Origin of the sequence: Mycetocola manganoxydans (genome assembly GCF_003667545.1) — a bacterium.
Classification (GTDB): Bacteria; Actinomycetota; Actinomycetes; order Actinomycetales; family Microbacteriaceae; genus Mycetocola_A; species Mycetocola_A manganoxydans.
In genome coordinates this window covers 1-57,671 of record NZ_RCUV01000019.1, presented here as the reverse complement: position 1 = coordinate 57,671, position 57,671 = coordinate 1, and the positions used below count along the sequence as shown (strand labels likewise).

The 57,671-nt window shown below is 64.8% G+C and carries 46 protein-coding genes and 4 tRNA genes; 31 read left to right on the top strand and 19 right to left on the bottom strand.

The window, feature by feature from the left end; all coding sequences use genetic code 11:
- Positions 1-2: 2 nt before the first annotated feature.
- Positions 3-1,997: a glycoside hydrolase family 71 protein gene (locus D9V29_RS13230; RefSeq protein WP_121673800.1), complete on the top strand. Its 1,995-nt coding sequence runs from the start codon at positions 3-5 to the stop codon at positions 1,995-1,997.
- Here the strand turns inward: D9V29_RS13230 and D9V29_RS13225 are convergent.
- On the bottom strand, positions 1,994-2,581 hold the full coding sequence (locus D9V29_RS13225; protein WP_183085021.1) for an arsenate reductase/protein-tyrosine-phosphatase family protein: 588 nt from the start codon (positions 2,579-2,581) through the stop codon (positions 1,994-1,996). The genes D9V29_RS13230 and D9V29_RS13225 overlap by 4 nt on opposite strands.
- Positions 2,582-2,622: 41 nt before the next feature.
- Entirely contained in the window at positions 2,623-4,107 is a 1,485-nt protein-coding gene (locus tag D9V29_RS13220) for a tyrosine-protein kinase domain-containing protein (protein WP_183085020.1), read from the bottom strand.
- A 217-nt stretch (positions 4,108-4,324) separates the two neighbouring features.
- Between D9V29_RS13220 and D9V29_RS13215 the strand changes: the two genes are divergently transcribed.
- Positions 4,325-5,791: a hypothetical protein gene (locus D9V29_RS13215; protein ID WP_183085019.1), complete on the top strand. Its 1,467-nt coding sequence runs from the start codon at positions 4,325-4,327 to the stop codon at positions 5,789-5,791.
- On the opposite strand, the gene D9V29_RS13210 is transcribed toward D9V29_RS13215, so the two are convergent.
- The gene (locus tag D9V29_RS13210; RefSeq protein WP_121673796.1) at positions 5,779-6,885 is read right to left on the bottom strand and encodes a glycosyltransferase; all 1,107 of its coding nucleotides are present in this window, start codon (positions 6,883-6,885) and stop codon (positions 5,779-5,781) included. The genes D9V29_RS13215 and D9V29_RS13210 overlap by 13 nt on opposite strands.
- Entirely contained in the window at positions 6,882-7,502 is a 621-nt protein-coding gene (locus tag D9V29_RS13205; RefSeq protein ID WP_121673795.1) for an LbetaH domain-containing protein, read from the bottom strand. The genes D9V29_RS13210 and D9V29_RS13205 overlap by 4 nt, the downstream gene beginning before the upstream one ends.
- 146 nt (positions 7,503-7,648) lie before the next feature.
- Here D9V29_RS13205 and D9V29_RS13200 point away from each other — a divergent pair, with 146 nt between their 5' ends.
- Together D9V29_RS13200 and D9V29_RS13195 are read left to right on the top strand one after the other, a co-directional pair.
- Positions 7,649-8,944, top strand: coding sequence for a polysaccharide biosynthesis protein (locus D9V29_RS13200; RefSeq protein ID WP_147436289.1), 1,296 nt, complete (start codon positions 7,649-7,651; stop codon positions 8,942-8,944).
- Positions 8,931-9,635, top strand: coding sequence for an acyltransferase (locus D9V29_RS13195; protein ID WP_121673793.1), 705 nt, complete (start codon positions 8,931-8,933; stop codon positions 9,633-9,635). The genes D9V29_RS13200 and D9V29_RS13195 overlap by 14 nt, the downstream gene beginning before the upstream one ends.
- A gap of 6 nt (positions 9,636-9,641) precedes the next feature.
- Here the strand turns inward: D9V29_RS13195 and D9V29_RS13190 are convergent, their stop codons facing one another.
- Positions 9,642-10,349 carry a CDP-alcohol phosphatidyltransferase family protein gene (locus tag D9V29_RS13190; protein ID WP_220699961.1) on the bottom strand — a complete coding sequence of 236 codons (708 nt, stop codon included), beginning with the start codon at positions 10,347-10,349 and terminating at the stop codon, positions 9,642-9,644.
- Between the two features lie 260 nt (positions 10,350-10,609).
- On the opposite strand from D9V29_RS13190, the gene D9V29_RS13185 reads away from it, so the two are divergent.
- The 3 genes from D9V29_RS13185 (at position 10,610) to D9V29_RS13175 (ending at position 21,196) form a co-directional block, all read left to right on the top strand.
- The gene (locus D9V29_RS13185; RefSeq protein WP_121673791.1) at positions 10,610-16,114 is read left to right on the top strand and encodes a CBM96 family carbohydrate-binding protein; all 5,505 of its coding nucleotides are present in this window, start codon (positions 10,610-10,612) and stop codon (positions 16,112-16,114) included.
- 674 nt (positions 16,115-16,788) lie between these two features.
- A complete protein-coding gene (locus D9V29_RS13180) occupies positions 16,789-19,740 on the top strand; it encodes a LamG-like jellyroll fold domain-containing protein (RefSeq protein WP_220699960.1) in 2,952 nt (983 codons plus the stop codon).
- A gap of 136 nt (positions 19,741-19,876) precedes the next feature.
- The gene (locus D9V29_RS13175) at positions 19,877-21,196 is read left to right on the top strand and encodes a glycerophosphodiester phosphodiesterase (RefSeq protein WP_183085018.1); all 1,320 of its coding nucleotides are present in this window, start codon (positions 19,877-19,879) and stop codon (positions 21,194-21,196) included.
- Here D9V29_RS13175 and D9V29_RS13170 read toward each other — a convergent pair.
- The 9 genes from D9V29_RS13170 to D9V29_RS13130 all read right to left on the bottom strand — a co-directional run bounded on the left by D9V29_RS13170 (position 21,148) and on the right by D9V29_RS13130 (position 27,923).
- Positions 21,148-22,425, bottom strand: coding sequence for a glycosyltransferase (locus D9V29_RS13170; RefSeq protein WP_229790449.1), 1,278 nt, complete (start codon positions 22,423-22,425; stop codon positions 21,148-21,150). The genes D9V29_RS13175 and D9V29_RS13170 overlap by 49 nt on opposite strands.
- On the bottom strand, positions 22,415-23,383 hold the full coding sequence (fcl, locus tag D9V29_RS13165) for a GDP-L-fucose synthase (protein ID WP_121673788.1): 969 nt from the start codon (positions 23,381-23,383) through the stop codon (positions 22,415-22,417). Before fcl ends, D9V29_RS13170 begins: the two co-directional genes overlap by 11 nt.
- On the bottom strand, positions 23,384-24,505 hold the full coding sequence (gmd, locus tag D9V29_RS13160; protein WP_183085017.1) for a GDP-mannose 4,6-dehydratase: 1,122 nt from the start codon (positions 24,503-24,505) through the stop codon (positions 23,384-23,386).
- 30 nt (positions 24,506-24,535) lie between these two features.
- On the bottom strand, positions 24,536-24,991 hold the full coding sequence (locus D9V29_RS13155) for an FAD synthase family protein (RefSeq protein ID WP_121673786.1): 456 nt from the start codon (positions 24,989-24,991) through the stop codon (positions 24,536-24,538).
- Positions 24,992-25,022: 31 nt separating this feature from the next.
- Positions 25,023-26,570 carry a sugar transferase gene (locus tag D9V29_RS13150; protein ID WP_121673785.1) on the bottom strand — a complete coding sequence of 516 codons (1,548 nt, stop codon included), beginning with the start codon at positions 26,568-26,570 and terminating at the stop codon, positions 25,023-25,025.
- 379 nt (positions 26,571-26,949) lie between these two features.
- Positions 26,950-27,022: transfer RNA gene (locus tag D9V29_RS13145), tRNA-Phe, on the bottom strand.
- A 62-nt stretch (positions 27,023-27,084) separates the two neighbouring features.
- A tRNA-Asp gene (locus tag D9V29_RS13140) sits at positions 27,085-27,158 on the bottom strand.
- A 36-nt stretch (positions 27,159-27,194) separates the two neighbouring features.
- Positions 27,195-27,267: transfer RNA gene (locus D9V29_RS13135), tRNA-Glu, on the bottom strand.
- 161 nt (positions 27,268-27,428) lie between these two features.
- Positions 27,429-27,923 (bottom strand): inorganic diphosphatase, encoded by a 495-nt coding sequence (locus D9V29_RS13130; protein ID WP_121673784.1) that lies wholly within the window; start codon positions 27,921-27,923, stop codon positions 27,429-27,431.
- A 47-nt stretch (positions 27,924-27,970) separates the two neighbouring features.
- Between D9V29_RS13130 and tilS the strand changes: the two genes are divergently transcribed.
- The 17 genes from tilS to cls all read left to right on the top strand — a co-directional run bounded on the left by tilS (position 27,971) and on the right by cls (position 42,674).
- Positions 27,971-29,011: a tRNA lysidine(34) synthetase TilS gene (tilS, locus tag D9V29_RS13125; protein ID WP_121673783.1), complete on the top strand. Its 1,041-nt coding sequence runs from the start codon at positions 27,971-27,973 to the stop codon at positions 29,009-29,011.
- 5 nt (positions 29,012-29,016) lie between these two features.
- On the top strand, positions 29,017-29,568 hold the full coding sequence (hpt, locus tag D9V29_RS13120; RefSeq protein WP_121673782.1) for a hypoxanthine phosphoribosyltransferase: 552 nt from the start codon (positions 29,017-29,019) through the stop codon (positions 29,566-29,568).
- A gap of 132 nt (positions 29,569-29,700) precedes the next feature.
- On the top strand, positions 29,701-31,701 hold the full coding sequence (gene ftsH / locus D9V29_RS13115; protein WP_121673781.1) for an ATP-dependent zinc metalloprotease FtsH: 2,001 nt from the start codon (positions 29,701-29,703) through the stop codon (positions 31,699-31,701).
- A 4-nt stretch (positions 31,702-31,705) separates the two neighbouring features.
- On the top strand, positions 31,706-32,299 hold the full coding sequence (gene folE / locus D9V29_RS13110) for a GTP cyclohydrolase I (RefSeq protein WP_229790450.1): 594 nt from the start codon (positions 31,706-31,708) through the stop codon (positions 32,297-32,299).
- Positions 32,296-33,108 carry a dihydropteroate synthase gene (folP, locus tag D9V29_RS13105; protein ID WP_220699959.1) on the top strand — a complete coding sequence of 271 codons (813 nt, stop codon included), beginning with the start codon at positions 32,296-32,298 and terminating at the stop codon, positions 33,106-33,108. Before folE ends, folP begins: the two co-directional genes overlap by 4 nt.
- A 120-nt stretch (positions 33,109-33,228) precedes the next feature.
- The gene (locus D9V29_RS13100; protein WP_121673818.1) at positions 33,229-33,855 is read left to right on the top strand and encodes a biotin transporter BioY; all 627 of its coding nucleotides are present in this window, start codon (positions 33,229-33,231) and stop codon (positions 33,853-33,855) included.
- A gap of 43 nt (positions 33,856-33,898) precedes the next feature.
- Positions 33,899-34,285 (top strand): dihydroneopterin aldolase, encoded by a 387-nt coding sequence (gene folB, locus D9V29_RS13095; protein WP_229790451.1) that lies wholly within the window; start codon positions 33,899-33,901, stop codon positions 34,283-34,285.
- A gap of 62 nt (positions 34,286-34,347) precedes the next feature.
- Complete coding sequence (folK, locus tag D9V29_RS13090; RefSeq protein WP_229790452.1) at positions 34,348-34,821, top strand: 2-amino-4-hydroxy-6-hydroxymethyldihydropteridine diphosphokinase; 474 nt, start codon at positions 34,348-34,350, stop codon at positions 34,819-34,821.
- Positions 34,818-35,291, top strand: coding sequence for a DUF3180 domain-containing protein (locus D9V29_RS13085; RefSeq protein ID WP_121673777.1), 474 nt, complete (start codon positions 34,818-34,820; stop codon positions 35,289-35,291). Before folK ends, D9V29_RS13085 begins: the two co-directional genes overlap by 4 nt.
- Positions 35,257-35,865: a PH domain-containing protein gene (locus D9V29_RS13080; RefSeq protein ID WP_229790453.1), complete on the top strand. Its 609-nt coding sequence runs from the start codon at positions 35,257-35,259 to the stop codon at positions 35,863-35,865. The genes D9V29_RS13085 and D9V29_RS13080 overlap by 35 nt, the downstream gene beginning before the upstream one ends.
- Positions 35,862-37,574: a PH domain-containing protein gene (locus D9V29_RS13075; RefSeq protein ID WP_121673775.1), complete on the top strand. Its 1,713-nt coding sequence runs from the start codon at positions 35,862-35,864 to the stop codon at positions 37,572-37,574. The genes D9V29_RS13080 and D9V29_RS13075 overlap by 4 nt, the downstream gene beginning before the upstream one ends.
- Entirely contained in the window at positions 37,571-38,317 is a 747-nt protein-coding gene (locus D9V29_RS13070) for a Rossmann-like and DUF2520 domain-containing protein (RefSeq protein ID WP_121673774.1), read from the top strand. Before D9V29_RS13075 ends, D9V29_RS13070 begins: the two co-directional genes overlap by 4 nt.
- Positions 38,314-39,168 carry a pantoate--beta-alanine ligase gene (gene panC, locus D9V29_RS13065; RefSeq protein WP_121673773.1) on the top strand — a complete coding sequence of 285 codons (855 nt, stop codon included), beginning with the start codon at positions 38,314-38,316 and terminating at the stop codon, positions 39,166-39,168. The genes D9V29_RS13070 and panC overlap by 4 nt, the downstream gene beginning before the upstream one ends.
- Positions 39,169-39,233: 65 nt before the next feature.
- Complete coding sequence (lysS, locus tag D9V29_RS13060; protein WP_121673772.1) at positions 39,234-40,751, top strand: lysine--tRNA ligase; 1,518 nt, start codon at positions 39,234-39,236, stop codon at positions 40,749-40,751.
- Between the two features lie 7 nt (positions 40,752-40,758).
- Entirely contained in the window at positions 40,759-40,908 is a 150-nt protein-coding gene (locus tag D9V29_RS14990; RefSeq protein WP_183085016.1) for a hypothetical protein, read from the top strand.
- Positions 40,909-40,938: 30 nt separating this feature from the next.
- Entirely contained in the window at positions 40,939-41,148 is a 210-nt protein-coding gene (locus D9V29_RS13055) for a hypothetical protein (RefSeq protein ID WP_121673771.1), read from the top strand.
- Positions 41,149-41,195: 47 nt separating this feature from the next.
- On the top strand, positions 41,196-42,674 hold the full coding sequence (gene cls / locus D9V29_RS13050; protein WP_229790454.1) for a cardiolipin synthase: 1,479 nt from the start codon (positions 41,196-41,198) through the stop codon (positions 42,672-42,674).
- Here the strand turns inward: cls and D9V29_RS13045 are convergent.
- From D9V29_RS13045 to D9V29_RS13035, 3 genes are read right to left on the bottom strand one after another with little or no spacing between them, the layout of a single operon-like run.
- Positions 42,660-42,899, bottom strand: coding sequence for a helix-turn-helix domain-containing protein (locus tag D9V29_RS13045; protein WP_121673770.1), 240 nt, complete (start codon positions 42,897-42,899; stop codon positions 42,660-42,662). The genes cls and D9V29_RS13045 overlap by 15 nt on opposite strands.
- Positions 42,899-43,657, bottom strand: a complete 759-nt coding sequence (locus tag D9V29_RS13040) for a hypothetical protein (protein ID WP_121673769.1) — start codon at positions 43,655-43,657, stop codon at positions 42,899-42,901. Before D9V29_RS13040 ends, D9V29_RS13045 begins: the two co-directional genes overlap by 1 nt.
- Positions 43,657-44,274: a hypothetical protein gene (locus tag D9V29_RS13035; protein WP_121673768.1), complete on the bottom strand. Its 618-nt coding sequence runs from the start codon at positions 44,272-44,274 to the stop codon at positions 43,657-43,659. Before D9V29_RS13035 ends, D9V29_RS13040 begins: the two co-directional genes overlap by 1 nt.
- Before the next feature lie 173 nt (positions 44,275-44,447).
- Between D9V29_RS13035 and D9V29_RS13030 the strand changes: the two genes are divergently transcribed.
- Positions 44,448-46,976: an ATP-dependent Clp protease ATP-binding subunit gene (locus tag D9V29_RS13030; RefSeq protein WP_121673767.1), complete on the top strand. Its 2,529-nt coding sequence runs from the start codon at positions 44,448-44,450 to the stop codon at positions 46,974-46,976.
- 56 nt (positions 46,977-47,032) lie between these two features.
- On the opposite strand, the gene D9V29_RS13025 is transcribed toward D9V29_RS13030, so the two are convergent.
- Positions 47,033-47,959, bottom strand: coding sequence for a Ppx/GppA phosphatase family protein (locus D9V29_RS13025; protein ID WP_121673766.1), 927 nt, complete (start codon positions 47,957-47,959; stop codon positions 47,033-47,035).
- A gap of 34 nt (positions 47,960-47,993) precedes the next feature.
- Between D9V29_RS13025 and D9V29_RS13020 the strand changes: the two genes are divergently transcribed.
- The 4 genes from D9V29_RS13020 (at position 47,994) to D9V29_RS13005 (ending at position 54,763) form a co-directional block, all read left to right on the top strand.
- On the top strand, positions 47,994-48,512 hold the full coding sequence (locus tag D9V29_RS13020; protein ID WP_121673765.1) for an amino-acid N-acetyltransferase: 519 nt from the start codon (positions 47,994-47,996) through the stop codon (positions 48,510-48,512).
- A gap of 197 nt (positions 48,513-48,709) precedes the next feature.
- The gene (locus D9V29_RS13015) at positions 48,710-53,608 is read left to right on the top strand and encodes an ExeM/NucH family extracellular endonuclease (protein ID WP_121673764.1); all 4,899 of its coding nucleotides are present in this window, start codon (positions 48,710-48,712) and stop codon (positions 53,606-53,608) included.
- 88 nt (positions 53,609-53,696) lie between these two features.
- Positions 53,697-54,320: a hypothetical protein gene (locus tag D9V29_RS13010; protein ID WP_121673763.1), complete on the top strand. Its 624-nt coding sequence runs from the start codon at positions 53,697-53,699 to the stop codon at positions 54,318-54,320.
- Positions 54,321-54,370: 50 nt separating this feature from the next.
- Entirely contained in the window at positions 54,371-54,763 is a 393-nt protein-coding gene (locus tag D9V29_RS13005; RefSeq protein ID WP_121673762.1) for an SseB family protein, read from the top strand.
- An 18-nt stretch (positions 54,764-54,781) separates the two neighbouring features.
- On the opposite strand, the gene radA is transcribed toward D9V29_RS13005, so the two are convergent.
- The gene (gene radA, locus D9V29_RS13000; protein WP_121673761.1) at positions 54,782-56,140 is read right to left on the bottom strand and encodes a DNA repair protein RadA; all 1,359 of its coding nucleotides are present in this window, start codon (positions 56,138-56,140) and stop codon (positions 54,782-54,784) included.
- Between the two features lie 73 nt (positions 56,141-56,213).
- On the opposite strand from radA, the gene D9V29_RS12995 reads away from it, so the two are divergent.
- Together D9V29_RS12995 and D9V29_RS12990 are read left to right on the top strand one after the other, a co-directional pair.
- Positions 56,214-56,304, top strand: a tRNA-Ser gene (locus D9V29_RS12995).
- Between the two features lie 70 nt (positions 56,305-56,374).
- Positions 56,375-57,274, top strand: coding sequence for a hypothetical protein (locus tag D9V29_RS12990; RefSeq protein WP_121673760.1), 900 nt, complete (start codon positions 56,375-56,377; stop codon positions 57,272-57,274).
- Positions 57,275-57,671: the final 397 nt, after the last annotated feature.

The window sequence follows — 57,671 nt, the reverse complement described above, 5'->3', positions numbered from 1 at the left end:
AAATGCATAGTTTGAACACCGATGTCGCGCCCGAACCGCGACAGATCCCGCGCTGGCGGTTTTTAGCCGGCGCGGTTATTTTTGCCCTCGCGTCGTCCGTGATGATGCCGGTTGCGGCATCCGCAGCGACGACGACGACGGAAGTGGTCCTCTCACCGGCCGCAGCCACCTGGTCGTCAGCGCGAACCCCGAGCACTCCTCTCGGCGACAAGCCGTACCTGAGTGTGTCGAGCTCGCAGGACACCTCGTACCTGAAGTTCAACGGCGCCGCACTGGCGGGCAAGAAGGTCGTCAAGGCGTCCCTCGAGCTGAACGTCTCGTACAGCACCGCGACGACCGGGGGAGTCGTCGTCCGCCCCACGTCCACGACGTGGACTGAGAAGACGCTGACCCACGCCAACAAGCCGGCCCTGGGCGCGACGGTACTCAACACGGCCATGCCCGTGGCCAAGACCGGCGCCCGACTGACTGTTCCGTTCTCGAACCTCAGCGCCGTCACATCGAAGGAAATGGCCTTCGGTCTGAACTACTCGCAGAAGTACGTCAGCAACAACTTCTCCGCAGGCTCCAGCTCACTGCCGAAGCTCCGCGTGACCGTGGAAAACGCGGCGGCAGTCGCGGCTCCTGCACCAGCGCCAGCCCCAGCGCCGGCACCGGCGCCAGCGCCTGTCGCCAAGCCGACAGGGTCAAATGGCAAGGAAGTCTTTGCGCACTATTTCCCGCCGTACCCGCTCTCCGTTGAGAACGCGGCACCGGCGAACGACTATTACGCGAAGAACTATCTCAAGGCCTCCGGCGAGAACGGGATCCACGCAGCGTATGGTGGTCTCCTCCGCGACCGGCCCGTCGGCCGTGCGCCGCTGAGCGGGTCCGACTGGGAGCTTCAAGACCTGAAGACCGAGGTCCGTCAGGCCATGAATGCCGGTCTCGACGGTTTCACGCTCAACATCATGAGCACGTCGGGACGCAACTGGACGGCCAGCGTCAACCTCATGAAGGCGGCGGCGGCCGTCAGCCCGAACTTCACAGTCATCCCAATGATTGACGCGTCTGCCAATATTGGGACGCAGACCCCGGCCGCCATCGCCGCTAAACTCGCGGAGTTGTACGCGTATTCCTCCGCTGAAAGGACCGACGACGGTGCGTTCGCACTCTCCTCGTTCAAGGCAGAGAACAAGAGCGCCTCATGGTGGTCGTCCATCATTCAGTCGCTGAAAAGTCGGGGGATCTCGACCTCATTCAGCGCGATTTTCCTCAACGCCAGCGACGCAAACATGAAGGCCTTTGCTCCGTTCAGCGACGGCGTTGGCAACTGGGGCACTCGAACGGTGTCGACGGTCACCAATGGGCCGAACTACGCCGCGAAAGCGCACGCGCTCGGACTTGAGTGGATGGCTCCTATCGCCGTTCAGGACTACCGCCCGCGGTCCGTCATTTATGACGAGTCCAATAACACGGAAACCCTTCGGGCAATGTGGGGCCGCGCCATCTCTGATGGTGCAGACTCCGTGCAGATGGTGACGTGGAATGACTACAGCGAGTCGACGCAGTTCGCCCCGAGCGCCGCGCACGGTTCGACCTTCCTCGACATCAACGAGTACTACGTCAACCGGTTCAAGACGGGCAAATCGACGACGACCGAAGATGCGATGTACGTGACTCACCGCATCCACTCCTACAGTGCGAAGCCGTCGACGTCGCACAAGCTTGCGTCGCCGACTCTGAGCGGAAGCTCGACGAGCCCGAGGAACACGGTTGAAGTTCTCACCATGCTCACGGCGCCTGCGAGCGTCACGGTCACCGTCGGTGGTTCGAAGACGACGTACGATGCCCCCGCCGGTGTGTACGCCAAGACCGTCCCGCTTGCTGTCGGGAAGGTGTCGGCCAGCGCCACGCGAAGCGGAGCGACCATCGCTTCCATCGCATCGCCATACACCGTGGTTGCGACACCGCTGGTGCAGGACCTGCAGTACTACGGAGTGAGCAGCAAGCGCTAATCACCCGCAACGAACGAGGGAGCCGTTCGCTGGGCAGCGAGAGCATTCGCGAGCACAGCGAGCGGCTCCTTCAGCATTCCCTCCACCGCGCGGTACGTTGATGCCGATTGTTGCCACGGGTCCATGACATCATCCCCGTCTCCCGCCGATGGCTGGTTCAGTCCGCGCCCGGAGGCGATGAGCCTGGCAAGGCGTGACACCGCATTTTCCTCCGGAACAAATGGTGCGTCCAGCGGCGCGAACTGAAGCAGCCTCGCGGCCTGACGGAGCGTGAAGATGCGTGACAGGGCTGGCGGATGCAGACGTGCCACCACAGACCGATGGCTGCGTTCCGCGGTGAGAATGAGGTCCGCCGATCGCACCATCTGGCGTTCCAGCTGTCGAGAGCGGAAGGTGTCCGTTGTGATGCCGGCCTGCTCGAGGATAGCGGCCATCGGTGGCGCAACGGGCTGGTGCAGGAGTGCTTCCGTCCCAGCAGAGCGAACGGCGATCGAGGTGATGTGACGCTGGGCGAGGTGGTTCCGGAGCACGAGTTCCAGGTACGGGGACCGGCAGACATTGCCGGTGCAAACGAAGAGGATCATCCCTCCCGGATGTGCGACCGGGGGCGGAACGTTGACCGACGTCATCGAACGTCAACCCGCGGTTTCTGGGACGCAGGGAGGGGAGGGTCGGCCGGCGGCGGGTTGAGGGGAATCGGCGCAGGTGCTGTGCTGGCGCGCTGCGCCTTGGGGCGCGGCGACCGCGATGACGTCCTCGGAGCGGGTTGCGGCGAGTACGTCATCCGGTAGCGTCCCATCACGCTCGCCGGGGCGAGGTTGAGCACAGTGCCGAGGATCGGGGCGTCGACGACGGCCATGCGTTCGACGGCTCTGCGGAGCTCGCGAGTCTCCACCTTCTTGGCGCCGACGACCAGGATTGCTCCGCCGAAGAGGCGCGCGAGGATGGTGGCGTCGGTCACAGGGATCAGCGGCGGGCAGTCGATGATGGTGACGTCGAAGCGGTCACGGATCGACGTCAGGATCTCCTCGGCCCGGACGGATCCAAGCAATTCGCTCGGGTTCGGCGGGATTTCCCCGGAGAGCAGGACGCGGAGCCCGTCCTTGCCCCACGGCTGGAGCACGTCGTCGAGATCCGCTTCTCCCGCGAGCAGGGTAGTGAAGCCGATGCCGCCTTCGAGGTCGAGAATCCCGCCCAGGGTCGGTCGCCGGAGGTCTGCTTCGACGAGGCAGACGGACGCTCCGGATGCCGCGATGGTGGCGGCAAGGTTGGCAGCGGTTGCGCTCTTCCCCTCACCAGGGATCGACGACGTGAGGACGAACACCTTGTGGTCATTGTCTGCCTGGAGGAAGCGAAGATTCGTGCGGAGTTGACGAAACTCTTCTGCTCGGGGAGACAGCTTGTTCGCGCGGAGAGCCATCGGATCTGCGGATGTCGACTTGTCGTAGACGATCGAACCGAGAAGGTTCGAACCCGTGGCGGCCTTGATCTGCTCAGCGGTGCGCACCTTCGCGTTGACGTACTCACGAACGGCCACTCCGCCCACGGCCAGGGCGAGGCCAGCGAGCAAACCGAGCGCCACCGACAGGCTGGTGTTGGGGGATGACGGGAACGCGGGAACCGTCGCGCTCTGGACCGTCTTGAGCGAGATGGGGTAGCTCCCGTCGGGTAGCTTCGGAACCAGTTTCTCCACGGAGCGCGAGAGGCTCGTCGCGATCGCGTTGGCTGTGGCGGCCGCACGGTCCGCATCTGAGTCCCTGACCGAGATGGAAATGAGCGACGTGTTGAGCGGCACGGTCGTCGACACCCGCTTGCGAAGCGCCTTGACGGTGGTGTCAAGTGCGAGCGTGTTGATCACCGGCTGGAGCACGATCTCCCGGGTCGCAACAGCGCTGTAATTCCTGGCCTGCTGTTGCGAGTAGTTACTGCCCTGGGCAAGCTCGCCTGTGTTCTCACCACTCGAGACCGCGATGAACAGTTCGGTGTCAGCCGTGTATTCCGGGCTGGCCAGCAACGTGTAGCCGAACCCCAGTGCGCCACCGAGTGCAGTGACGAGGATCACGCTGAGCCAATGCAGCCTCAGCAGGTTGAGAAGTCCCCGGTGTTCCACTGTCGTTCCCCTCGAAAATATGTCGTTTGCCGACGCCTGGTTCCCGGCGTCCGCACTGCGTGATTTCGCCCCGTTTCGGGGGCGGATCGGGCGTGGGCGCCTGCGCTGACGTATGTCATGATATGCACATGACACCCCCAGACGTGAGCGGATCTCAGCTTTGTGCCCCGTTATGGGTGTGCGCTGTGCCGAGTCTTTCTTCGGCGGATTCCCTCTCGTGACATCGACCGGAGCGGTGAAGACGGGGGACGTTGTCGACGGGGCCCCGAATGGCCAGTGGGGGCGGTCGGCCGCCCTCGTTGCGGTGGCGGTTATCCTTGCGGGAGTCGTCCCGGTCACGCTCGTCGGGCAGATCGAAGACGTCGGTCGCAGTGACGCCTGGATCTTCACGCTGTCGATCATCGTGTGGGGCGGCATCCGGCTGGCCTGGCTCATCGTCTCCGGCGCTCCGCGGCTCTTCGATTTCTTTTTCTGGATGTTCTGTTACATCTTCATGGGGATCGCGCCGACGGTCCAGATCCGCTCGGGCGTCACATCGCGGACGACCCCCGGAATCGACGAAGGCCTGTACGTGCCGACGGCGTTGCTCGTCTGCGCAGGACTGCTGACCTACGAGGTGTTCCGAGCCGTGTGGATCGGCCGTGAGCGACGTCGGGCGACAGGGGAGCGCTCGGGTCTCGTCGAGGGGGGCGAGGTCATCGCCCAGGTGGACAGGTCGCGCACACTTCTTCTCGTGGGATTCGGCCTCCTGGCGAGCGCTTACTTTCTCGCGTCGGTCGGACCCGCCGCGCTGCTCGGCAGCAGGGAGGCATCGTTCGACGCGCGGAACGCGGCATGGCCGGACCCGGCCGTGCGTTCGATCATGTACGCCCTCGCCATCTACCCTCTCCTCGTCGGAGCGGGAGCTCTCGCTCAGCTCCGGCGCGGTGCCCGAGGGTTGCCCATCGCGCGCTGGTACCTCGCCGGGCTCGTGGCCTGTGTCGTCGTGCTTCTCCTGATCGTGAACCCCGTTGGCAGCGCCAGGTACACCTTCGGGACAGTTGCCTTCGCACTGATCTGTTACGCCGGTGCGATGCTCACACCGCAGCGGGTGCGGATTGCGCTCGCAGGAACACTCGGGGCTTTCCTGTTCCTTTTCCCCCTCGCCGACGCCTTCCGCAGTGACGAAGTGAACCTGACCAGGAACGGGTTCTTCGGTGAGTACATGGGAAACCCTGACTACGACGCCTTCTGGCAGGTGGCGAACGGGTTCTCGTTCTGGGTCGACGGACTTGTCATTCCGCTCCGTCAGATCCTGGGGAGTGCGCTGTTCTGGGTGCCGCGCTCGCTCTGGGCCGACAAGCCGACGGACACGGGAATCCTGCTGGCCCAGTACCGGGGCTACAGCTTCGACAACCTGTCTGCGCCGCTGTGGGCCGAGCTGCTCGTCAACGGAGGATTGATCGCGCTGATCGTCGGTTTCGCTCTCGTCGGCATCGGTCTGCGCTTCATGGACACACGATTGCTTCTGTCATTTGCATCGGGTGGGCTGTGGTCCATCGTCGGCGCGATCTTCCCCGTCTACATGACGATCCTCATGAGAGGGTCGCTACTGCAGGCCACGGGAGCGATGGCGGTCGCGGTCGCCTGCGTGCTCGTCATCAGAAGTCGCCCGAGTCGCCCGGGAGCCGCTCAACTGGAATAAACGGTTTCGAGTGCCTCAGCGACCGCCGGCATGCTGAGCTCCTCGCGGGTGGTGCGAGCGCCGCGTTCCCCCATCTCGCGGGCGGATGTCGGGTCGGACAGGAGCCGGCGAACCGCCTCGTCGATCGCCTCCTGACTCTCATCGGTGACGATGCCGCAGGCGGCACGAGTCACGATCGGTGCCAGTCCGCAGGACTCTGTGATCACAACCGGCAGCGCGTGTGCCATGGCCTCGAGCACCGACATCGGGAACGGCTCATCGACGGAGGGGAGCACGTAAATCGAAGCTGACGACATCCGCCGGCCAGTCTCCTCGGGGGCGAGGGGGCCTTCCCAGGTGAGAAGACCTGACCTGGCCTGCGACACGGCTCGTGCGACACTCGGGCCCTCTCCTTCGTCCGGTCCGACCAGGGTGAACCGCACCTCCGGGTGTTCGGCGGCCAAACGATTTGCTGTCTCGACGAAGACCATCGGGCGCTTTCGTGGGGCGAGTCGGGCCAGGTACAGGACCTCGGTGGATTCCGGCCGGGCAAACGTCGAGGCCGGGGTCGGGACGCCGTTCGACAACTCCTGAAGCGGAAGGTCACTTCCGCCGACGGAGAGGAGCCCTCGCTTTTCCTCAGGGGTGAGGTAGAAGACCCGCTTCGCCGCACCCAGCAGCGGGCGGGTCAGGAAGGCATCAAGCGGGCGCGCCAAGGGGTTCGACGACGGATCGATCATGCCATGGGTCTGAAGAACGAACGGGACGCCCGCCCGGCGTGCGAGGCGTGCAGCAGGAAGGGTGACGAAGTCCCGCGCCGCATGGATGTGCACGATATCGAACGTGCCGATGTTGCGGCGGAGCCAGCGATCGAGACCGGGAGACGCCAGACCGGCGAAGCCGACGCGTGGAATGATCGTGCGCCCAGGGAAAAGCGCGGTCGGAACACCGTCCAGCTCGTCGGGGGCTGCACCGGGGAATCCGCGGTGAGCGCCTGCCACTGTGACGTCATGTCCACGGGCGATGAGAGCCTTCGCCTGGTTCAGCGCCACACGTACCGGTCCTCCGTAATCGCCGTTCGGGGTGATCAGGGTGACAACGGAGAGTATCCTCACGCGGGTCGTCCGCTCGGCGAGTGGTTCGTCGCGGCGGCACCGAGGATGACCGAGCCGGGAGCGACGTTCCCCCTCACGAGTGCGGTTGCCCCGATGACCGAGTCGCGGCCGACGACGGTGCCGCGAAGAATCGTCGCCCGGGCGGCGACCCACGCCCCGTCCTGGACGACGATGGGCGCGTTGTCGAACTCGAATGTCGGGGAGTGGCGGTCATGGCTGCCGGTGCACAGAAACACATCCTGCGAAATGCAGACATCATCACCGATGGTCACCGGCTCGAGGTTGAGTATCCAGGTTTGCTCGCCGATCCAGCTGTTGTGGCCGACGGTGAGTTTCCACGGCCAGTGGATCCGCACACCGTGGCGGATGTTCACACCACGCCCGATGGTGGCACCGAAACCGCGCAGTATCGCCGCACGGATCGACGGCGGGCACCACCATCGTGAGGTGATGAGGCCTGATGTGAGCATCCAGCCGATCTGCCAGATCGTGTTCCGTCCCCGGTCATACCCAGCGCCGGTGAAACCGGCGAGGCGGCGTCTCGACGCTGCGAAGTCGTGTGGGGGGCCGGTCCGCGCGGTTGGTGCCGTTGGTGTGCGGTCGGGGAGGCTCGTCATGCCGTTAGTGTACGCATCCATCGGCTTGTGACACCGCACCTGCTCTGCCCCCGTACTGGGTATTTGAGGATTCCTCGTACTCGGCGCTAGCCTGAGGATGGCGTGAGTGCCGGAATCGATCAGGCGAACTCCCGGGAGAGGATGCCGTGTCAAGACGTGCTGGCCGACTGGCTAACGCGGCGTCAGGTGTCAATAAGATCGCCGGCTACGCGGCGTCCATGGTGGCGCTTGCCATCGCATCGCTGGCCATCATCCCTGCCATGATCGGCGCGGATGGTCCTCAGGCCTGGGCTGCGATTGCGGTTGGCCAATCGATTGGCGGGGTTGCCGCCGTTGGGCTTGCCTATGGGTGGGGTCTCACCGGTCCAGCGGTGATCGCTCGTGCCGACCGGCCAGTTGCCCTGCGGGAGTATTCGGAGTCTGTCCTCATGAAGGGCATCCTGTTCGTGCCCATCGCCGGGGCCGCCGGAGTCCTTGCTGCCGTCTTTGCGCCGACCGACCCCCTGCTCGCCGTTGCGGGCGCTTTGTCCACAGCGAGCATTGGACTCACCGCCAGCTGGTATTTCGTGGGGCTGTCGCGGCCATACGCAATGTTCGTCCTGGAGACGATTCCCCGCGTACTGGGAACGGTCGCCGGAATTGTATTCATGCTCATGGGCTCGACCGCATTCGTCGGGGTGCTCTGTCAGCTTGCCGGGATGCTGGGCGGGTTTGTCGCCTGCTCCGTGTGGATTTTCCGTTCCTCGTCACTCCCACGACATTCGCGTCTGCCCCGCCGTCCGGTCAGACTCGTCCTCGTTTCTCAAGGGCTCGGCGTGAGTTCGACACTGCTCTCCGCTGGCTACGTGGCAGCGCCCCTGCTGATTGTTTCTGCGTTCGCGCCGGTAGTCCTTCCCGTCTACGCGATCGTCGATAAAGTCCAGCGACAAGTTTCCGTAGCATTGAACCCCTTCATCACTGTGTTCCAAGGCTGGGTTCCGCGCGCCTCCGGTGCCGCGCTCGCGTCCCGCGTGCTGAGCGCGATCGGTCTGTCGGCTGTGTTCTCACTGGCTCTTGGTGCGGCCATGCTCGTCGTCGCACCGCATTTTGTCCTGTGGCTGGGAGGCGCGCTCATTCGGCCTGGCCATACGACCCTTGTGCTGATGGCCGTGTTCGTCGCAATGAACCTTTTCGAGTCCGTCATCAGCAAAGCAGTCCTAGTCGCGATCGACCGTGTCAGTGTTGTCGCCACAGCGACTCTGGTCGGGGTGATCATCGGCTTGCCGCTCGTCGCGTTCGGCTCCGTTCTCTTTGGTGCAGCCGGAGCGCTGGGCGGAATTCTCGTGGGGTTGGTCGTCCGACTGGGAATCGAACTCGCCGCTGTCGCCCGATACGTCCGGCGTTCCGGTACCCAGACCACCGAGTCATCCCTGAACGAGGAGAATCAACGTGAATACCTTTAGGGCAGCCGCCCTTCTCGCTGTCTGGCTTCTTCCTGCGAGCCAATCGAAGAACCGTCTCCTTCGCCGCCTCGGGCATGAGGTGCACGCGGCGGCATTGGCGCGGCCGAACGTCGTGTGGAAGGTCGATTCGGTGGTATTGGCCAGTGGATCCAGGATCGGCAAATGGAACCTGATCAAGAACATGCGTGCCGTCACCGTAGGCGCGAGCGCATCCGTTGGCCGGTTGAACGTGATCTCAGCTCATCCCGTTTACGCGCGACTGTACCCTTCTGGCGCTTCTCTCACGCTGGGTGCCAACGCTTACATCACGAGCAGGCACCAGATGGACTGCTCGGGCTCGCTATCACTCGGGGAGTTCTCGGCGTTGGCCGGTCATGACTCGCGCGTTATGTCGCACAGCGTGGATATGGCGATGGATGCACAAGTCGCTCACCCGGTGGTCATTGGTGATCGAAGCTTCGTCGGGACACGATGCCTTCTGCTCGGCGGTGCCAGCCTTCCGGATCTGTCCGTGCTCGCGGCAGGGTCCGTTCTCACCCGCGGTCGGCAAGTCGGGGAGTCCGGATTGTGGGCGGGCGTCCCGGCCAAGCACAAGGGACCGGTCACCGGGGCGTGGTTTACTCGCACATCCATGTCGACCAACCGGGTGTACATTCCGGAGACCGGAGCCACGGTCGAGGACGCCATCTGACTCCCGTCAGACTGACCTGAGCTCGCGGAACCACTTGGCGAGAAGAAGGACCAGGATGATGGCATTGGCTACGAACAGCGTGGCGTAAGCAGTCTGGAACACTACAGGAGTGCCCCAGAGGAGAAAGCACAGCGCCAGCACGCCGTAGTCCGCCGGGAGGAGCGCCACAGCGCGAAGGGGCGATGCCGTCCCTAGATGAGGGTTGCCGGCCGGAAGCGAGCGTGTGAGCAACTCGACCAGGGTTCCGCCTGCGAACATTACCGTCGCCACAAGCTGGAAGGCCAGGGGGATCACGAGCCAGCCGGCCTGGTGCGGTGCGTGGAACCATGCCGCAACGAGAACGCAAGCGTGAACCGCAACCATTTTGGCGGCGTCGACAACGTGGTCGAGCCATTCGCCGGCGGGGGAACTACGACCGGAGAGCCGCGCCACCTGCCCATCCGCCGAATCGAGGGCGAAGCCCAGTACCAGGAGTGCCGCGACAACAACACCGGTCAGGAACGTGGCCTCTTGTGAGACCAGCACCGCCAGCCCGGCCCCTGTGCTGAACGCCGAGAGAAGTGTCACCTGGTTCGGCCCGACCCCTGCCTGGTGGAGGGCGGCGGCCAGCACTCGCCCGAGCGGGCGATTCACGAAGCGGGAATAGAGGGACACGCCTTTTTTCGATTTCTGGGCACTCGACAACTCGGTGAGAGCGGAGCGGAACGTCGTCACTGTGCTGTCCTGACGTCGGGCCCGCGATCGGCGCGGGGTATGGAGAGAGGGTGTGCTGCAATCTACCGCACGATGCGAGCACGCCTCAGGTTCTGACGCGAGATACCCCTCACTTGGGGTAATTGCCCCCCTTCGCAAAACGTGAGTAACCTTCACATGTTCCACTCGCATCCCTCGTCACCTCGTGGGGTTGGCCGCGAGACCACATCCACAATCCCGACCGGTCTACTCTGGCCAGCCGGTATCTGATCGGGGAGTTCATGCGTTCACGCGTTCTGGGCAGCATCGTCGCCATTTTTGCCCTTGTGATTGGAGCGGTGGTCGCCACTCCGTCACTGCAGGGAGCATCCGCTCTTTCGCCCGGCGTGCATTTCAGCGCCGACAACCTCTCGACCTGGCAGACGAACGGTGTGGTGTACGGCCTCGCTCAGTCCAACGGGAAAGTTGTTGCCGGCGGCTCCTTCTCGCAGATCCGACCGCCGAACGGCGGGTCAGGCACCGCGCAGACCCGGAACGGGCTGGCGGTATTCAACGCGGAGACCGGGCTGCCGGACAGCTGCCAATACTCGATCGCTCTTGCGGGCGGCACTCCCACCGTCCGCAGCGTTGTTTCATCCCCTGATGGCAACACCGTCTACGTGGGTGGCAACTTCTCCAACATCAGCGGCGTCACAGTCCTTCGGGTCGCCGCCCTCGATGTCCAGACCTGCACGGTTCGCCCGTTCCGAGCGAACACCGTCTCGTCCTTCGTCAACGGCATGGCCGTTTCCGGGAACACCCTCTACATCGCCGGCGAGTTCCAGAGCGTTGCGGGCCAGCCACGACTTCGCTTTGCTGCCCTCAACGCGACGACCGGTGCCCTGCTGCCCTGGGTTGCCGACGCAGACCGAGCCGGTCGTGCTGTCGCAGTGTCACCGGATGGCTCACGTGTCGCTGTCGGAGGAGATTTCCTCACCGTGAACGGGCAGAACTCACACTCCATCGGCGTGGTGAGCGCGGCAACCGGTGAAAACATTCGAAACTACCCGGTCGGCTTCATCCACCAGAACTCGGTCACCAAGACCCTCTACTCCAGCGGCAACACGTTCTACGGCGGCAATGAAGGAACCGGAGGCGGTGTCTTCGACGGCCGTTTCGCCATCGACTGGAACACCCTCGAGCAGAAATGGCGCGACACGTGCCTGGGTGCGACCCAGGCAGTCCTTGAATATCAGGGAACTCTGTACTCCGCCAACCACGCCCATGACTGCGCGGCGAGCGGAGCATTCCAGGACGGCAAGCGCAGCTACTTCATCGCGCAGAATGCGGAATCGGCTGAAATTCTCGGCTGGGACCCGCAAGGCAACGATGGTACCGGTGAGGGCATCGGTCCCCGAGCCCTCGTCATCTCGAACGGGAGCACGACGGGACAGCCGTACCTCTGGGCTGCAGGGGAGTTCACTCGCATAAACGGTGCACTCCAGCAGGGGCTGACGCGATTCAGCGCCGCGGACACCCGTACGCCCCCCGTTCCTGTCGCCACGGCGCAGGCAACGAGTTCGGGATCGATCCAGGTCCGCTTCCGCACCGTCGTCGATGCAGATGACAGTGTCCTGACCTACCGGGTCTATCGCAACAACTCGGCAACTCCTATCTGGACCGGGACCGCCAACTCCGTCTGGTGGAAGCGCCCCCAGGTTACCTTTGTCGACTCAGCTGTAGCGGTTGGTGCCCAGTACTCCTACCGCGTGACTGCTTCTGACGGAACCAACACCAGTGCATTATCCGCCGCTGTGACGGCTCGGGCGACGGCATCAGCTGCCGATTATCCTGCCCAGGTGCGTGCGGACGGTGCGCAGTTCTACTGGCAGTACGACGGAACATCGGGAACGTGGGTACAGGACAAGAGCGCGAATGCGACCAAGACCGACGGGTTGAGCGGCATTGCTGAAAATGCCGTCGGACACGCAACAGATGGAGCGTTCCCCGGGGACACAACCGGTTCTGCACTCTTCGACGACGTCGATGACTACGTCTGGGAGGACAACTTCACCCCAGGCCCGTCGACGTACACAATCGAGACGTGGGTCAAGACCACGACGACAACGGGCGGAAAGATCGTCGGATACGGCAACGGCCGGCCACGCACAGACACCGGAGCCGCCGTCAACAGCGGCAGCTACGACCGTCACATCTACATGGAGAACTCCGGCCGGTTGACCTTCGGTGTGTACACCGGCGCCTCTGTCACCATCCGCAGCGCGGGTGCATACAACGACGGCGAGTGGCACCACATCGTGGCCACCCAAGGGTCGACCGGCATGGCTCTCTACGTCGACGGCATCCGGGTCGGATCGAACGGAACCACCAATGCGCAGTCGTACAACGGCGTCTGGCGTGTCGGGGGTGACAACCTTTCCGGTTGGCCGAACCGTCCCTCGTCCGACTTCTTCGGAGGCCAGATCGACGAGACGGCGATCTACAACACCGTGCTGGATCGCCAGCAGGTCCTCAACCACTACACGCTCGCAGGGGGAACCGCTGAGGTGAACCCGGCACCGGCCGATGGTTATGGCCAGGCCGTCTTCGCGAGCGACCCTGACCTGTACTGGCGCCTGGCAGAAACGGAAGGCACAACCGCTGCTGACTCATCGCTGTTCGGTGCGAGTCCGGGTGTCTACGGCGCGAACGTCGGCCGCGACACGCTCGGCATCGTGGGTGGGAACGCAGCTGTGACCACAAACGGCAGCCAGACAAGCACGATCGCGACGACGGTGTCAGGAGGAGCCTCGACGACGTTCGCTTCCGAACTCTGGTTCAGGACGGATACGTCGACGGGCGGAAAGCTCATCGGGTTCGAGAACACACAGACCGGAAACGGCTCTGATTACGACAAGCAGATCTACATGACCAACTCAGGAACACTGATCTTCGGTGTCTACACGGGTGGTTACGCATACGTCCAGAGCCCCGCGACATACAACGACAACTCGTGGCATCACGTGGTCGGAGTTCAGGATCCAACGGGCATGAAACTGTACGTCGACGGTTCGCTTGTCGCCTCAAACGGCACCACCACGAACCAGGGCTTCAACGGGTACTGGAGGGTCGGAGGTGGAAACCTCAACACCTGGCCGTCGGCTCCGTCGAACTTCTACTTCACCGGTTCGATCGACGAAGTCGCTGTGTACTCGCACACGCTGAGCGCCACCGAGATCGCGGGCCACTACGGCACCGGCCTCAATGACACGACGGCGCCCAGCATCCCGGCCAACCTCGCCGGCAGCTTTGCCGACGGATCCGTGGAGCTCGAATGGGACGCTTCGACCGACAACGCGTCGGTCCAGGGCTACCGCGTCTATCGCGGCACCAGCGCGGACTTCACGGCTGACGCGTCAAGCCTCGTCGAGGAAGTTCCCGGTACGACCTGGTCGGACGATGAACCCGCCATCGGAACATACTTCTATCGCGTCGCTGCTGTCGACGGCAGCGGAAACGCGAGCCAGGCGACCGACTCCGTCGAGGTGACAGTCACCGACACCGTTGCACCCTCCGTACCGGCGGATGTGTCGGCGACCGTGAGCGGATCGAGTGCAGCGGTCACGTGGTCGGCTTCCACCGACAACGTGGGTGTCACCGGCTACGCGGTCTACCGTGGAGATTCCGCCGACTTCGAGACCAGCGACTCCAGCAGAATCGCGGAAGTCACCGGTACGACGTACACGGACGCTGGTCTCGAGCCAGGGGACTACTTCTACAAGGTGACGTCGGTCGACGCAGCGGGCAACACCAGCGCGGCCTCCGGCGCTTCAGCCGAAGTCACCGTCGTTGCGCCGGACGAGACGGCTCCATCGGTCCCGACGGGCGTCAGCGCGACGGTCGACGAATCGACGGTCGACGTGGACTGGACTGCATCGACCGACAACGTCGCCGTCACCGGGTACGTGGTTTACCGGGGAACGACCAGCGGGTTCACGGCAGATGCCTCCAGTCTTGTCGCCGAAGTCTCGGGCACGGAGTACACGGATGCTGGCCTCGCGGCCGGGAGCTACTACTACAAGGTCACCGCGGTCGATGAAGCAGGCAACGCCAGTGCGGCGTCAGCGGCCTCCAACGTCGCGACGATCGTGGTCGTCGACTCCGAAGCCCCGACGACTCCGTCGAACCTGACGGCGTCTGTTGATGGCTCGACCGTTGACCTGAACTGGACTGCCGCGACGGATAACGTCGGGGTGACCGGGTACGCCGTGTACCGGGGAACGTCGGCCAGCTTCGGTGCGAACGCAGCGAGCAGGATCGGTGACTCCGATACTCCGTCATACTCTGACGCCGAAGTGGCGGACGGAACCTGGTTCTACCGGGTCGCGGCGGTCGATGCGGCCGGCAACTCGAGCGCTCCAACAGCGGCGGTCTCCGCGACCGTCGGGGAACCCGCTGGGGAGCCCGTCGTCGTTCAGGTGTCGACGGCGGAAGACTCCATGGTGTACCAGGTTGCGCCCTCAACCAACTACGGTGCGGATAGTCAGCTGTCGGCTCGAGGAGCAGCGAGCAATTCAGCCATCGAGTCGTTCCTCAAGTTCGCTCTCCCTGAAGCGCCGGCGGGAACAGTCCTCACCGGAGCAAGCATCTCTGTTCGGACATCCACCGATCCGACAGCCGGTTCGGCAGACACTCACACCTACTCGTTGAGCGCGGCAAGCTGGGGCGAGGGCGCGATCACGTGGAACAACCGTCCCACCACCGGTGGTACGACGCTGGGCACGCTTTCCGGAGCGTCAGCGACGAACTCGGCATACACCTCGACCCTTGCTGCGGGCGCACTGGCGGGCGCAGTTGGCCAGACGGTGTCAGTCCGCCTCACGAGCGTCGGAGGTGACAACGTCCGGCTCTGGTCGAGCGAGGCGGCAAACGCCTCATACCGTCCGGTTCTGACGCTGACGTTCACCCCCGGTGCTGGCCCCGTGCCAGACACGTCCGCTCCGTCGGTGCCCGCAGGAGTCTCCACTTCTGTGAGCGGCTCGACGGTCTCCGTGAACTGGTCGGCGTCGACGGACGATGTCGGCGTCGCGGGGTACAACGTGTACCGGGGGTCAGAGAGTGGCTTCACCGCGGATGCTGCCAGCAAAGTCGGTGAGGCATCTGGGACAGCCTTCACAAACTCCGGCGTCGGGAGTGGGACCTGGTACTACCGGGTCGCGGCAGTAGATGCCGCGGGCAACGTGGGCACAGCATCAACGTCGGTGTCAGCGACGGTCTCAGCTCCGCCCGCTGAGCCCATCACCGTTCGGGTCGCCCCGACCGAGGATGCGATGGTGTTCCAGGCGACTCCCACGACAAATTACGGAAGCGACCAGCAACTCTCCGCTCGAGGGGCAGGCACTTCACTGATCGAATCCTTCCTGAAGTTCTCGCTTCCTGAGGCGCCAGCAGGGTACAGCCTCAACAGCGCGACCGTTTCGGTTCGAACGTCGACCGATCCATCGGCGGGATCGGTGGACACCTTCACGCTGGCCGTGGTGACCGGAGACTGGACCGAAGCAGGGGTGACCTGGGCGAATCGACCCACTTCGGTTGGCCAGACGCTCGGAACCCTCTCCGGTGCCTCCGCAGTCAACTCGCCATACTCAAGCACGCTGGCTGATCCGGCGGTGCAATCGCTTCTCGGGCAGACGGTGACAATGCGACTGGCCGGGAACGGGACTGACAACCTGCGGCTGTGGTCTTCGGAGGCAGCTGCATCCGCCTACCGTCCGGTTCTCACCCTGAGCTACGTACCGATCGGTTGAGTGGGGCGCATACAGGTCGGTCGGCGTTGGCTGCACTGCAGCCAACACCGACCGATTGCCGCTGTTCCGGAGTCCAGGATTTCCGGAGCGCTTGTCCCTCGCTTGGGGCGGTTGCCGCAGCCCGCGGAACATGAGTAACCTTCACATGCCTACCCGCTTCTCAAATCACACCACGTCGTTGACCGTGGGATGAACAATCGAAAAACTTCACAGGTCGACAGCGACCAACTTGATTCTGATCGAGGCAAACCATGCGCTCTCGCATTCTAGGCAGCACCGTAGCTGTCCTGGCTCTCGTAGTCGGAGCGGCGCTTGCCTCTCCAGCGGTACCTACAGCGTCAGCGCTGTCACCCGGAGTGCACTTCAGCGCCGACAACCTCCCTACCTGGCAAACCAATGGAGTCGTGTACGGCCTGGCCCATTCTCGCGGGAAGGTCGTTGCTGGGGGTACTTTCTCGCAGATCCGCCCACCGAACGGTGGCTCGGGAGCTGCTCAGACAAGAAATGGACTCGCCGTCTTTAGCGCGGAAACCGGGCTGCCTGACAGCTGCCAGTACTCGATCTCCCTTGCCGGCGGTACTCCAACCGTCCGCACCGTCGTCGCATCGCCTGACGGGAGCACCGTATATGTGGGAGGGAACTTCTCCAACATCGGGGGCGTCACCGTTCTTCGGGTGGCGGCACTCGACGTGCAGACCTGCACCGTCCGACCGTTCCGGGCCAGTTCCGTCTCCTCGTTCGTCAACGGTTTGACGGTGTTTGGGAACACCCTCTACATCGCTGGTGAGTTCCAGAGCGTTGCCGGCCAGCAGAGGCTGCGCTTCGCTGCTCTGAACGCCACCACCGGCGCCCTGTTGCCATGGGTGGCGAACGCAGACCGGATCGGGCGTGCCGTCGCCGTTTCACCGGATGGGTCGAGGGTCGCCATCGGCGGCGATTTCTTCGCCGTCAACGGCCAGGCCTCGCACTCGATCGCTGTCGTCAACGGATCGTCAGGCGCGAACGTCCGCAATTACCCGGTCGGGTTCATCCACCAGAACTCCGTGACCAAGGGGCTCCACTCGAGTGGCAACACCTTCTACGGGGCGAACGAAGGTTCCGGGGGAGGCGTCTTCGACGGGCGGTTTGCCATCGACTGGACCACGCTCGAACAGAAATGGCGGGATAACTGTCTTGGCGCCACACAGGCGGTTTTGGAGTATCAGGGAACGCTGTACTCCGCCAACCACGCACACGACTGCTCGTCCAACGGCGCGTTCCAGGATGGCAGGCGCTCGTTCTTCATCGCGCAGAGAACTGACAACGCGGCGATTCTCGGCTGGAACCCGCTGGGGAACGACGGTACGGGCGAGGGGATCGGTCCCCGTGCACTCACGGTCGCGACCGGCACCTCGACCGGTCGCCCATATCTCTGGGCCGGAGGCGAATTCACTCTGATCAACGGCACAGGCCAGCAGGGCCTGACGCGCTTCAGCGCCACTGACACGGGCAATCCGCCCATCCCGGTCGTGACGGCGCAGGCAACGAGTTCCAATTCTATTCAGGTTCGCTTCCGCACCGTGGTGGATCCCGACGACAGCGTGTTGACCTACAGGGTCTATCGAAACGGCTCCTCGACACCCATCTGGACGGGCCAGGCGGACTCGGTCTGGTGGAAGCGCCCACAAGTTACGTTCGTCGACACGGCAGTCAGCGTGGGGAGCTCGTACTCCTATCGGGTGACCGCCTCGGACGGCACGAACACCAGCGGGCTCTCTCTGGCCGTGTCCGCCCAAGCCACCGCTGCGACGAATAACTACCCGGCGCGCGTGCGCGCCGACGACCCGCAGTTCTACTGGCAATACGACGGGACGACCGGCATCTGGGTCCAGGACAAGAGCGCTGCGGCGACGAAGACGGACGGTCTGAGCGGTATTGCCGAGAACGGCCTCGGCCATGCGACGGACGGTGCATTCGCCGGCGACACGAGCGGGTCAGCTGGATTCGACGACGTCGACGATTATGTCTGGGAGGACAACTATGCTCCCGCGCCCACCACGTACACGATCGAAACCTGGTTCAAGACGACGACCACCACGGGCGGAAAAATCGTCGGCTATGGCAACGGCCGCCCGCGGACGGACACCGGCGCCACGCGAAACAGCGGAAGCTATGACCGCCACATCTACATGGATAACAGCGGTCGACTGACCTTCGGCGTCTACACCGGTTCCCCGGTAACTCTTCGGACCGCAGCGTCGTATAACAATGGTGCCTGGCACCACGTCGTGGCCACTCAGGGCACGAACGGGATGCGGCTGTACGTCGACGGCGCCCTTCTCGGGCAGAACACCACCACCGCGGCCCAGCCCTACTGGGGTGTGTGGCGCGTCGGCGGCGACAACCTCAGCGGTTGGCCCGATCGCCCGTCCTCCGACTTCTTCGGCGGCCAGATCGACGAAACGGCCATCTATGGCAGTGCCCTGAGTGCCCAGCAGGTGCAGAACCACTACGCGCCGGTTCCGGATGCAGTCGCCCCATCTGCCCCGACGGGCGTAACAGCCGCCGGCAGTGGCACGTCCGCGTCGGTATCGTGGGCTGCTGCTACAGACAATGTCGGCGTCACGGGATACGCCGTGTACCGCGGCACGTCGCCCGGGTTCACGGCCAACGCCAGCAGCAGGATCGCGCAAGTCACCGGTACGTCGTACACCGACGCCGGGCTGGCTCCCGGCGGCTACTACTACAAGGTCACCGCGTCAGACGCGGCAGGCAACACGAGCGCTGCGTCGGGCGCATCCAATCTCGTGACAGTCGCCGCTGCGACGGATTCCACGGCACCGTCAGTTCCGACCGGGCTCAGTACCTCGGTCAATCAGTCGACGGTCACCATCAACTGGGCGGCCTCGACCGACAACGTCGGCGTGACCGGGTACTCCGTTTACCGGGGCACGACAAGCGGCTTCCCCGTGGACGCGACCAACCGGATCGCTGACGCAACGGGCACGTCGTTCACCGACAGCGGGGTTGGCACGGGGACCTGGTTCTACAAGGTGACCGCACGGGATGCCGCAGAGAATGTGAGCGGCGCATCTGCAGCGGCGTCGGCAACGGTGACCTCATCGCCCGGAACACCGATCTCCGTGCAGGTCCCTCCGACGGATGATGCCATGGTGTTCCAGATCGCGCCCTCGACGAACTACGGGAACGATACTCAGGTGTCCGCCCGTGGCTCCGGAGGATCGCCGACTGAATCGTTCCTCCGGTTCACCCTTCCAGCCGCGCCGGCCGGACACACCCTGAGCGGTGCGACCCTCTCCACCCGGACATCGACCGATCCGGCCGCTGGTTCCGGTGACACGTTCACCTTCGCGGTCGTCACCGGTACCTGGACCGAAGCGGGAGTGACCTGGGCGAATCGCCCGACTGCCGCCGGAGCAACGCTCGGGACGTTCTCCGGTGCGACGGCAACGAACAGCCCGTATTCGAGCGCACTCTCCATCGGTGCTGTGCAACCTCTTCTCGGGCAAACCGTGTCCGTGCGCCTCGCCGGAAACGGCTCGGACAACGTGCGGCTCTGGTCGAGCGAAGCAGCGACCACGGCCTACCGTCCCGTTCTCACCCTCACCTACACCCCGATCGGCTGACCGGATGACGTCAGGGGGGCTTGGGCGACGACACTTCGTTCTGGGGGGAGCAGTAGTACTGCTGCTCTCCTCGTGCGCGCGGCCGGAGGCTCGACCAGCGGCGCCGAACCCATCGACACCCGTCAGTCCCGGGTCAGTGACGACGGTTTCCGACCTGTTCGATCTCGCACCGTTCTACATCGCCCACCGGGGATCGGGGGACAACTGGCCAGAGCACACAGCGACGGCCTACCGGAACGCCGCGAAGGCGGGCGCGCATGCCATCGAGATTTCGGTGAACGCGACATCCGATGGCGTGCTCGTCTGCCACCACGATCAGAATACGCAGCGCCTCACCGGGGTGGACAGGAAGATCGCGGACACGACCTGGAAGGAACTGTCCGGCCTGAAGAACAACGCCACCGCGTGGCTCGGACCGAGCGCTGCCGCAGAACCCATACCTCTTCTTAAGGACGTTCTCGACGAATTCGCCGACGGCAGGGTGCTCTTCATCGAGGACAAGCAGGGGACGAACACGACCGCGCTTCTCGACCTGCTCGACTCCTATCCCGGTGCCACGAGCCGCTTCGTGTGGAAGCAATGGGCAGGCGGGCAACAGCACAAGCTTGCCAGGGAGCGTGGCTACAAGGCGTGGGGATACTTCACGTCGGAGATTCAGCCGACCCAGGACGTGGTGGAGAGCTTTGATTACCTCGGAGCCCATCACTCCGCAACCGACGAGTTCATCGCGGACCTGGTCTCGACGAAGAAACCCGTCATCGTGTGGGAGGTTCATTACCGGTCGGACCGCGACCGGCTTGCCGCACTGGGCGTCGTCGGAATGATGTGTTCGAACATCCCGTACGTGATGTCGGAGTCTGCACTGGCGATGCGTGACAGTTTCGCTGCCGGGGTGAGAGCTGCGGGTGACTTGCCGTGGACCGTCGATCTGGGCTGGAAAGTGCAACCGAAGATCACTGCGAAGACCGGAACGGTACTTCTCGACTATCCCGACATCCAGAGTTATCTGATGGGATCACTCGCGCCGATCGACTCCTCGACCTTCGAGATCTCCTTCAAGCTCCGCTGGCCTGGAGAGCTCCCGGCCGCAACGCAACATGCGGGGATCGCCTTCGGGCTCGACAGCGACCTGCCATATCGGGTCGGAGTTCCCTCCCAGGTGAGCGGTTATCACGCTGTGCTGCTGGCGGACGGAACTCTCGAACTCTACGAACGCGAACAGGGCTCAGCGGACGGGCGGCTGCTCAGTTTCGTGTCGACGCCCGCCCCTGCCGTCGGGGAATGGATCGACCTGGTGGTCTCCGTGAACGAATCCCGGGTCGCGATCAGCAGGGACCGGAACCTCGCGTGGGAAGCCGCTGCAAACGACGCCAGCCACCGTGGCGGGTACTTCTGGCTCTGCAAGAACTACGCGGGACCGATCGCGGTCGAGTACTCGACGGTCGTCGTCGAATGACCTGAGGCCGCCAGCTCGAAGAGGATGGCGGCAAAGCTCGAGATCGAGCTGTCCGCGGTCAGCATCTCCACCCGGTACTCCTGTGCTGACCTGCCATGACGCGCAGCGCGTTCGGGGTCAGCGGCGAGATCCTCCGCCGCGAGCAGAAGGTCGATTGGCCGCGTCGGATCGACGATGGGCCCGGCGCCGGCTGAACGCAATTCCTCCGCTGTGGTGCTGTCTTCGTCGACGGACCCGATCACCGGGAGACCTGTCGCGAAATACGACGTCAGCTTGCTCGGTACAGACATCTCCGTCAGGCCGGGCAGTTCGTTGACGAGCAGGATGTCGGCGGAGGCGAGCGCCGCCTCGAACGCACCATCCGGAAGCGGGTCGAGAAACTGAAGCCTCGAATTCGGGCCTTCGGCCTCAAGCGCCTCCCGCATGTTCCCGTCGCCGAGCAGGACGAATCGAACCCGGGATCCCCGCTCGTCCGCCAGCTGCGAGGCACGGACAACGTTGAGCAGTCCTTGCTTGGCGCCCATGTTGCCCGCGTGCAACACGATGATGTCATCCGGTTCCCAGCCAAAACGTGCGCGAATCGTCGCGTCGTGACGGAGGGCATCCGTGTCGATGTGGGACCAGTTGCGGACGACGTCGACCGCACTCTGCTCGACGCCGAGGTTCGCCGACAAATACCGGCGGAACCGGTCGTGGATGACCACGACACGGGTTGCCGCCCGCAGAGTCGAGCGCTCGATGAGTGCGACCGCACGCGCAGCCCGGCTTCCGGCGCCCGTCTCAGCGATGCCGAGCGAGTAGATGTCCTGGACCCACACGCACGTGGGGGTGCGGGCGAGTCGTGCTCGCAGCGCCACGATCCGGGTCGCGAAGAGCGCCGGGGTGACGAGGATGACGACGTCCGGCGCTTCCCACGGTGAAAACACCGCCCGGATGCCGAAGTGAAGCTCCATCAGCAGTCGCTTCAGGCTCGTCAGCTTCCTCGGAACGTATGGCTTCACCCGCAGGACAGAGACGCCGTCGAGTTCTTCCTCGTGCGTCCTGCCGGTGTAGCCGGCGGCGATCTCCCACTGCGGATAATGGGGATACGCGGTCACGACGTGGACCGCGTGGCCCCGCGCGACCAGCCCTTCTGCGAGCCCGGCCGTGTACGGGGCGATCCCCGTCGGTTCGGGTGCGTAATTGAGCCCGACGATCGTCACCCGCATCGAGGGCTGGTCAGCGTCCACGGATATCAGCACCTTTCGAAAGGAACCAGTCGTAGGTGTCGCGGATGCCGTCGGCCAGGTCGATCCGCGCACGCCAGCCGAGTGCGTGAATGCGCGAGACGTCGAGGAGTTTGCGCGCGGTCCCATCCGGTTTCGACGTGTCGAACCGGAGGGGGCCCGTGTAGCCGACGATCGACGCCACAAGCTCGGCCAGCTCGCGGATGGAACAGTCGACGCCGGTTCCGACGTTCAGGTGCGACAGCATCGGCTCGGTTACGGAGGCATACGTTCCATAGTCGAGGTTCATCACATGGACGCTCGCTGCGGCCATGTCATCAACGTGGAGAAACTCCCGGCGGGGAGTCCCGCTGCCCCAGATCACGACTTCGTCGGCATAGGACTGCCTGGCGTCGACAAACCGGCGCATGAGCGCGGGGAGAACGTGACTGTCCGTCGGGTGGAAGTTGTCGCCGGGACCGTACAGGTTGGTCGGCATCACGCTCCGATAGTCACGGCCGTACTGGCGGTTGAAGCTCTCGCACAGCTTGATTCCGGCGATCTTCGCGATGGCGTACGGCTCGTTGGTCGGCTCGAGTGTGCCGGTCAGCAAACTCGCCTCGTTCATCGGTTGCGGTGCGTTCTTCGGATAGATGCACGACGACCCGAGGAAGAGCAGCTTGTTCACATCGGCGTCGTGAGCCGCCTTGATGATGTTCGCCTCGATGAGGAGATTGTCGAGGATGAAATCGGCAGGGAACGTGTTGTTCGCGTGGATGCCTCCGACTCGCGCCGCTGCCAGGTAGATCTCATCGATCGCGTTGGACCGCACGAAAGCGGAGACCGCGCGCTGGTCGGTCAGATCGAGGTCCTCCCTGCTGGCCGTCAACACCTCCGAGTCCGTGTCTTCGAGTTGCCGCACGATGGCGGAACCGACCATCCCGCGATGGCCGGCGACCCAGACGCGCTTACCGCCGGACACTTACGACTCCAGGGCGACGGGAACCGCGTAGCCGTGCTTCTTCAGCAGGGCCACACGCCGCATCGCGTCGAGGTCGGCGTGAACCATCTCGGAGACCATCTCGCGAATGCCCACCTGGGGGTGCCAGTCGAGGAGGAACTGTGCCTTGGTCGAATCGCCCAGAAGGCTGTCGACCTCGGCGGGACGGAAGTAGCGGGGATCGACCCGCACGATGACGTCACCGGGGGAGAGGCACTCGGCCGCTTCGCCCTCGACCGAGTCCACGATGCCGATCTCGTTCACTCCCGAACCTTCGAAGCGCAGCGTGATGCCGAGTTCCGCAGCGCTCCACTCGACAAACTGGCGGACCGAGTACTGCTCGCCCGTCGCGATGACGAAATCCTGGGGAACATCCTGCTGCAGCATCATCCACTGCAGGCGGACGTAGTCCTTCGCGTGGCCCCAGTCACGGAGAGAGTCCATGTTGCCGAGGTACAGGCACGGGTCGAGCCCGAGCGCGATCTGGGCGAGTCCTCGCGTGATCTTCCTCGTCACGAAGGTCTCGCCGCGACGGGGCGACTCGTGGTTGAAGAGAATTCCGTTGCACGCGTACATGCCATAGGACTCGCGATAGTTGATCGTGATCCAGTACGCGTACAGCTTGGCGACGGCATACGGGGACCGGGGGTAGAACGGGGTCGACTCCGTCTGCGGTATCTGCTGGACCAGACCGTACAGTTCGCTCGTCGAGGCCTGGTAGAAACGAACGGACTCGGTGAGCCCGAGGAGGCGGATCGATTCCAGCAGCCGGAGCGTTCCGAGTCCGTCGACGTCGGCGGTGTACTCCGGCTCCTCGAAGCTGACGGCGACGTGTGACTGGGCGCCGAGGTTGTAGATCTCGTCCGGCTGCACATCCTGGATGATGCGCGTCAGATTGGTCCCATCAGTGAGGTCGCCGTAGTGGAGCTGGAATCGCTGGTTCTCGGTGTGCGGGTCCTGGTAGATGTGGTCGATCCTGTTGGTGTTGAGCAGAGAAGAGCGGCGCTTGATGCCGTGCACTTCGTAGCCCTTCTCGAGGAGGAGCTCGGCCAGATACGAGCCGTCTTGTCCGGTCACTCCGGTGATGAGAGCGGTCTTTGCCATGATCGTTTCCTTCGGTTCTCAGTGTCTGGGTCAGCGGCGTTCGGCGCTGGTGCTGTCGGAGTCGACGCCGGCGAGGCTGTCGAGCGCGCGACGCAGAATCGTGCTTGAGGTGGACAGGGTGTACGGGAAGTAGACGACGTCGACGCCAACGGCGGCGAACTCCTGCTCGAGGCGGAGTCCCCGCTCGGTTCCCTTCCAGTCGTCGCCTTTGAAGTAGACGTTGAAGCCCACGTCGCGCCAGGTGTCGAGCTTGTCGGTGTGCACCTCGGCAATGGCTTCGTCGACGACATCGATGCTGCGCACGATCTCGAGCCGCTCGACCAGGGGCACCACTGGCGTGATCCCTTTGTTCAGCATCAGCATCTCGTCGGAGACGACTCCTGCGATGAGATAGTCGCACTGGCTCTTCGCGTGGCGGAGGATGTTGAGGTGTCCGATGTGGAAGAGGTCAAATGCTCCGCCGGCGTATCCGATTCGCTGTGTCATACCTGTTGGTCTCCGGGTTGTATCGTTCATGTCAGTAGGCGCCCACGGGCTTGAGGAGGACCTTGACCGTGCGCCAGACGATCATGAGGTCACCGGTCAATGACCAGTTCTCGACGTAGTACAGATCAAGGCGGACACTCTCGTCCCAGCTCAGGTCGCTTCGGCCGTTGACCTGCCACATTCCGGTCAGTCCTGGCTTGATGTACAGCCGGCGGTGGACGTGGCTCTCATAGGCCTCCACCTCGCGGGGAAGCGGCGGGCGAGGCCCGACCAGGCTCATCTCTCCGACGAAGACGTTCCACAGCTGTGGCAGTTCGTCGAGCGAGAACTTGCGGAGAATACGACCGATCCGGGTGACGCGTGGGTCGTCCTTGATCTTGAAGAGGAGCCCGGATCCTTCGTTCTTCGCGATGAGTGCCTCGAGGTCCGTTTCAGCGGTGGTCACCATCGAACGGAACTTGAGCATCATGAACCGCTTCTCGTTGCGTCCGACGCGCTCCTGGCTGAAGAGCACAGGTCCGCCGTCATCGAGCTTGATCGCGAGGGCGAGGAGAGCGAAGACCGGCGCGAGCGCGATGATCCCCAGGCCGGATGCCACGATGTCGAATGCGCGCTTGAGAACGTGCTTGCCGCCTTCGAACTGCGGGATCTCGACGTGGATGAGCGGCAGCCCCTCCACCGGGCGGAAGTGAATCCGCGGCCCGGCGACGTCCGTCAGTCGCGATGCGAGGACCAGGTCGGTCGCCGTGCCTTCGAGTCGCCAGCCGAGGCTGCGGATGAACTCTGCGCCGCCGTCCGGCTGGCCGGCCACGATGACGGCGTCGGCTCCGACAGCCTTTGCGGCGTCGGCCGGGTCGACTCCGGTGAGGACGGTGACGGGCCGGGGACCCGTGGTCACCGTGTGGAGGCGCTCATCGGCGTCGGACACCACTGCGCCGACGACGTTGTACGCGGCACCGGATTTTTGCTGGATCTGCCGGATGACGTATCCAACCTCGTCCAGCGTGCCGACGACGACGGCGCGGCACAGGTAGTGATCCTGGTTCCTCTGGGAGATGAGCCATTTGCGCCACAACCAGTGAGCCGCGAGAAGCCCCAGGGTCCCGACGGGGAGGGCGAGAAGGAAGTACCCGCGGGCGACGTCGATGTTGAAGATCAGGAAAAGGATCGCCAGCAGACCGAACGTTGTCGCGCTCGCATTGACGATGCGCTTGTATTCGCTCGCGCCCGCGCCGATGACGCGGGAATCCTGGGTGCGGAATGCGGCCAGGGCGACCAGCCACGCCACGATGATGGTGACGGAGATGAGCCCGTATTGCGTCTCAACCCGAGCGACGTCGTTGATCGATTCGTCCAGTCCGAACCGCACGAAGAACGCGAGACCGACAGCTCCCAGCACAGTGATGGCATCCGTCACCTGAAGACGGTGCCGGAAGTTCCGGGACCAGACGCGCTCGGTCGCCTGCGGGCTCGGTGCTGCGACCTGCGGCCCCGGTGCTGTGGCGAAGCGGTCAGAATGGGCGCGGAATTTGGGACGGTATGGGCTGGGCGCGACGAGGCGCTGCTTGACTTCCGTCATCGGATTGCTCCAGCGCCTGCGGCTGATGCCTGGCGATCGAGCTGGGTGGTGGCGGGCATGCTGGCTCCTCTCGGCGGACAGTGAACCCGAGACCTCCCCCCACTGGGTACGGAGCCTGCTTCAACATTAAAAGCGAGGTTGTCTCATGTTCGGCGTAGTCTCGACAGTAGCGGCGAACGCGCGCGTAACGGTGCCCCCAGATATAGGGGTGAGGATTCCTCATTTATTAACACCGTGTTCATTTCCTGCCGATATCCTGCCGGTCGCGTGCCAGCGAAACCGGGGGAAAAGCCGGGGGGAGAGCCAGGGCGCGGGTCGCGCGCGGGGGAGAGGTTAAATGAAGAAATCCCCGCAAGTAGAAGCCTTACGAGGATTTCAGTGGCTCCGACGGGCGTCGATCCCGTGACCTCACGATTTTCAGTCGTGCGCTCTACCAACTGAGCTACAGAGCCCAACGGCATAATGCCGCTGGAAGGTGAAAAACCCCTCCTTTCGGAAGGGCTCTTCACTTCAGCGACCCTGACCGGACTTGAACCGGCGACCTCCGCCGTGACAGGGCGGCGCGCTAACCAACTGCGCTACAGGGCCTTACTTTTTTACTTGTACTTCAGTGTAGTAGCTATGTGACCCCAACGGGATTCGAACCCGTGCTACCGCCGTGAAAGGGCGGCGTCCTAGGCCACTAAACGATGGGGCCGAGAGCCGGTGAGGGCTCCGTAACTACCGAGAAGAAGCATACGGGTCTCAGCGCGATTTGCCAAAACGAGACCCGCCGAGCCGGGAAATCAGGTCCCCGGTAGCGAAAAAACCCCGCAGGCCGAGCGGGCTGCGGGGTTTCTTCGAGCGATGAGCGGATGCCTAGTGGCTGCCTTCTTCGCGCAGCTTGACGATGCCCGCTTCGACGATCGCTTCGGCCTCTGCGGCGTCGCCCCAGCCCTCGATGGTGACCCACTTGTTGGGTTCGAGGTCCTTGTAGCGGGCGAAGAAGTGCTCGAGTTCCTTGCGGGTCTGCTCAGGGACGTCTGTGATGTCCTGGATGTGCGCCCAGCGGGGGTCCTTGTGCTGAACACAGACGACCTTGGCGTCTGAGCCGGCCTCGTCGCTCATGTTGAGGACGCCGACAGGGCGCACCTTGATGCCGACACCGGGGAAGACCGGGTACTCGAGCAGTACGAGCGCGTCGACGGGGTCACCGTCGAGGCCGAGCGTGTTCTCGAAGTAGCCGTAGTCGACCGGGTAGCTGAAAGCGGTGAACAGAACGCGGTCCAGGTACACCCGACCGGTTTCGTGGTCGACCTCGTACTTGTTGCGGCTGCCCTTGGGGATCTCTACGACGACGTCATATTCGGCCATGAAGGTTGTGCTCCTTTGGTTCTGAAAGTCTGCAATAACGTTACTTGATGCCCAACAACAGTTCTCCCCGCCGCCCGCCGCTCTCCCCGGCGGTTGCCGAGGTGCGCGTCGGAGTGCGCCGTGCGCTGGCGGCCGCCCGCGATTCCGGGCTTGCGGAGGGCGCACTCGTGCTCGTCGCGCTGAGCGGCGGCCCCGATTCCCTCGCACTCGCTTCCGCCACGGCTTTCGAGGCGCCGAAACTCGCGCTCCGGGCGGGGGCGGTCGTCGTCGACCACGGCCTGCAGCCCGGCTCGGCCGAGGTGGCGGATCGGGCTGCACGCGCAGCGGAGCACATGGGGCTGTCTCCCGTCATCGTTCGCCGGGTCATGGTCGGGCACGGAGGTGGGCCCGAGTCGGGAGCGCGCGATGCACGGTATGGCGCGATTACCGACGTCGCGGCGGCGACGGATGCCGGTGCGGTTCTCCTGGGTCACACGCTCGACGACCAGGCGGAAACGGTGCTACTCGGGCTCGCGAGGGGGTCGGGGGCGGCAAGCCTGCGCGGAATGGCTCCGACGAACGGTCTGTATCTGCGCCCGCTCCTCGACGTTCGCCGTGAGACGACACACGCGGCGTGCGCGGCAGAGGGTCTCCAACCGTGGACGGATCCTCACAACTCGGATACCCGGTTCAGCCGGGTGCGCGTGCGCAACGCCGTTCTTCCGGTACTCGAGCGTGAACTCGGCCCCGGTGTCGCCGATGCGCTGGCCCGCACCGCTGAACAGCTGCGGGAGGACTCGGAGGCTCTCGACCGGATGGTCGAGGAGATGATCGAGGAGATCTGCGAACCGGCGGAGGCAGGCATTGCCGTCTCGGTGAGTGCGCTCGCGGTGAACCCGGCGGCCCTGCGCAACCGCATCCTGCGGCTTGTCGCATCCAGTGAGTTCGGGTCCTCGCTCGACCGTGGCCACACTGTCGAGATCGCCCGCCTCGTGACCGATTGGCGCGGGCAGGGGCCGATCGATGTCCCCGGTATCCGGGTAAGCCGGGAGGGAAGCCTGATCGTCTTCACCGCACGCGGGAACGATTCCGAGTCACGGATAGGATGAGGACCATGGAATCGAGCGACATTGCAGGCGACCTTACGACCATCCTCGTCACGGAACAGCAGATCCACGACAAGCTGGAGGAGCTCGCCGCTCAGATCGACTCGGACTACGAGGGCAAGGATCTCCTTCTCGTCGGTGTGCTGAAGGGCGCGGTCATGGTGATGGCCGACCTCTCGCGTGCGATGAAGAAGCACGTCTCCATCGATTGGATGGCTGTCTCCTCCTATGGCGCAGGGACCAAATCGAGCGGTGTCGTCCAGATCCGCAAAGACCTCGACTCCGACCTCACCGATCGACACGTGCTCATCGTGGAGGACATCATCGACTCGGGACTGACGCTTTCGTGGCTGCTCGACAACTTCGCATCGCGCGGCGCGGCATCCATCGAGGTCTGCGCGTTGCTTCGCAAGCCCGAGGCGGCGAAGGTCGAGATCGACTGCAAATACGTCGGATTCGACATCCCCACCGACTTCGTCGTCGGCTACGGCCTCGACTTCGACGAGCGCTACCGGAACCTGCGCGACGTCGCAGTGCTCGCTCCGCACGTATACGCGTGATCGGCGCCCCGTTCTCCCTTCGGCGAACATAGAGGGCTCGTCCAGCGTTCTGGGGATAACCTTGACTTCACGGGGCGTTCGCCGCTTCGCCGTACCTTCAGAAAGGGTGTTGGGCATCCGCTCATCCGAACTATGAACTTCAAGCGCATCTTCAAGGGCCCGCTCCCTTACATCCTGATCGCCATCATTGTTTTCTGGGTCGGGTCGAGCCTGCTCAACGTCAACGGAATGCGCGAGGTGTCAACCGACCACGGTCTGGAGCTGCTCAACGACGGCAAGGTCACCGAGGTCACCCTGACCGAGGGCGACAACCGCGCCGACCTCACACTCGCGAAGGCCGACGGCGACAACGGCAAGCTCGTGCAGTTCTACTACCTCACGGCCCGCGCCGAGGACGTCGTTGCAGCCGTCGACGCCGCAGCACCCAGCGACGGCTTCACCGACAAGGTTCCCCAGCCGAGCTGGTGGCTCTCAGCGCTCGGCCTCCTGCTCCCGCTCCTTCTGATCGGTGTCTTCTTCTGGATCATGCTCTCGAGCATGCAGGGCGGCGGATCCAAGGTCATGCAGTTCGGCAAGTCGAAGGCGAAGCTCGTCTCGAAGGAGTCGCCGAAGGTCACCTTCGCGGATGTCGCCGGAAGCGACGAAGCGATCGAAGAGCTCGAAGAGATCAAGGACTTCCTCAAGGAGCCCGCACGATTCCAGGCCGTCGGCGCCCGCATCCCGAAGGGCGTGCTCCTGTACGGCCCTCCCGGAACGGGAAAGACCCTGCTTGCCCGCGCCGTCGCCGGTGAGGCCGGCGTTCCGTTCTACTCCATCTCCGGTTCGGACTTCGTGGAAATGTTCGTCGGTGTTGGCGCGAGCCGCGTGCGTGACCTCTTCACCCAGGCCAAGGAGAATGCGCCCGCCATCATCTTCGTCGACGAGATCGACGCCGTCGGCCGGCACCGCGGCGCTGGGATGGGCGGCGGCCACGACGAACGCGAGCAGACCCTCAACCAGCTGCTCGTCGAGATGGACGGCTTCGACCCCAAGGCGAACGTCATCATGATCGCCGCGACGAACCGTCCGGACATCCTCGACCCCGCCCTTCTCCGCCCTGGCCGCTTCGACCGCCAGATCGGCGTCGACGCTCCCGACCTCAAGGGACGCACGCGCATCCTCGAGGTCCACGCCAAGGGCAAGCCGATGGCCGAGAGCGTCGACCTTGACGTGCTCGCCCGCAAGACCCCCGGCTTCACCGGTGCAGATCTCGCCAACGTACTCAACGAAGCCGCCCTGCTGACCGCGCGTTCCAACGCGCAGATCATCGACAACCGTGCCCTCGATGAGGCCGTCGACCGCGTCATGGCCGGCCCGCAGCGCCGCAGTCGCGTGATGAAGGACCAGGAAAAGCTCATCACCGCCTACCACGAGGGCGGTCACGCCCTCGCCGCTTCGGCGATGCGCAACACCGACCCCGTCACCAAGGTGACGATCCTCCCGCGAGGTCGTGCGCTCGGTTACACCATGGTGCTCCCGCTCGAGGACAAGTACTCGGTCACGCGCAACGAACTGCTCGACCAGCTGACCTACGCTATGGGCGGTCGAGTCGCCGAGGAGATGGTGTTCCACGACCCGACGACCGGTGCGTCGAACGACATCGAAAAAGCGACCGGCATCGCCCGCAAGATGGTCACCGAATACGGCATGAGCGCCAATGTCGGTGCGATCAAGCTCGGCCAGTCCAGCGGTGAGGTCTTCCTCGGCCGTGACATGGGCCACCAGCGTGACTACTCGGAACAGATCGCCGAAACCGTCGACGCCGAGGTCCGCGCGCTCATCGAGCAGGCACATGACGAAGCGTGGCAGGTGCTCAACGACAACCGCGACATCCTCGATCGCCTCGCTGCCGAGCTTCTCGAGAAGGAAACGCTCGACCACAACCAGCTCGCCGAGATCTTTGCGAACATCCGCAAGCTCCCGCCGCGCCCGCAGTGGCTCTCGAGCTCGAAGCGCCCAGTCTCCGACCACCCGCCGATCGCCGTGCCGATCTCGAAGGCTCCGATCGACCCGGGTGTGACCGACGGCGGCGTCGAGAGCGACACCCCACCGGCCCGCGCACCGCAGGTCAACCCCCGACCGGCAACGGCATAACCCCATGGGGGGCACCGGAGCCGGCCGGATGGACCCGGAACGCATCCGGCGCGCCGTGACGGAACTGCTTCTCGCCATCGGTGAAAACCCGGCGAGGGCGGGGCTCGCGCGGACCCCGCAGCGCGTGGCCGAAGCGTATGGCGAGTTCTTCCACGGGCTCGCCGAGGACCCGCTGGACCTCCTCGCGGATGCCATCCCGCTCGGCAGCGACGGACCGGGCGAAGCGGTCGTGGTGCGCGACATCACCTTCCGATCGATCTGTGAACACCACCTGCTTCCTTTTCTCGGCGTCGCGCACATCGCGTACCTCCCCGACGCAAAGGTCGTCGGGCTCGGTGCGCTCCCGAAAGTGGTGGACGTGCTCGCGTCGCGCCCGCAGATCCAGGAACGTCTCACCGAGGAGATCGCGGACGCCATCCACCGCGGCCTCGGCGCTCGGGGCGTCCTGGTCGTCCTCGATGCCGTTCACGGCTGCGTCACCACCCGCGGATCGCGGCAGGAGCAGTCGTCGACCCTCACCGTGGCCAGTCGCGGGGAACTCAGCGAACCAGCGCGGCGGGCGGAGATCATCTCCCTTCTCGCCCGGCCGGGGTCATGACGGTTGCGTCGCCCGGGATGCACATCATGGGCATCCTCAATGTGACGCCGAATTCTTTCAGCGACGGCGGGCAGTACCTCGATCACGGTTCCGCGATCGCGCACGGCAGGGCGCTGGCCGCAGCAGGAGCGACTCTCATCGACGTCGGCGGCGAGTCGACGCGGCCCGGCGCCGAGCGCGTCGGCAGCGAGGAAGAGCAGCGGCGTGTTCTGCCGGTGATCCGCGCACTCGCGGCCGACGGCATCCGTGTCTCGGTCGACACGATGAATGCAGACACCGCCCGTGCGTCCGTCGACGCCGGGGTGGAGATCATCAACGATGTCTCCGGTGGACTCGCCGACCCGGCGATGGCGACCGTTGCCGCTGCGACCGGTGTGACGTTCGTGCTCAGCCACTGGCGAGGTCACAGCGCCGAAATGGACTCGCGCACCTCGTACGACGACGTGGTGGACGACGTCCGCTCGGAACTGCTCGACCGGCTCGAAGCGGTCGAAGCGGCCGGTGTCGCCCGCGATCGAATCGTTCTCGACCCAGGACTCGGCTTCGCGAAAACGGCCGAGCACAACTGGGAACTCCTGTCCCGTCTGCCTGAACTGCAGGCGATCGGCCTTCCCGTCCTCGTCGGTGCCTCACGCAAGCGCTTCCTCGGTGCTTTGCTCGACGAGGGTGCGCCCATGGTCGAGCGTGACCTGCCGACCGCCGTGCTCAGCGCACTGCTGGCCGATGCCGGGATCTGGGGCGTCCGCGTCCACGACGTCGGTGCGACGAGGATCGCGCTCGACGTGCACGAGCGCCTGCGCCGTCGTTAGAGGTTTCCGTCACAGATTGTGGGTCCGGCTTGCGCCGACACAACAACCGGCGAGCTCCGGATTACGGATAGTGTGTTCTGCAGTGCCGCCGACGCGGCACGTGCGCATCCGGGAGAACACATGACGACTGCAACCCTTGCCCCATCGAGACTGACCATCGCCGACCGCGTCGTGCCCCGCACCGTGGCGAACAACATCGCGCTCATGCTCGCCGGTGTTGCCGTCGTCAGCGCGACGGCCCTCGTCGAGATACCGATGTGGCCGGTCCCGGTCTCGGGTCAGACGCTCGGTGTGCTGCTCGTCGGCGCCTCACTCGGCGCCTGGCGCGGTGCGGTGTCACTTGCCACCTACATGCTGCTCGGCCTCGCCGGCATGCCCATCTTCTCCGGTGCGACCGGTGGGATCGCTGCCCTCGCCAAGCCGTCATTCGGATTCATCATCGGCTTCATCGCCGCCGCCGCCTTCATCGGCTGGCTCGCCGAACGCAACTGGGACAAGCGCCCTGCGCTGTCGCTCTTCGCGTTCCTCGGAGCGAGCCTTGTCCCGTTCCTGTTCGGTATCCCGTATCTCGGCATGATCCTCGGAACGATGGGGCTCCCCAACGACATCGGCGCGCTCCTCGCTGCCGGTTTCTACCCCTTCATCGCTGGCGGCGTCGTGAAGTGGCTGCTCGCCGCATCGATCCTTCCCCTGGCGTGGCGCCTCGTGAAGTCGGTCGACGACAAGCGCGACGCCAGCCCGGCCTGAGTCCGCGTCGCTGCCCACGGGCGGCAAACCAGAGAGTGGCATCGTGACAACCGGCGACAGCATCATCCTGACCGGACTCCGCGTGCGGGCGCACCACGGAGTTTACGATTTCGAGCGTGAGAACGGCCAGGACTTCCTGATCGACCTCACCGTCGGTGTCGACCTCTCCGCAGCGTCCACGACGGACGATGTTGCCGAGACGATTCACTACGGGGAGCTTGCCGAGCGGGTTGCCGCCGCCGTGGCATCCGACCCGGTCGACCTCATCGAGACCGTCGCCGAGCGCGTGGCCGCGCTGGTGCTCTCATATCCGGCGGCGCGACGCGTGCGGGTGACCGTCCACAAACCGGATGCTCCGATCCCGATTCCGTTCACCGACGTGGCCGTCAGCATCGAGCGCTTCGCCCCCGACCCGCGGGCGGCTCGATGATGTCGCCTCTTCCCCGGCCGAACATCCACCCGCCGGTTCGACCCCCGGCGCCCGCAAGGATCGTGCTCGCCTTCGGAAGCAACCTTGGCGATCGCGCCGGAACCATCCGTTCCGCGATCGATGCGCTGCCCGCACACGGTGTCACGGTGACGGCGATGTCGACCCTCGTCGAATCGACCGCCGTGAAGCCGGGCGGGAAAGACGAGACGGCACCGCGCTATCTCAACGGCGTCGCTCTGGCTCAAACGGCACTGCCCCCGCACGCTCTGCTCCGCGCGATCCAGGCGATCGAGGCGCAGTTCGGGCGCGTGCGGGAGGAACACTGGGGCGATCGAACGCTCGACATCGACATTATCGCCTACGGCCACCTCCTTCTCGCCGATCCTGACCTCGTTCTGCCTCACCCCCGGGCTGCTGAGCGTGACTTCGTGCTCGGTCCGTGGCTCGAGATCGACCCCGACGCGGTGCTGCCAGGCGCTGGACCCGTTGCCGGCCTCATCGGGCGCGCCACAGAATTCCCGGGAGACGGCGCGTGAGGCGCACACGAGCGACGCCGCTGATCGGCCTCGCGGCACTCGGGTTCGTCGCCGGATTCCTCCTCGAGTACGGCCTGGAAGCGTTCGGAAGAGCCCTCCTCGTGCCGCCGGTCACGATGCCACTCACCCTGCTGGCGATCGCCATCGTCATCCTCGGTTTCGCCATCCCGATCCACCGCACGGTCACGGGCAAGCGGCAGGCGCGGATCGACCCGTTCCAGGCCATGCGCGTCGTCGTTCTTGCCAAGGCCTGCAGCCTCGTCGGTTCGCTGCTCACCGGCGCAGCACTCGGAGCGCTGGTCTACTTCGGGACCCGCCCGGTACTGCCCGCGCTAGGCTCGATGTGGCTCGCGATTGCCTCCTGCATCGGTGCAGCGGCTCTGACGGCCGCTGGACTGATCGCCGAACACCTCTGCACGCTCCCGAAGGATGAAGATGATGACGCACCCGGAGCAACCCTGGACTCCTGACCCGACACTGGCTGAGCCGGTCACCGAGCAGGCACCGGTGAGGCTCCAGGCAGGTGAGGCTGCCGACGCCGCGGAGGCAACCACGGCCGACGCGCCCCGCCGTATCGATACGACCGGGGAGTGGCGGCGGGTGTCGCCCAAGTACATTCTCGTCGACCTCATCGGCTCCGCCATCGCGGCCGTCGTCGTCGTGGTCGTCGCCGTCGTCCTCGGCGTGATTTTCGAGCAGGCGTGGCCCTGGTGGATCATGGGAGGCCTCCTTCTCGCGATCGCTCTCGGCGCTGCATTCACCCCCCGTCGCATCCGTTCGATCGGGTACCAGTTGCGACAGGACGATCTGCTGTTCCGCCGCGGCATCATGTGGACGCGCATGGTCGCCGTTCCCTACGGCCGCATGCAGCTCATCGACATCAACCGCGGCCCCGTCGCGCGGGCTTTCGGGCTCGCCGAACTGAAGTTCGTCACCGCTTCTGCAGCGACGGCGATCGTGCTGCCCGGACTTCCCGCCGAGGAAGCTGAGGACCTCCGCGACCACCTCGTCGAGGTCGCCGAAAGCAGACGGACGGGGCTATGACCGACGAGACGGATGCTCCGCGGCCGCCGTTCGGGAACCTTCCGCCCCAGCAGCCCGCACCCGGTTCTGAACCACAGCCGGGCTATCCGGTCGCCGCACAGCCTGAATACTTCCCGGTGCAGCACCAGCCGCCGCGGGATCAGCGCAACCTGACCGACGGTGAATGGCACCGCCTGCACCCCGCGACGCCCCTGCTTCGCGGCGGAATCGCCTTCCTCGCCATCACCGGCTTCGTCATCGCGAACCTGCGCGAGCGGCTGGTCGAGTTGTTCCTGCCCGGCGCCGGGGACACCGCTGAGGAGAATTACGACCCGCTCACCTACGTCTGGGAGCACGGTTACGTCGGGCTCGCGCTCCTCGCGGTCTTTGTCGTCCTCCTCGTCGTGATGGCCGGCTTCTTCGTCTCGTGGCGCATGCACACCTTCCGCGTGACGGACGAAGCGGTCGAGGTGCGCAGCGGTATCCTGTTCCGCACGCACCGCAACGCCAAACTCGACCGCATCCAGGGCGTCGGGATCTCCAGGCCGTTCCTGCCCCGCCTCTTCGGCGCAGCCAAAATGGAGGTCTCCGTCGCGGGGGCTGACGCGAGCGTGAAGCTCGAGTACCTGTACTCCCGGGACGCCGACAATCTCCGGCGTGACGTGCTCACCCTCGCATCGGGAGTGCGCCTCGCCGAAAAAGGTCTTGCGCCCGCACCGACCGTCGGGCCTGGCGGCATCGAGAACGAGCAGGTGCTCAGCCGGATCGTGAACGAGCGGGTGTCTGAGTTCCTCGCCCCAGAGCTCGACCCGGGAACCGCCCCGCCCGAATCGGTCGTACGGATCCCGGTCGGCCGCCTCATCGGCTCGACGGTGCTCAGCATCGGGTCGGTCCTGATCCTCGCCCTCGCCGTCGTGATGATCGTCTCCATCGTCAACGGCCAGATCTGGTCGCTGTTCTGGTTCATCCCGAGTGTGATCGGGCTCGGCAGCTACTTCTGGTCGACGATCACCAAATCGCTCCGGTACTCGATCGCCGGCACGCCGTCCGGTGTGCGGATCGGTTTCGGATTGTTCTCCACGAGCAACGACACGCTTCCCCCCGGTCGCGTGCACGCGATCGAGATCTCCCAGTCGGTGCTGTGGCGCCCGTTCGGCTGGTGGCAGGTCAAGATCAACAAGGCGGGACTTTCGGCGGAAGACGCGATCGGCGGCAAGGGAAACACGACGGTCCTCCCGGTCGGCACCCTCACGGACGTCTCCCGTGTGGTCGAACTCCTGCTCGGCCTGCCAGCGAGTGAAGACCTGCGCGACGAACTGCAGCTGGCGATCAACGAGCCGTCCCGCTCGGGCTTCACACTCTCGCCCCGGCGCGCACGCTGGTTCGATCCGTTCGCCTGGAAGCGCACCGGCTATTCGCTTCGCGACGGGCTGCTCCTGTTCCGCAAGGGTGTCGTCTGGCGCAAACTCGACATCCTTCCGCTCGCCCGGATGGTGAGCTTCTCGGTCTCGCAGGGCCCGGTCGAGCGGATGTTCCGCCTCGCTTCCGCTCGCGCCCACACCGTGCTCGGCCCGATCACTCCCACGCTGCCCGTCATCGGTACGGCCGAGGCAGCCCGCCTGTACGAAGAGGTTTCGGCGGGAATCGTGGCTGCGTCCCTGGCCGACCACAGCCACCGCTGGGCACAGACCGTTCCGGATGCCGGGCCGGCGCCGGAGAACTTCTCGTGACGGCACGGGCCGGTCGCCTGGGAATCGGGATCATCGGTGCTGGCAGGGTCGGTCCTGTCCTCGGCGCCGCCCTCGCCGGTGCCGGGCACGCCATCACCGGAATCAGCGCCGTCTCGGTCGAGAGCAGGGACCGCGCAGAAGCGATGCTTCCCGCCGTTCCGATCCTCGACATCCCGAGCATCGTGGAACGCAGCGAACTCGTCATCATCGCGGTGCCGGACTCGGAACTCGAGTCGCTCGTCGCCGGGCTCGCAGCGACGTCGAGCTGGCTCCCCGGCCAACTGGTGATGCACACGGCAGCCGGATACGGCACCGCGGTGCTCTCACCCGCCCAGGCCCTCGGAGCGATCCCGCTCGCGATCCACCCGGCCATGGACTTCACCGGCACGAGCATCGACATCGCCCGGCTCGCAGAAAGCTGGTTCGCGGTGACCGCGCCGACGCCGGTCCAGCCGATCGGGCAGGCCCTCGTCGTCGAAATGGGCGGAGAGCCCGTACTCGTCGCCGAAGCGGATCGTGCCGCATATGCGGAGGCCATCGAGATCGCGACGGCGTTCTCCCGGTCCATCGTGACGCAGGCCACTGGCATCCTCGCGCGAATCGGTGTCGAGCATCCCGGCGGATTTCTCTCGTCGCTCGTCCGGTCTTCTGTCGATAATGCCTTGCAGCAGGCGGGCCGGCCGGACGTGTTCGACGACGACCCCGACGAGGAGGCGCCGCCTGCCGGTACCATCGGTGAGTGACAAACAGTATCGATGACATCCGTTCGCGCATCGCCGACGCCAAACAGGGCGCGATCGACAACGGAAACCCGCGCCCGAGAGTCGTACTCGTTCCCACGATGGGCGCGCTGCACGCCGGTCACCTCGCGCTCGTCGACGAGGCAGCCGAACTCGGTGACATCGTCGTCGTTTCGATCTTCGTCAATCCGCTGCAGTTCGGCCCAGGCGAGGACCTCGACAGCTATCCTCGTACGCTCGAGCAGGACGTCGCCCAGCTCGCCGAGCGCGGAGTCTCGCTCGTCTTCGCTCCGACAGCCGCCGAGATGTATCCCGATTCGAACGCGGGCGTCCGCCTCACCGCTGGTGACATCGGTGCCAGCCTCGAGGGCGCGACCCGGCCAGGGCACTTCGACGGCATGCTCACCGTCGTCGCCAAGCTCTTTCACATCGTCGGACCGGACGTGGCCGTCTTCGGCGAGAAGGACCGTCAGCAGCTTTTCCTCGTGAAGCGAATGGCGAAGGACCTCAACTTCGGTGTGGAGGTTCACGGGGTCGAGACCGTACGCGCGTCAGACGGCCTCGCCCTGTCGAGCAGGAACGTCTACCTCGAGGCGAGCGACCGCGCGGCGGCTCTTGCCCTGTCTGCAGCTCTCGCGGCGGCCGCGAACAGCGAGTCGGCTGCGGACGCGCTCGACGCCGCTCACGCCGTCCTCGCCGCTGAACCTCGCATCGATCTCGACTACCTTGCCCTCGTCGACCCCTCCTCTTTCGCGCCGGTCAGTCCGGAACACCAGGGCCAGGCGATCATGCTCGTCGCGGCACGGGTGGGCAGTACCCGCCTCATCGACAACCGCACACTCTCGATCGGCTGAGGCCTGCGCCTCGAGACGCCGTCCGCCCCGTAAACTGGGGCGACCCCACAAGGAGACGTTTTTCTATGACTGCCCCAACGCCAGCCCAGCCCGTCGAACCGACCGCCGAAGAGATTTCCGAGCAGAAGGCCGTCCGACTGGCGAAGCGGGCACAGCTCATCGAGAACGCGAAGGATGCCGCTGGCGGCGCGTACCCGGTCTCGGTCCCGATCACGACCACGATCCCTGCGCTGCGCGAGAAGTATGGGCACCTCGCCGCGGACGAAACCTCGGGCGACGTCGTCGGGGTCGCCGGACGCATCGTGTTCCTCCGCAACACAGGCAAGCTGTGCTTCGCAAGCCTTCAGGCCGGGGACGGCAGCCGTATCCAGGCGATGGTGTCCCTCGCCGAAGTCGGTGAGGAGTCCCTCGCCTCCTGGAAGGAACTCGTCGACCTGGGCGACCACCTCTTCGTTTCCGGTGAAGTGATCTCCAGCCGCCGCGGTGAACTGTCGATCATGGTTCGCGAGTGGACGATCGCGTCGAAAGCGATCCTCCCGCTCCCGAACCTGCACAACGAGCTGAGCGAAGAGAGTCGCGTCCGGAGCCGCTACCTCGACCTCATCGCCCGCGAGCAGGCCCGCCGCAACGTCATCCAGCGTTCGAAGGCCGTCGCGAGCCTGCGTCGTACATTCACAGATCGCGGCTACCTCGAAATCGAGACGCCGATGCTCCAGGTGATGCACGGCGGAGCGTCCGCCCGCCCCTTCGTCACCACATCGAACGCGTTCGACACCGAGCTCTTCCTGCGCATCGCGCCTGAGCTGTACCTCAAGCGCGCTGTCGTCGGCGGTATCGACCACGTCTTCGAGATCAACCGCAACTTCCGCAACGAGGGCGCAGACTCGACCCACAGCCCGGAGTTCGCGATGCTCGAGGCATACGAGGGCTACGGCGACTACAACTCGATCGCAGACCTGACGCAGACGCTGATTCAGGATGCCGCGCTCGCCGTCGCCGGGTCGCACACGGTCACGTGGGCGGACGGCACCGAATACGACCTCGGTGGTGACTGGGACCGGATCTCGATGTTCGACAGCCTCTCCGATGCCGTCGGCCGCACGATCACCCCGGAGACGCCGATCGAGGAGCTCAGGGAGCTCGCCGATCGCGAGGGCATCGTCGTCCCGCACCCGATCCACGGCAAGTACATCGAGGAGCTGTGGGAGCACTTCGTCAAGTCCGCCCTTGTTCGACCGACCTTCGTGCGCGACTTCCCGGTTGACACCTCGCCGCTCGTGCGTGAGCACCGATCCATCCCCGGCGTCGTCGAGAAGTGGGACCTCTACATCCGGGGCTTCGAACTCGCGACCGGCTACTCGGAGCTCGTCGACCCCGTCGTGCAGCGCGAACGATTCATCGAGCAGGCGCGACTCGCCGCCGGCGGAGACGTCGAAGCGATGCGTCTCGACGAAGAGTTCCTCCGCGCGCTCGAACACGGCATGCCCCCGACCGGCGGAATGGGAATGGGGATCGACCGGCTGATGATGGCGTTGACCGGACTCGGCATCCGCGAAACCATCCTGTTCCCCCTCGTGAAATGAGCGAACGATGAGCGATTACCTTCCCAAAGAAGAACTGAACCCGAAAGATCCGCGGAAGCCATCGACGAACCGCGTCATCATCTGGATCATCGTCGGCGGTATCGGTGCGTACCTCGTGATCTCCGGTGTGATCGGCATCATCTCCGGCGGCAGCTGACCCCGATCGGCGGGGTATCCTGTTAACCAAATGGACAACTACTGGGTCAACGCAATCTGGTCGCTCATCCCGACGGTTCTCGTCGGAGTGATCTTCTGGCTCGTCCTGCGCGGCATCATCCGGGCTGATCGCGTCGAGCGCGCTGCCTACGCTGACCTGGAAGCAGCCGAACGTTCACGGCTCGGTCTTCCGCCGGCGCCGGCGACCAGCCCTGGTGGGTCGGCAGAAGGCTCGGTCTGATCCGCCGGTAGGCTGGACGCACCCTTCCCGATGACAGGAGCCGGTGCGTGGACTTAGCGTCACTGTGGGCGAGTATCGCCGCTGACTGGACGCTCGTCCTTTTCTTCGTCATCGACTTCATCATCCGGGTTATCGCGATCATCGTCGTTCCCCGGAACCGGAGGCCGTCGGCCGGGATGGCGTGGCTCCTTGCCATCTTCCTGATCCCCTATGTCGGTGTGATCGCGTTCCTTCTCATCGGGCACCCCAAGCTGCCGAAGAAGCGACGCGACATCCAGGACGAGATCAACGATTTCATCCGGATCGCGGGGGAGAACCTTCCCAAGCAGGAACTCCAGCCAGGTCGCCCGCTCTGGTTCACGAACCTCGTCAAGCTGAACCGGAACCTCGGTGCACTTCCCCTGCTCGGCGGCAACGAGGCCGAACTCCTCGGCGACTACAACGCGACGATCCGGGCGATGACCGCGGCGATCGACGCGGCTGATCGCCACGTCCACGTCGAGTTCTACATCCTCAGCTGCGACCGTACCACCGCGCCGTTCTTCGATGCCCTCGAACGAGCGGTGAAACGCGGTGTCACGGTGCGGGTCCTGCTCGACCACGTCGCCAACATGCGCACCAAGGGATACTCGAAAACCAAACGCCGCCTCGACCGGACCGGTGCCGAGTGGCACCTCCTGCTTCCACTCCAGCCGTGGCGCGGCAAGTTCCAGCGGCCGGACCTCAGGAACCACCGCAAGATCCTCGTTGTCGACGGGCTGGTGGCATTCATGGGATCGCAGAACATCATCGATCGCAGTTACAACAAACGCGGCAACCTCCGTCGGGGACTGCAGTGGCAGGAGCTCGTGGCTCGGGTCGAGGGCCCGGTGGTCGGTGGCATCAACGCCATCTTCCTCAGCGACTGGTACAGCGAAACCGGCGAACTCGTGAGCCGCGAGGTCGATGTGACCGACCCGGACCTCGAGAACGGCGACCTGGACTGCCAGGTGGTGCCGAGCGGTCCTGGGTTCGACGGTGAGAACAACCTCCGTCTCTTCCTCGGGCTCCTGTATGCCGCGCAGAAACGCATCGTCATCACGAGTCCCTACTTCGTGCCGGACGAATCGATGCTGTACGCCATCACCACGGCGGTGCAGCGGGGTGTTCCCGTGGACCTCTTCGTCTCCGAGATCGGCGATCAGGCGCTCGTCTATCACGCCCAGCGTTCCTACTACGAGGCACTGCTCCGTGCGGGGGTCCGGATCTACCTCTACCCGGATCCGTACATCCTGCACGCGAAGCACTTCACCATCGACGACGACGTCGCCGTGATCGGGTCGAGCAACATGGACATGAGGTCGTTCGGCCTCAACCTCGAGGTCTCGCTGATGGTTCGGGGCGAGTCGTTCGTCTCCGACATGCGAGCGGTCGAAAACGGCTACCGGCAGAAGAGCCGCGAACTGACACTCGACGAGTGGCTGAAGCAGCCATTGCGGTCGACAGTTCTCGATAACCTCGCGAGGCTGACCTCAGCGCTGCAGTGACGGTGCCCGCACAAGCAGGTCTCCGACCTCGCAGTCGAGGGCATCGCAGATCGCGACGAGTGTCGAGAACCGGATCGCCCGCGCCCGATCGTTCTTGAGCACGGACAGGTTGACGATGCTCACGCCGACACGCTCGCTCAGCTCGGTCAGGGTCATCGAACGTTCCGCAAGCAATTCGTCGAGCCGACATCGGATGCCGGTCGGTCCGTCATCTGCGCCACTCACTACACGAGACCTCTCGTATCGCTCTGCATCCGTTCGCCCAGGCGGAATGCCGCAGCGACGGCAACGAGGGCGAGTCCGATGAAGATCGGCCAGAATTCGATCGAGGCCGCGAGCGACGGTTCCGGCAGACCGTGCGCGGTCGCATCGGCCGGATCGACTGCAGTGCTCGATGCCCAACCGTCGATGCGGAGTGTCTGCTGCGCGGCGAGGACGGCTCCGATGGCGCTCAGGACCTGCCAGACGATCCCGCCGATCCCGAGTGTGATTCCAGCGCCGGTCAATGCTGACGTGAGAGACGACGCGAACGGAGCCTCGCTCCTGAGCTGTCGGCAGAGCATGGCGATGACGGTCGCCAGCAGAATGAAAACCGCGCCCTCGACGAGTGTTCCCGCTGCCAGGAACGATCGGGCGGGCAGGTCGAGGCCCTCGACCTGAACATCCGCGACGGTGAATCCGCCGGCGACCACCTGGGCCGTCGGGCCCGTGATGTCGAATACTCCCGGGCGAGGGTCAGGCCAGAACGACATCACAGGGAGCGATACGTCGACATGCGGTGCGGCCAGGGTGGAGACGACCGACCACAGCGTGCCGACGGACACCAGCGCCGCGTAGGCGATCGCGCCGATCATGGTGATCAGAAGGACGGCCGAATCGCGATTCGCACGATCGGTCGGCTTCCGCCCGGCGAGCAGCGAGACGACTCCGATGACGATGAGCATCCCGGTGAGGACAACCGCCAGGGGCAGGAACGCGCCCATCAGACGAGTCCCTCTGTTTCCCGCTGCAACCGTTCCCCGATGGAAAAGGCCATGGCAACGAGAGCGAGTGAGAAACCGACGATGAACGGAGTGGAGTCGATGTGCATCATCATCGGGAACTCCGACCCGACAGGGTCGGAATTGAGTTCGGTGGCGACCTGGAAATTCCCGAATCCGTACAGGGCCTGACCGAACATGCCTCCAACGAGGACGACCACGGCCAGCGCGCCGATGAGTCGGCGGAGCGCCGTGACGAACGGCCGGCCGTCGAGGAGTTGGCGGCAGAGCACGACGATCGCGATAGCGATCATCACCTGCACAAGAATGAGAAGCAGGGTGCCGCTGCCGAGGAGCAGGCGGGCAGTCATGGACAGGCCGTCGACGGTCATCTCCGCCGTCGTGGTTTCGCCTGAAACGACGGATGCCCGGCCGTCGGTTTCGACATCGTTCAGGAAGATGCTCACCGGCTGCACGATGGCGACCCCGTCAGTGGTGAGGGTCTGGATGAAACCGAAGACGCCGATGATGAAGGCGCTGCCGGCGAAGAGAACACCGAGCACGGAACACAACTGCAGAAGACCGGCATCCATCCGGCCGAGGGACGGCTTGAGGGGCATTCGCCCACCTCCAACGATTATCGATAACAACGAATATCGATAAGTTATCGACAGTCGTTATGTCTGTCAATGGTCGTCGCGCCCAGAGCGAACAAAGACCATTTCCCAACCAGCGGTGGTTACGCTCTTTCTAACGGTGTCCCCATCCCTGCCCGGACACCCAAGGAGCGAATATGTTTGAGAGATTTACCGACCGCGCTCGCCGCGTCGTAGTTTTGGCCCAGGAAGAGGCCAAGATGCTCAACCACAACTACATCGGAACCGAGCACATCCTGCTCGGTCTCATCCACGAGGGTGAAGGTGTCGCAGCCAAGGCCCTCGAGTCCCTCGGCATCTCGCTGGACGCCGTCCGCGAGCAGGTCCAGGACATCATCGGCCAGGGCCAGCAGCAGCCGACCGGCCACATCCCCTTCACGCCGCGTGCCAAGAAAGTGCTCGAGCTGTCGCTCCGCGAGGCACTCCAGCTCGGCCACAACTACATCGGCACCGAGCACATCCTGCTCGGTCTCATCCGAGAGGGTGAGGGTGTCGCAGCGCAGGTGCTCGTCAAGCTCGGCGCCGACCTCAACCGTGTCCGCCAGCAGGTCATCCAACTGCTCAGTGGCTACCAGGGCAAAGAGACCGCGGCCGTCGGCGGCAACACAACGGAGACCACCGCGCAGGGCGGATCCCAGATCCTCGACCAGTTCGGACGCAACCTCACACAGGCTGCCCGGGACAACAAGCTTGACCCGGTGATCGGCCGTGAGAAGGAAATCGAGCGGGTCATGCAGATCCTCTCCCGCCGGTCGAAGAACAACCCTGTCCTCATCGGCGAGCCAGGCGTCGGCAAGACGGCCGTCGTCGAGGGACTCGCCCAGGCGATCGTCAAGGGAGAAGTGCCCGAGACGCTGAAGGACAAGCAGCTGTACTCGCTCGACCTCGGCTCACTCATCGCAGGAAGCCGCTACCGCGGTGACTTCGAAGAGCGCCTGAAGAAGGTCACCAAGGAGATCCGCACCCGGGGTGACATCATCGTCTTCATCGACGAGATCCACACGCTCGTCGGAGCGGGTGCCGCAGAAGGCGCTATCGACGCCGCGAGCATCCTCAAGCCGCTCCTCGCCCGTGGCGAACTGCAGACCGTCGGTGCCACGACCATCGACGAGTACCGCAAGCACTTTGAGAAGGATGCCGCTCTCGAGCGCCGGTTCCAGCCGATCCAGGTCGCTGAGCCGTCGCTTCCTCACACGATCAACATCCTCAAGGGGCTGCGTGACCGGTACGAGGCCCACCACAAGGTCTCCATCACCGACGGCGCACTCGTCGCCGCCGCGAACCTGGCCGACCGTTACGTCGCCGACCGGTTCCTTCCGGACAAGGCCATCGACCTGATCGATGAAGCCGGTGCCCGCCTCCGCCTCTCGATCCTGTCGAGCCCGCCTGAACTCCGCGAGTTCGACGAGAAGATCTCGGTCGTTCGCGGCGCCAAGGAAACGGCGATCGAAGACCAGGACTTCGAGAAAGCGGCATCGCTGCGCGACGAGGAGAAGAACCTCCTCGGAGAGCGGCTCCGCCTTGAGAAGCAGTGGCGCTCCGGCGACGTCAAGACCACAGCGACGGTCGATGAGGGACTCATCGCCGAAGTTCTCGCGCAGGCCACCGGCATCCCGGTCTTCAAGCTGACCGAGGAAGAGTCGTCTCGCCTCGTCTTCATGGAGAAGGCGCTGCACCAGCGCGTCATCGGTCAGGAAGAAGCGATCTCGGCCCTGTCGAAGACCATCCGCCGCACGCGTGCCGGTCTCAAGGACCCGAAGCGTCCTTCTGGTTCGTTCATCTTCGCCGGCCCGACCGGTGTCGGAAAGACGGAACTGGCCAAGGCGCTCGCGGAGTTCCTGTTCGACGATGAAGACGCGATCATCTCGCTCGATATGAGTGAGTACGGCGAAAAGCACACGGTCTCGCGGCTGTTCGGTGCCCCTCCCGGATTCGTCGGCTTCGAAGAAGGCGGGCAGTTGACCGAGAAGGTCCGCCGTAAGCCGTTCAGCGTCGTGCTGTTCGACGAGATCGAAAAGGCCCACCCCGACATCTTCAACTCCCTCCTCCAGATTCTGGAAGAGGGACGGATGACGGATGGCCAGGGTCGCCTCGTCGACTTCAAGAACACCGTGATCATCATGACCACGAACCTCGGTTCGAAGGGCATCGCCGGTGGACCGGTCGGTTTCCAGGTCGAGGGTGACACCACCGCGACCTACGAGATCATGAAGGCAAAGGTCACAGAAGAGCTCAAGAAGCACTTCAAGCCGGAGTTCCTCAACCGTGTGGATGACACCATCGTGTTCCCGCAGTTGTCGAAGGCCGAGCTGCTGCAGATCGTCGACCTCTTCGCCAAGCGACTGAGCGAGCGCCTGCTCGACCGGGACATGACGATCGACCTCACCCTGTCTGCGAAAGAACGTCTCATCGAGGTCGGGTTCGACCCGGCTCTCGGTGCACGGCCGCTGCGTCGTGCGATGCAGAACGAGGTCGAGGACCGCCTGAGTGAGAAGATCCTGCACGGCGAACTCAACTCCGGTGACCACGTCCACGTGGACTTCGTGGAGAACGCGTTCACCTTCCTCACCACCCAGCGTGAAGAAACCGTTGGAGCCGGCCTGAACTCGGGCCGCTCGCTCGGCACGGGTTCGGCGACACCGGACCTCGCCATCACCGGCGAATAAAGCGCAACGACGAAGGGCCGGGGAGCAATCCCCGGCCCTTCGTCGTTTTCAGCGGATCAGGCCATCCGGTCGAGATACCGCAGCAGTACGCCTTCACGAGTCGCCCACGGGGAAACGTCGAGTTCGCGAACGCCGAAGACCGCCATCGCCTCGCTCAGCACGATGCCACCGGCAACGATCTGGAAAGTCCGGTCCGGGGTGATGCCTGGGAGGGCCGGCCGGGCGTCAGCCGGAATGCGGGCAAGCCGCGGCACCCAGTCGTCGAGCCTGTTCCGTCGAAGGGTGAGGCGGTCCTCGTCTCCGACACCATCGGACTCGGAGCCCGCGAGCCGAGCGAGTGACCGGATGGTCTTCGACGATCCGACGATCTGGCCCGGTTTACCGCTGCCGTCGAATTCGCCTCGTGCCGCTTCAAGGACGCCTCGTGCGTGCTCACGCAACGCATTCTGCTGGGCAGGGGTCGGTGGGTCGTTGTGCAGGAACCCGATCGTGGAGCGACCGGCACCCAGGGGGAGCGACAGGGCGACATCCGGTTCTTCGTTGTTGCCCAGGGCGATCTCGAGCGAACCTCCACCGATGTCGAACAGCAGGATCTTCCCGGCGGACCAGCCGTACCACCTGCGAACGGCAAGAAAGGTGAGCCGTGCTTCGTCCTCCCCGCTCAGGACCTGAAGATCGAGGCCGGTCTCCCGTTCGATCAGTGCGAGCACCTCGGGCCCGTTCGACGCCTCGCGGATTGCGGACGTGGCCATCGGGAGGAGTTCGTCGAGGTTACTGGCGCGCGCGATCTCGGCCGCAGCGCCGATCGACTGCACGAGCGACGTGACGCCCTCGTCCGTGATCGAGCCGTCGGAGTCGATGTAACGCATGAGGCGCAGGACCGACTTGTGGGACGCTTTCGCGACCGGACGGGCGCCGGCATGCGCGTCGACGATCAGCAGGTGGACGGTGTTTGAGCCCACATCGAGCACTCCGAGTCGCATACCGACAGGGTACCCCTCCACTAAACTGGGAGGCATGACGATCCCGGGGGTGCGCGAGTACACCGTGCGGCGTGCCCGAACCTCCGATGTCCCAGCCATCCGGACGCTCATCGAGCCGCTCGTCGCCGAACGGATTCTCCTCGGCAAGGAACGCGTCGTCTTCTACGAAGCCGTGCAGGAATTCCGGGTCGCCGAGACACCGGACGGCACTCTCATCGGGTGCGGAGCGCTCCACGTCATGTGGGAAGACCTCGGGGAGGTTCGCACGCTTGCTGTCGCCCGCGACTGGCTCGGCGCCGGAGTCGGCTACACGATCCTCGAACGACTCGAGGCGGATGCCCGTGAGCTGGGGCTCACTCGCTTGTTCTGTCTGACATTCGAGGTCGGTTTCTTCACCCGCAACGGGTATGGCGAGATCGGCGAGGGGGTCATCGATCCCGAGGTCTACTCGGAGATGGTTCGTTCTCCCGACGAAGGCGTCGCCGAATTCCTCGACCTCGCCAGGGTGAAGCCGAACACTCTCGGGAACTCGCGCATGCTCAAGCAGCTCTGAGCTGCTCATTTGTTGCCCCTCTTGTGAGGGTCCCTCACGGGCAGCTAGCTTTTACTCACTGTTTACCCCTCGGGTGAATCGACGACACACGGCGACCCTAGCCTTGCGGGTGTTGCTGCGTGACCTCCGGCCAGTGCCGCAATGACGCACACTGTCTGTGCGCCGTATTCAGCCGTCGACGAAACTTCGGGAGACCAATGTTGCTGTCCAAGCGCCTCTGGCGTACCACCGCCCTCGCATCCCTCGTCGGTCTCGCGGCCGCACCGCTCGCGGTACTACCCGCATCCGCCAGTGTCGACAGCACCGGGGTGGTGATCAACGAGGCGTACCTTTCCGGTGGCAGCGCCGGAGCGGCGTTCTCGAACAAGTTCGTCGAGCTCTACAACCCCACCGACGCCGCGATCGACATCAGCGACTGGTCACTGCAGTACCGATCCGCGACGGGTGAAGGTGCACCGTCGAGTGTGGTCGACCTGAACGGGACCATCCCGGCGAAGGGTTATTACCTCGTCGGTGGAGGCAGTAACGGAAACAATGGCAGCCCGCTGCCCGTGCCTGACACGTCCCTCGGCGGTTTCGACCTCTCCGGCGCCTCGGGCACGATCATTCTCGCCACCGTGCCGACCGCGCTCACGGCGGACCAGCTTCCGGCGGGCTCGACCACCGGAAACGCTCTCATCGTCGATGCGCTCGGCTACGGAACGTCGAACACGTTCGAAACCGCTCCGGCGACGGCACCCAGCGGGAACACCGACGTCAAGAGCCTGAACCGAACCGGTTTCGCTGACACCGACGACAACGCGTCCGACTTCTCCCTCTCAGCAACGATCACCCCGCAGAACATCGCAAGCAGCGACCCCAGCATCCCGACCGACCCGCCGACGGACCCGGAGGATCCGACCGAGCCGACCGATCCAACCGAGCCCCCGGTCGAGCCGGGAACCGTGCCGATCGCCGAAATCCAGGGCACGGGTGACGTGAGCCCCCTCGTCGGTGACACGGTCACGACGTCCGGGATCGTCACCGCGGTCTACGAGACCGGCGGATTCGACGGCTACTACCTCCAGACCCCGGGAACGGGCGCGAACGCAGCCGGCCAGACGGCATCCGACGCGATCTTCGTCTACTCGCCGAGCACCGTCGCATCCGTCGACACGGGAGCGTACGTCGAGATCACCGGCGCCGTCTCGGAGTACTTCGGACTGACGCAGGTGACCGTCGCCGACGCCAACGGACTCACCACCCTCGACGCCACGACGGTGACAGCACCAGTACCTGCCGCCGTCGCCTTCCCCACCGAGAACGCCGCGCGCGAGCGACTCGAGGGAATGCTGATGGCCCCCGCCGGTAACTACACCGTCACCGACGTGTACAGCACGAACCAGTACGGCGAGATCGGTCTCGTCGCCGCGACGACACCGCTCGTGAACCCGACCGTCCTCGGGGCTCCTGGGACTCCCGCTCATGACGCAGCGGCCGCCCGGTTCGGGGCGGAACTGGTCACGCTCGACGACGGGTCGACGATCAACTTCCTGAGCTCCGCCAACAACGGCGCGAACAAGAACATCCCGGTGCCGTATCTGTCGACGACCGCTCCGGTGCGAGTCGGTGCGCCCGTGACCTTCACGGACCCGGTGATCCTCGACTACCGGAACAACAACTGGAAGTTCCAGCCGACCAGTCATCTCACCGGTGACAACGCGGATACGGTCCAGCCGGCAACCTTCGGCAACACGCGGACGGCTGCCCCGGCGAACGTGGGCGGAGACATCACCCTCGCAACGTTCAACGTGCTCAACTACTTCGCCACGACCGGCGCCGACCGCACCGGCTGCACCTTCTACACCGACCGCGACGGCAACCCGATCACGGTGAACAACTCGGATGCCGCCGGTTGCGGCGTTCGCGGGGCAGCGGATGCCGCGAACCTGGCGCGTCAGCAGGCCAAGATCGTGAACGCGATCAACGCCCTCGACGCCGATGTCGTCTCGCTCGAAGAGATCGAGAACTCCGCCCGAGTCGACAAGGACCGCGACTTCGCCCTCGGTGTTCTCGTCGACGCGCTCAATGCAGACGCAGGAAACGACGTGTGGTCGTTCGTGCCGTCTCCCGAAGACGTGCCCGAGAACGAGGACGTCATCCGGACCGCATACATCTACAAGGCGGATGCCGTCGAAACCGTCGGCACCGGACGCATCCTCCTCGACTCTCCCGCTTTCAGCAACGCACGCGAACCCAACGCGCAGGCATTCAAGCCAGCACAGGGAGCGGACTCCGAAGCTTTCATCGTGATCGCGAACCACTTCAAGTCGAAGAGCGACTCGGGCGCGACCGGAGACAACGTCGACTCCGGAGAGGGCGCGTACACGGGTGACCGGGTGCGGCAGGCTGAAGCACTCGTCGCCTTCGCAGATGAGCTGACGGCCGAGTGGGGGACGGAGCGGGTCTTCCTCACCGGCGACTTCAACTCCTACGCCCAGGAATCCCCGATCCAGGTGCTCGAGGACGCCGGTTACATCAGCCAGGGCGACAAGAGCGGCAAATACACCTACCAGTTCGGCAAGGCCATCGGTTCGCTCGACTACATCTTCGCCTCAGGTGAAGCCGACACCACGGTGACCGGCGCCGACGTGTGGAACATCAACTCGGTCGAGTCGATCGCCCTGGAGTACTCGCGCTACAACTACAACGCGACGAACTTCTATGACGAGAGCCCGTACCGGTCGAGCGATCACGATCCCGTGCTCGTCGGCATCGACGCGGACTCGACGACGTCGATCCTCAACCTCCTGAACATCAACGACTTCCACGGGCGGATCGACGCCAACACGGTGAAGTTCGCCGGAACGATCGAGTCCCTGAAGGCACAGTTCGGAGCCGACCAGTCGCTGTTCCTCTCGGCAGGAGACAACATCGGAGCGTCTCTCTTCGCTTCGTCGTCGTTGCTCGACCAGCCCACGATCGACGTTCTCAACGCGCTCGGCCTCGCAGCAGCTGCGGTCGGCAACCACGAGTTCGACCAGGGCTACGACGACCTCGTCGACCGGGTGATGAACGGCGGGCAGAACGCCCGCTTCCCGTACCTCGGTGCGAACGTCTACCTGAAAGGCACGAGCACCCCGGCGCTCGACGAGTACGCGATCTTCGAGGTGGACGGCGTCGATGTTGCGGTGATCGGAGCGGTCACCGAGGAGACGCCGACGCTCGTATCACCGGGCGGAATCACCGACCTCGAATTCGGGGATCCCGTCGAGGCCGTCAACCGTGTCGCCGCGCAGTTGAGCGATGGAGATGAGTCGAACGGTGAGGCCGACGTCATCGTCGCGGAATTCCACGAGGGCGCAGGTGCCGGCATCCCCGACGGGTCGACACTCGAAGAAGAAGTGCTCGCCGGCGGCGCATTCGCCGACATCGTGTCGAAGACGTCTGCCGAGGTCGACGCCATCTTCACCGGGCACACCCATAAGCAGTACGCCTGGGACGCACCGGTCCCCGGAGTGAGCGGCGAAACCCGCCCGATCCTCCAGACCGGAAGCTACGGCGAGAACATCGGCCAGATCGTTCTCACCGTGGACACCGCGTCGGGGGATGTGACGTCCTACGAAGCGAGGAACGTCGTGCGGGTGACGACGGAAGACGCCGAGCTGATCGCTACCTACCCTGCCGTCGCGGAGGTGGACCGGATCGTCCGCGCGGCCATCGCGGAGTCCAACGTCATCGGCAACCAGGTGGTGGGAAGCGCCACGGCGCCGATCACCACGGCGTTCGCCAACGGAGTACGCGACGACAGGTCGAGCGAGTCAACCCTCGGGAACCTCGTGGCGAACTCGCTCGTCGAATCGCTCAGCTCAGCGGATCGAGGCAGCGCCGAGATCGGCGTCGTGAACCCCGGCGGCCTTCGTGCCGACCTGGCGGCAGGCGACATCACCTATGCCCAAGCGAACGCCGTCCTGCCGTTCCTCAACAACCTGTGGACGACGACGCTCGATGGTGAACAGTTCAAGGAGTTGCTCGAGCAGCAGTGGCAGCTCGACGCGGACGGCAACGTGCCGTCTCGCCCGTATCTGCAACTCGGCCTGTCCGACAACGTCAGTTACACATTCGACCCGGCACGTACGCAGGGCGACCGGATCACGAGCATCACCGTGAACGGCGCACCGATCGATCCGGCGGCGGACTACCGGATCGGGTCGTTCAGCTTCCTGCTCCAGGGTGGGGACAACTTCCGGATCTTCAACGAGGGCGTCAACACCAGGGACTCCGGTCTCGTCGACCGCGACGCCTGGATCGACTACATCCGGACCAACAGCCCACTGTCACCGAGCTTTGACCGCCGCTCGGTACAGGTGACGGGTATCCCCACCGGCCCGGTCGCCGAGGGCAGCACGCTCACACTGAACCTCGCGAAGCTCGACCTCACGTCGGCAGGAAGCCCGGTGAACACGTCGGTCACCGCGGCGATCGACGGTGCGACAGTCGCAACGTCGCCGGTGACAGCGGGTGAAGCGACAGTGTCGTTCACGGTCCCTGATGGGGCGGGAGAGAAGACGCTGACGATCGTCGCCCAGGAATCCGGAACGACGGTGACCCTGCCGCTGACCGTCACGTCCGGTGCGCCGACACCGGCGCCGGAGGACGAATTGACCGAGGCACTGAAGGATCTGATCACGGTGATCGGCGCGTTCGTCCGCGGTGAGGATGTCGCCATCCAGCTCCTGCAGGAATGGATCGGAAAGTATGTGTCGATCTGGCTCTACTCCGAGCCGATCATGCTCAGCGACGGTCTCGTCCAGGTCGGGGAAGACGGCCGCGTCACCGTGACGGTTCCCGAGGATGCCCCGCTCGGTGACCACCGACTCGTCGTCCTCGACGAGAACGGTGACGTGATCTCGTGGACGGACGTCGAGGTCCTTGCGGCAGCGGCTGGACCGGGAGATCCGGGTGAACCGGGCGACGGCGGTGGAGCCGCCGGTCCAGGGCGGCCTGGCTCGCTGAGCAACACCGGTGGAGAGATCGCGCCGGCGATCGCCTTCGCTCTCCTGCTCCTCATGGCGGGTACGACAGCCCTGATCGTGAGTCGCCGCCGAACGGCCTAGCAGCGCCAGAAGACGCGCGGAGGGACGCAATCGCGACCCTCCGCGCGTCCTGTGCGTGCGGCATCCGGCCGCTGGTTATCCTGAACCCATGTCGAGAACCGAAGGCACTGGCCGCGCACCACGCAGCGTGTACGTGCGCCGGCGGCTCTGGGTCCTTGCCGGCCTGGTTGCCGTGATCGCGATCATCGCGCTCGTCATCTGGAAGCCTGGCTCGACGGGAGCCGAGCCCCGCGAAGCACCGGCGGCACAGAGCACGTCAGTGGCGAAGAGCACCTCGACGCCGACCCCCAGTCCCGGCGTGATCTCCGAGTGCGCCGACGGAGACGTTCTCGTCGAGGCGCTGACCGACAAGAGCACATACGGCGCGGAGGAACTTCCCCAGCTGTCGCTGCAGATCACGAACACGACGGACGAAGCCTGCCGTATCAACGTCGGCACTGCCGCTCAGGTATTCACCATCAAGAGCGGATCCGACGTGTACTGGACGTCGACCGACTGCCAGGTCGAGCCCGCGGACGCGATCGTCGAACTCGAGGCGGGACAGGTCGTCGCTTCCACGGCTCCCATCACCTGGGACCGGACCCGGTCGACGCCGTCCACGTGTGAGGGTGAGCGCCCGGCAGTCCCCGCCGCTGGTGCGTCGTACCACCTGTCGACATCGGTCGGCGGATTCGAGAGCGAGGCGTCGAAGCAGTTCATCCTCGCCGGTTAGGCGTCTCCCGCTGAGCTCAGGGGCCTGCAGGCTCTGCAAGACTGGACACCATGTCGAAAAAGAAGAAGCAGCTGACCTTTCGATCCGACACTCTCGCGGAGGCGCTGGCGCAGCAGGACATGGCCGCCGTCGCGTTTGCGCTGCGCAACGACTGCGTCGTCGTGCCGTTGATCAGCGCCGGTCAGCCAGACAAGCCGACCGACGCGGGCGAAGTATGGACCTACCGTGAACCCGACACCGGGCGCATCGCGTTGCTGCTGTTCTCCGACGCCGAACACAAACCGGCAGCGCTGCCGCCCCTCGTCGGACTGTACGACGGGGTCTGGCTGCACACCTTTCTTCGCACGCATCGCGAGCAGATCCACACGGTCTTTTTCGACCTCGCCGGCCCGCACCCGATGCAGGCGTCACCGGACGAACTGCTCCGGGTTCTCGCCCTCTAGTTCGACAGAGACGGTCGCTCAGAAGACGCTGTCGAGCTCTTTGTCGAACGACGACCCGGCGGCATTCTTCGCCGAGGCGAGCGCCTCACGGATGCTGCCGGCCCTGGCATCGACGATCGTCCGGTAACCGAGGCGGGTCGCTTCGGCCGTGCGCTGTTTCGCGGCGGCGACCGGGCGCACTTCACCAGCCAGGGAGATCTCGCCGAACGCGGCGAAATCATGCGGCACCGGGTAATCCGCAGCAGCCGATGCGATGGCAATAGCGATAGCGAGGTCCGCTCCTGGCTCCGTGAGCTTCACACCGCCGACCGTCGAAACGTAGACGTCCTTGTCGTGCAGCTTGATTCCGGCGCGCTGGGAGAGCACCGCGAGGAGCATCGCCACGCGGGACGAGTCGACCCCGTTCGTCACGCGGCGCGGGTTCGGCATCGGGGTGTCGAGCACGAGAGCCTGGATCTCGACCGGAATGGCGCGCTTGCCTTCCATCGACACGGTGACACAGGTGCCGGAGACCGCCGCCCCACGGCTGAGGAACAGTGAACTCGGGTCAGGGACCTCTGCGATACCGTCGCCGGTCATCTCAAAGCATCCGACCTCGTCCGTCGGGCCAAATCGGTTCTTGAGCGCCCGCACGAAACGCAACGATGTGTGGCGGTCGCCCTCGAAATGGCAGACGACGTCGACGAGGTGCTCCAGCAGACGGGGGCCCGCAATGGTGCCGTCCTTCGTGACGTGGCCGACGAGAAGCACGGGCAGTCCGCGTTCCTTGGCGACCCGGATGAGGGTTTGTGCCACCTCGCGCACCTGACTCGGCTGCCCGGCGATCCCGTCGGACAGCGGACTGGAAACCGTCTGCACCGAGTCGACAATGAGAAGCTGTGGCTCGACCGCGTCGATCTGGCCGAGCACCACGCCGAGGTCGGTCTCGGCGGCGAGAAACAGGTTGTCGCTCAGTGCACCCGTCCGTCTGGCGCGAAGCTTCACCTGGTTGACCGACTCTTCCGCGCTGACGTAGAGCACCCGTGACTTCGCCTTCGCAGCCTTGGCCGCGACTTCGAGCAGCAGCGTCGATTTGCCGACTCCCGGTTCTCCGGAGAGAAGAATCGCTGCACCGGGGACGATGCCCCCACCGAGCACGCGATCGAACTCGTCGATCCCCGTCGGCCAGTGCGCGACATCCGCTTCGGTGATCTCGGTGATGGGACGGGCCGAGCGGCTTGCGGAGACAGGGGAGGAGGTGACCCGGGAGACCAGGCCGGTCTCTGTAGCGACGTCGACGACGGTTCCCCATTGCTGGCATTCGCCGCACCGGCCGGCCCACTTGAGGGTTTGCCAGCCGCACTCGGTGCACTTGAAGGTCGAGGTCGGTTTAGCCATGCTCCGAGCCTAACCGCGGGGTACGACACTGCTCGGTTCGCGCGCGCTTCGTTGATCCATTACACTCGACCGCGGTGGCGTGTCCGAGCGGCCGAAGGTGCAACTCTCGAAAAGTTGTGTGCGTCTAAAGCGCACCGTGGGTTCAAATCCCACCGCCACCGCCATAAGAACCCCCGTGACTTCGGTTGCGGGGGTTCTTTTCTACTGCTGGGGGTTCGCCTCTAGACTGGCGCGGTGACTGATGCCGCTCCCGTACTTGGACTCCTGCTCGACGTCGATGGCCCGATCGCCAGCCCGGTCAGCCGGAGTGTCGCCATCCCCAGCATCGCCCGCGATCTGGTGGAACTCGCGAACGGGGGAGTGCCGATCGTTTTCAACACCGGCCGCTCCGACGCGTTCATCCGCGACGAGGTGGTTCCACAATTGCTGTCGGCCGGCCTCGGCGACACCGCCCGCGTCTGGGCAATCTGTGAAAAGGGCGCTGTCGTCGTCAGGATCACACCGTCCGGCTTCGGCGAGATCGATGTCGACGAGGACCTCGCGGTTCCCCCCGCCTATGCCGATGCCATCCGTGAACTCGTCCACGACTCGTACGACGATGTGGTGTTCTTCGACGAGACGAAGCGCGCAATGGTGTCGGTCGAGCAAAGGCTCGACGTCTCGGCCGAGCACTTCACCTCCCGCCGCGATGCTTTCGACTCGGATGCCGCTCGGGAGCTCGAAGCCCAGGGTCTCGGCTACGAGTGGGGGATGACGATCGTGACGGACGCCGCGGGCAACGTCCCGTTTCGCATCGACCCGACGATCATCTCCACCGACATCGAGTCGGTCCGGCTCGGTAAAGACCTCGGCGCGAGCAAGTTCCTCGCACTCCTCGAGAAGGACGGCGCGGTCCTCCCTTCCCGGTGGCGCACCATGGGAGATTCCCGCACCGATTACGCCATGGCCGACTGGCTCCACGAGCGCGGGTATGACGTCATCCACGTCGATGTTCGCCCGGCCGACGGAGTGCCGGAGACGCCGTATCCGGTGAGGCACCACGACTCCCTGATCCACGACGATGCCGGTGCGCTGTATTTGAGCGCCTGGGTCCGGATGCTGCGGGGCGAGCTGAGCGACGACGACTCGGTCTAGCGCCCACGAACTCCCGGATTTCCGGGGTTCTCCAGCGCGACACGCCCGGACTGCAGGAGCAATTTGCGGGGGTACCGGGATGTGCGTAAAGTAATCACTCGTCACCCCAAAGGTGCGGCAGAGCGGAACAGCTCGCCGGCCTCATGCGGGACCAAATCCAGGTAAAAGAACAGGCACTCTTGAGTGTCGGCGTTTACTGCCTTAGGATTAACAACCTCCACTCAAAGAAGCTGAAGAAATTCAGGCGATTGTTTGGTGCGCCGACTCTCGAGTCGGGGCCAAAAACACTCGATTTGACAAAGACTTCGAGAGTGGTAAGTTAGAGAAGTTGCCCTGCGGAGCAGCCCGGAAGGGTGAAAAGCAGGAGCATCCGATCCTTGAGAACTCAACAGCGTGC

Excerpts from the sequence above, each read along its gene's own strand:
- D9V29_RS13230 (WP_121673800.1), top strand. The coding sequence starts at position 3 with ATGCATAGTTTGAACACCGATGTCGCGCCCGAACCGCGACAGATCCCG.
- D9V29_RS13225 (WP_183085021.1), bottom strand. The coding sequence starts at position 2,581 with ATGATCCTCTTCGTTTGCACCGGCAATGTCTGCCGGTCCCCGTACCTG.
- D9V29_RS13205 (WP_121673795.1), bottom strand. The coding sequence starts at position 7,502 with ATGACGAGCCTCCCCGACCGCACACCAACGGCACCAACCGCGCGGACC.
- D9V29_RS13185 (WP_121673791.1), top strand. The coding sequence starts at position 10,610 with ATGCGTTCACGCGTTCTGGGCAGCATCGTCGCCATTTTTGCCCTTGTG.
- gmd (WP_183085017.1), bottom strand. The coding sequence starts at position 24,505 with ATGGCAAAGACCGCTCTCATCACCGGAGTGACCGGACAAGACGGCTCG.
- D9V29_RS13155 (WP_121673786.1), bottom strand. The coding sequence starts at position 24,991 with ATGACACAGCGAATCGGATACGCCGGCGGAGCATTTGACCTCTTCCAC.
- D9V29_RS13150 (WP_121673785.1), bottom strand. The coding sequence starts at position 26,570 with ATGACGGAAGTCAAGCAGCGCCTCGTCGCGCCCAGCCCATACCGTCCC.
- D9V29_RS13130 (WP_121673784.1), bottom strand. The coding sequence starts at position 27,923 with ATGGCCGAATATGACGTCGTCGTAGAGATCCCCAAGGGCAGCCGCAAC.
- tilS (WP_121673783.1), top strand. The coding sequence starts at position 27,971 with ATGCCCAACAACAGTTCTCCCCGCCGCCCGCCGCTCTCCCCGGCGGTT.
- hpt (WP_121673782.1), top strand. The coding sequence starts at position 29,017 with ATGGAATCGAGCGACATTGCAGGCGACCTTACGACCATCCTCGTCACG.
- ftsH (WP_121673781.1), top strand. The coding sequence starts at position 29,701 with ATGAACTTCAAGCGCATCTTCAAGGGCCCGCTCCCTTACATCCTGATC.
- folE (WP_229790450.1), top strand. The coding sequence starts at position 31,706 with ATGGGGGGCACCGGAGCCGGCCGGATGGACCCGGAACGCATCCGGCGC.
- folP (WP_220699959.1), top strand. The coding sequence starts at position 32,296 with ATGACGGTTGCGTCGCCCGGGATGCACATCATGGGCATCCTCAATGTG.
- D9V29_RS13100 (WP_121673818.1), top strand. The coding sequence starts at position 33,229 with ATGACGACTGCAACCCTTGCCCCATCGAGACTGACCATCGCCGACCGC.
- D9V29_RS13080 (WP_229790453.1), top strand. The coding sequence starts at position 35,257 with ATGATGACGCACCCGGAGCAACCCTGGACTCCTGACCCGACACTGGCT.
- D9V29_RS13075 (WP_121673775.1), top strand. The coding sequence starts at position 35,862 with ATGACCGACGAGACGGATGCTCCGCGGCCGCCGTTCGGGAACCTTCCG.
- lysS (WP_121673772.1), top strand. The coding sequence starts at position 39,234 with ATGACTGCCCCAACGCCAGCCCAGCCCGTCGAACCGACCGCCGAAGAG.
- D9V29_RS14990 (WP_183085016.1), top strand. The coding sequence starts at position 40,759 with ATGAGCGATTACCTTCCCAAAGAAGAACTGAACCCGAAAGATCCGCGG.
- D9V29_RS13055 (WP_121673771.1), top strand. The coding sequence starts at position 40,939 with ATGGACAACTACTGGGTCAACGCAATCTGGTCGCTCATCCCGACGGTT.
- D9V29_RS13040 (WP_121673769.1), bottom strand. The coding sequence starts at position 43,657 with ATGGGCGCGTTCCTGCCCCTGGCGGTTGTCCTCACCGGGATGCTCATC.
- D9V29_RS13035 (WP_121673768.1), bottom strand. The coding sequence starts at position 44,274 with ATGCCCCTCAAGCCGTCCCTCGGCCGGATGGATGCCGGTCTTCTGCAG.
- D9V29_RS13030 (WP_121673767.1), top strand. The coding sequence starts at position 44,448 with ATGTTTGAGAGATTTACCGACCGCGCTCGCCGCGTCGTAGTTTTGGCC.
- D9V29_RS13025 (WP_121673766.1), bottom strand. The coding sequence starts at position 47,959 with ATGCGACTCGGAGTGCTCGATGTGGGCTCAAACACCGTCCACCTGCTG.
- D9V29_RS13020 (WP_121673765.1), top strand. The coding sequence starts at position 47,994 with ATGACGATCCCGGGGGTGCGCGAGTACACCGTGCGGCGTGCCCGAACC.
- D9V29_RS13015 (WP_121673764.1), top strand. The coding sequence starts at position 48,710 with ATGTTGCTGTCCAAGCGCCTCTGGCGTACCACCGCCCTCGCATCCCTC.
- D9V29_RS13010 (WP_121673763.1), top strand. The coding sequence starts at position 53,697 with ATGTCGAGAACCGAAGGCACTGGCCGCGCACCACGCAGCGTGTACGTG.
- D9V29_RS13005 (WP_121673762.1), top strand. The coding sequence starts at position 54,371 with ATGTCGAAAAAGAAGAAGCAGCTGACCTTTCGATCCGACACTCTCGCG.
- radA (WP_121673761.1), bottom strand. The coding sequence starts at position 56,140 with ATGGCTAAACCGACCTCGACCTTCAAGTGCACCGAGTGCGGCTGGCAA.